Origin of the sequence: Micromonospora sp. CA-259024 (assembly GCF_050936255.1) — a bacterium.
In the GTDB taxonomy this organism is placed as follows: domain Bacteria; phylum Actinomycetota; class Actinomycetes; order Mycobacteriales; family Micromonosporaceae; genus Micromonospora.
In genome coordinates this window covers 2040521-2096736 of sequence record NZ_JBNJND010000002.1, presented here as the reverse complement: position 1 = coordinate 2096736, position 56216 = coordinate 2040521, and the positions used below count along the sequence as shown (strand labels likewise).

The 56216-nt window shown below is 72.0% G+C and carries 53 protein-coding genes and 1 riboswitch (1 of these 54 cut by a window edge); of the genes, 17 read left to right on the top strand and 36 right to left on the bottom strand.

Annotated features, from left to right (window positions below):
- Positions 1-81 precede the first annotated feature (81 nt).
- The 5 genes from ACQEUX_RS29315 to ACQEUX_RS29295 all read left to right on the top strand — a co-directional run bounded on the left by ACQEUX_RS29315 (position 82) and on the right by ACQEUX_RS29295 (position 3591).
- A complete protein-coding gene (locus ACQEUX_RS29315) occupies positions 82-720 on the top strand; it encodes a transporter (protein ID WP_433055174.1) in 639 nt (212 codons plus the stop codon).
- A complete protein-coding gene (locus tag ACQEUX_RS29310; protein WP_433055171.1) occupies positions 717-1028 on the top strand; it encodes a transcriptional regulator in 312 nt (103 codons plus the stop codon). The genes ACQEUX_RS29315 and ACQEUX_RS29310 overlap by 4 nt, the downstream gene beginning before the upstream one ends.
- Positions 1025-1984, top strand: a complete 960-nt coding sequence (locus ACQEUX_RS29305; RefSeq protein ID WP_433055168.1) for an ABC transporter ATP-binding protein — start codon at positions 1025-1027, stop codon at positions 1982-1984. The genes ACQEUX_RS29310 and ACQEUX_RS29305 overlap by 4 nt, the downstream gene beginning before the upstream one ends.
- A 10-nt stretch (positions 1985-1994) precedes the next feature.
- A complete protein-coding gene (locus tag ACQEUX_RS29300) occupies positions 1995-2732 on the top strand; it encodes an ABC transporter permease (RefSeq protein ID WP_433055165.1) in 738 nt (245 codons plus the stop codon).
- 94 nt (positions 2733-2826) lie between these two features.
- Positions 2827-3591: a VOC family protein gene (locus ACQEUX_RS29295; protein ID WP_393132466.1), complete on the top strand. Its 765-nt coding sequence runs from the start codon at positions 2827-2829 to the stop codon at positions 3589-3591.
- A gap of 20 nt (positions 3592-3611) precedes the next feature.
- Here the strand turns inward: ACQEUX_RS29295 and ACQEUX_RS29290 are convergent, their stop codons facing one another.
- The 4 genes from ACQEUX_RS29290 to ACQEUX_RS29275 all read right to left on the bottom strand — a co-directional run bounded on the left by ACQEUX_RS29290 (position 3612) and on the right by ACQEUX_RS29275 (position 8878).
- The gene (locus ACQEUX_RS29290; protein WP_433057219.1) at positions 3612-4388 is read right to left on the bottom strand and encodes an ABC transporter ATP-binding protein; all 777 of its coding nucleotides are present in this window, start codon (positions 4386-4388) and stop codon (positions 3612-3614) included.
- A gap of 44 nt (positions 4389-4432) precedes the next feature.
- Complete coding sequence (locus ACQEUX_RS29285; RefSeq protein WP_433057217.1) at positions 4433-5602, bottom strand: FecCD family ABC transporter permease; 1170 nt, start codon at positions 5600-5602, stop codon at positions 4433-4435.
- A 91-nt stretch (positions 5603-5693) separates the two neighbouring features.
- Positions 5694-6623, bottom strand: a complete 930-nt coding sequence (locus ACQEUX_RS29280; protein ID WP_433055161.1) for an ABC transporter substrate-binding protein — start codon at positions 6621-6623, stop codon at positions 5694-5696.
- 86 nt (positions 6624-6709) lie between these two features.
- A riboswitch (cobalamin riboswitch) is annotated at positions 6710-6832 on the bottom strand.
- 168 nt (positions 6833-7000) lie between these two features.
- The gene (locus ACQEUX_RS29275) at positions 7001-8878 is read right to left on the bottom strand and encodes a M14 family metallopeptidase (protein WP_433055158.1); all 1878 of its coding nucleotides are present in this window, start codon (positions 8876-8878) and stop codon (positions 7001-7003) included.
- 211 nt (positions 8879-9089) lie between these two features.
- Between ACQEUX_RS29275 and ACQEUX_RS29270 the strand changes: the two genes are divergently transcribed.
- Complete coding sequence (locus tag ACQEUX_RS29270) at positions 9090-10427, top strand: C39 family peptidase (RefSeq protein ID WP_433055155.1); 1338 nt, start codon at positions 9090-9092, stop codon at positions 10425-10427.
- A gap of 54 nt (positions 10428-10481) precedes the next feature.
- Here the strand turns inward: ACQEUX_RS29270 and ACQEUX_RS29265 are convergent, their stop codons facing one another.
- The 17 genes from ACQEUX_RS29265 to mqnE form a co-directional block, all read right to left on the bottom strand.
- Positions 10482-10964: a hypothetical protein gene (locus ACQEUX_RS29265; protein WP_433055152.1), complete on the bottom strand. Its 483-nt coding sequence runs from the start codon at positions 10962-10964 to the stop codon at positions 10482-10484.
- A 74-nt stretch (positions 10965-11038) separates the two neighbouring features.
- Positions 11039-11314, bottom strand: coding sequence for a DUF4229 domain-containing protein (locus ACQEUX_RS29260; RefSeq protein ID WP_433055149.1), 276 nt, complete (start codon positions 11312-11314; stop codon positions 11039-11041).
- A 73-nt stretch (positions 11315-11387) separates the two neighbouring features.
- Complete coding sequence (locus ACQEUX_RS29255; RefSeq protein WP_433055146.1) at positions 11388-11810, bottom strand: hypothetical protein; 423 nt, start codon at positions 11808-11810, stop codon at positions 11388-11390.
- Positions 11811-11871: 61 nt separating this feature from the next.
- Entirely contained in the window at positions 11872-12312 is a 441-nt protein-coding gene (locus tag ACQEUX_RS29250; protein WP_433055143.1) for a hypothetical protein, read from the bottom strand.
- On the bottom strand, positions 12309-13358 hold the full coding sequence (locus ACQEUX_RS29245) for a WxL protein peptidoglycan domain-containing protein (protein WP_433055140.1): 1050 nt from the start codon (positions 13356-13358) through the stop codon (positions 12309-12311). The genes ACQEUX_RS29250 and ACQEUX_RS29245 overlap by 4 nt, the downstream gene beginning before the upstream one ends.
- A gap of 115 nt (positions 13359-13473) precedes the next feature.
- Positions 13474-14664 (bottom strand): Ig-like domain repeat protein, encoded by a 1191-nt coding sequence (locus ACQEUX_RS29240; protein WP_433055137.1) that lies wholly within the window; start codon positions 14662-14664, stop codon positions 13474-13476.
- A 170-nt stretch (positions 14665-14834) separates the two neighbouring features.
- A complete protein-coding gene (pstB, locus tag ACQEUX_RS29235; RefSeq protein ID WP_433057215.1) occupies positions 14835-15620 on the bottom strand; it encodes a phosphate ABC transporter ATP-binding protein PstB in 786 nt (261 codons plus the stop codon).
- Between the two features lie 174 nt (positions 15621-15794).
- Positions 15795-16736: a sortase gene (locus tag ACQEUX_RS29230; RefSeq protein ID WP_433055134.1), complete on the bottom strand. Its 942-nt coding sequence runs from the start codon at positions 16734-16736 to the stop codon at positions 15795-15797.
- A 79-nt stretch (positions 16737-16815) separates the two neighbouring features.
- The gene (locus ACQEUX_RS29225) at positions 16816-18777 is read right to left on the bottom strand and encodes an Ig-like domain repeat protein (protein WP_433055131.1); all 1962 of its coding nucleotides are present in this window, start codon (positions 18775-18777) and stop codon (positions 16816-16818) included.
- 107 nt (positions 18778-18884) lie between these two features.
- Positions 18885-20054, bottom strand: a complete 1170-nt coding sequence (locus ACQEUX_RS29220) for a hypothetical protein (RefSeq protein ID WP_433055128.1) — start codon at positions 20052-20054, stop codon at positions 18885-18887.
- Positions 20055-20242: 188 nt separating this feature from the next.
- Positions 20243-22852: a hypothetical protein gene (locus ACQEUX_RS29215; RefSeq protein WP_433055125.1), complete on the bottom strand. Its 2610-nt coding sequence runs from the start codon at positions 22850-22852 to the stop codon at positions 20243-20245.
- Positions 22849-24570, bottom strand: a complete 1722-nt coding sequence (locus ACQEUX_RS29210) for a phosphate ABC transporter substrate-binding protein PstS (RefSeq protein WP_433055122.1) — start codon at positions 24568-24570, stop codon at positions 22849-22851. The genes ACQEUX_RS29215 and ACQEUX_RS29210 overlap by 4 nt, the downstream gene beginning before the upstream one ends.
- Positions 24571-24573: 3 nt before the next feature.
- Positions 24574-25860: a phosphate ABC transporter permease PstA gene (gene pstA, locus ACQEUX_RS29205; RefSeq protein ID WP_433055119.1), complete on the bottom strand. Its 1287-nt coding sequence runs from the start codon at positions 25858-25860 to the stop codon at positions 24574-24576.
- Positions 25861-25870: 10 nt separating this feature from the next.
- A complete protein-coding gene (gene pstC, locus ACQEUX_RS29200; protein ID WP_433055116.1) occupies positions 25871-26917 on the bottom strand; it encodes a phosphate ABC transporter permease subunit PstC in 1047 nt (348 codons plus the stop codon).
- Complete coding sequence (locus ACQEUX_RS29195; protein ID WP_433055113.1) at positions 26917-27441, bottom strand: hypothetical protein; 525 nt, start codon at positions 27439-27441, stop codon at positions 26917-26919. The genes pstC and ACQEUX_RS29195 overlap by 1 nt, the downstream gene beginning before the upstream one ends.
- A 283-nt stretch (positions 27442-27724) precedes the next feature.
- Positions 27725-28486 carry a hypothetical protein gene (locus ACQEUX_RS29190; RefSeq protein ID WP_433055110.1) on the bottom strand — a complete coding sequence of 254 codons (762 nt, stop codon included), beginning with the start codon at positions 28484-28486 and terminating at the stop codon, positions 27725-27727.
- A gap of 109 nt (positions 28487-28595) precedes the next feature.
- A complete protein-coding gene (mqnE, locus tag ACQEUX_RS29185) occupies positions 28596-29765 on the bottom strand; it encodes an aminofutalosine synthase MqnE (RefSeq protein ID WP_433055107.1) in 1170 nt (389 codons plus the stop codon).
- Positions 29766-30003: 238 nt separating this feature from the next.
- On the opposite strand from mqnE, the gene ACQEUX_RS29180 reads away from it, so the two are divergent.
- The 4 genes from ACQEUX_RS29180 to ACQEUX_RS29165 all read left to right on the top strand — a co-directional run bounded on the left by ACQEUX_RS29180 (position 30004) and on the right by ACQEUX_RS29165 (position 36195).
- On the top strand, positions 30004-31569 hold the full coding sequence (locus ACQEUX_RS29180) for an NlpC/P60 family protein (protein WP_433055104.1): 1566 nt from the start codon (positions 30004-30006) through the stop codon (positions 31567-31569).
- Between the two features lie 114 nt (positions 31570-31683).
- The gene (locus ACQEUX_RS29175) at positions 31684-33216 is read left to right on the top strand and encodes a hypothetical protein (RefSeq protein WP_433055101.1); all 1533 of its coding nucleotides are present in this window, start codon (positions 31684-31686) and stop codon (positions 33214-33216) included.
- Positions 33217-33413: 197 nt separating this feature from the next.
- Positions 33414-35477 (top strand): DEAD/DEAH box helicase, encoded by a 2064-nt coding sequence (locus tag ACQEUX_RS29170; RefSeq protein ID WP_433055098.1) that lies wholly within the window; start codon positions 33414-33416, stop codon positions 35475-35477.
- 97 nt (positions 35478-35574) lie between these two features.
- Complete coding sequence (locus ACQEUX_RS29165; RefSeq protein WP_433055095.1) at positions 35575-36195, top strand: putative glycolipid-binding domain-containing protein; 621 nt, start codon at positions 35575-35577, stop codon at positions 36193-36195.
- A 16-nt stretch (positions 36196-36211) separates the two neighbouring features.
- Here ACQEUX_RS29165 and ACQEUX_RS29160 read toward each other — a convergent pair whose 3' ends face one another.
- Genes ACQEUX_RS29160 through ACQEUX_RS29150 form a run of 3 tightly spaced genes read right to left on the bottom strand, consistent with a single transcriptional unit; the run spans position 36212 to position 38674 of the window.
- A complete protein-coding gene (locus tag ACQEUX_RS29160; protein ID WP_433055092.1) occupies positions 36212-37303 on the bottom strand; it encodes a PLP-dependent cysteine synthase family protein in 1092 nt (363 codons plus the stop codon).
- Positions 37304-37334: 31 nt separating this feature from the next.
- Positions 37335-38165: an SDR family oxidoreductase gene (locus ACQEUX_RS29155; protein WP_433055089.1), complete on the bottom strand. Its 831-nt coding sequence runs from the start codon at positions 38163-38165 to the stop codon at positions 37335-37337.
- Positions 38166-38215: 50 nt separating this feature from the next.
- On the bottom strand, positions 38216-38674 hold the full coding sequence (locus ACQEUX_RS29150) for an Lrp/AsnC family transcriptional regulator (RefSeq protein WP_433055086.1): 459 nt from the start codon (positions 38672-38674) through the stop codon (positions 38216-38218).
- 269 nt (positions 38675-38943) lie between these two features.
- Here ACQEUX_RS29150 and ACQEUX_RS29145 point away from each other — a divergent pair, with 269 nt between their 5' ends.
- Positions 38944-39210, top strand: coding sequence for a BldC family transcriptional regulator (locus tag ACQEUX_RS29145; protein WP_433055083.1), 267 nt, complete (start codon positions 38944-38946; stop codon positions 39208-39210).
- Between the two features lie 128 nt (positions 39211-39338).
- On the opposite strand, the gene ACQEUX_RS29140 is transcribed toward ACQEUX_RS29145, so the two are convergent.
- Positions 39339-39968, bottom strand: coding sequence for a UbiX family flavin prenyltransferase (locus ACQEUX_RS29140; protein ID WP_433055080.1), 630 nt, complete (start codon positions 39966-39968; stop codon positions 39339-39341).
- A gap of 150 nt (positions 39969-40118) precedes the next feature.
- On the opposite strand from ACQEUX_RS29140, the gene ACQEUX_RS29135 reads away from it, so the two are divergent.
- Positions 40119-41102 carry a terpene synthase family protein gene (locus ACQEUX_RS29135; protein WP_433055077.1) on the top strand — a complete coding sequence of 328 codons (984 nt, stop codon included), beginning with the start codon at positions 40119-40121 and terminating at the stop codon, positions 41100-41102.
- Here the strand turns inward: ACQEUX_RS29135 and mqnP are convergent.
- The gene (gene mqnP, locus ACQEUX_RS29130; protein ID WP_433055074.1) at positions 41091-42002 is read right to left on the bottom strand and encodes a menaquinone biosynthesis prenyltransferase MqnP; all 912 of its coding nucleotides are present in this window, start codon (positions 42000-42002) and stop codon (positions 41091-41093) included. The two genes, ACQEUX_RS29135 and mqnP, sit on opposite strands and share 12 nt — an antisense overlap.
- Positions 42002-43462: a menaquinone biosynthesis decarboxylase gene (locus tag ACQEUX_RS29125; RefSeq protein ID WP_433055071.1), complete on the bottom strand. Its 1461-nt coding sequence runs from the start codon at positions 43460-43462 to the stop codon at positions 42002-42004. The genes mqnP and ACQEUX_RS29125 overlap by 1 nt, the downstream gene beginning before the upstream one ends.
- A gap of 492 nt (positions 43463-43954) precedes the next feature.
- Between ACQEUX_RS29125 and ACQEUX_RS29120 the strand changes: the two genes are divergently transcribed.
- A complete protein-coding gene (locus ACQEUX_RS29120) occupies positions 43955-44914 on the top strand; it encodes an alpha/beta fold hydrolase (protein ID WP_433055068.1) in 960 nt (319 codons plus the stop codon).
- A gap of 33 nt (positions 44915-44947) precedes the next feature.
- Here the strand turns inward: ACQEUX_RS29120 and ACQEUX_RS29115 are convergent, their stop codons facing one another.
- Positions 44948-45502, bottom strand: a complete 555-nt coding sequence (locus tag ACQEUX_RS29115) for a carboxymuconolactone decarboxylase family protein (protein WP_433055065.1) — start codon at positions 45500-45502, stop codon at positions 44948-44950.
- 97 nt (positions 45503-45599) lie between these two features.
- On the opposite strand from ACQEUX_RS29115, the gene ACQEUX_RS29110 reads away from it, so the two are divergent.
- The 3 genes from ACQEUX_RS29110 to ACQEUX_RS29100 all read left to right on the top strand — a co-directional run bounded on the left by ACQEUX_RS29110 (position 45600) and on the right by ACQEUX_RS29100 (position 48039).
- Positions 45600-46076, top strand: a complete 477-nt coding sequence (locus ACQEUX_RS29110) for a MarR family winged helix-turn-helix transcriptional regulator (RefSeq protein ID WP_433055062.1) — start codon at positions 45600-45602, stop codon at positions 46074-46076.
- Positions 46077-46327: 251 nt separating this feature from the next.
- A complete protein-coding gene (locus ACQEUX_RS29105) occupies positions 46328-46573 on the top strand; it encodes a hypothetical protein (RefSeq protein ID WP_433055059.1) in 246 nt (81 codons plus the stop codon).
- A gap of 104 nt (positions 46574-46677) precedes the next feature.
- Complete coding sequence (locus ACQEUX_RS29100; protein ID WP_433055056.1) at positions 46678-48039, top strand: hypothetical protein; 1362 nt, start codon at positions 46678-46680, stop codon at positions 48037-48039.
- 70 nt (positions 48040-48109) lie between these two features.
- Here the strand turns inward: ACQEUX_RS29100 and ccsB are convergent, their stop codons facing one another.
- The 6 genes from ccsB to hemL form a co-directional block, all read right to left on the bottom strand.
- Positions 48110-49078, bottom strand: a complete 969-nt coding sequence (gene ccsB / locus ACQEUX_RS29095; RefSeq protein WP_433055054.1) for a c-type cytochrome biogenesis protein CcsB — start codon at positions 49076-49078, stop codon at positions 48110-48112.
- On the bottom strand, positions 49078-50703 hold the full coding sequence (gene resB, locus ACQEUX_RS29090) for a cytochrome c biogenesis protein ResB (protein ID WP_433055051.1): 1626 nt from the start codon (positions 50701-50703) through the stop codon (positions 49078-49080). Before resB ends, ccsB begins: the two co-directional genes overlap by 1 nt.
- Positions 50703-51524 (bottom strand): cytochrome c biogenesis CcdA family protein, encoded by an 822-nt coding sequence (locus tag ACQEUX_RS29085; protein ID WP_433055048.1) that lies wholly within the window; start codon positions 51522-51524, stop codon positions 50703-50705. The genes resB and ACQEUX_RS29085 overlap by 1 nt, the downstream gene beginning before the upstream one ends.
- A complete protein-coding gene (locus ACQEUX_RS29080) occupies positions 51524-52090 on the bottom strand; it encodes a TlpA family protein disulfide reductase (protein ID WP_433055045.1) in 567 nt (188 codons plus the stop codon). The genes ACQEUX_RS29085 and ACQEUX_RS29080 overlap by 1 nt, the downstream gene beginning before the upstream one ends.
- Positions 52090-52737 carry a histidine phosphatase family protein gene (locus ACQEUX_RS29075; RefSeq protein ID WP_433055042.1) on the bottom strand — a complete coding sequence of 216 codons (648 nt, stop codon included), beginning with the start codon at positions 52735-52737 and terminating at the stop codon, positions 52090-52092. The genes ACQEUX_RS29080 and ACQEUX_RS29075 overlap by 1 nt, the downstream gene beginning before the upstream one ends.
- A 64-nt stretch (positions 52738-52801) precedes the next feature.
- On the bottom strand, positions 52802-54139 hold the full coding sequence (gene hemL, locus ACQEUX_RS29070; protein WP_433055039.1) for a glutamate-1-semialdehyde 2,1-aminomutase: 1338 nt from the start codon (positions 54137-54139) through the stop codon (positions 52802-52804).
- Between the two features lie 166 nt (positions 54140-54305).
- Between hemL and ACQEUX_RS29065 the strand changes: the two genes are divergently transcribed.
- Complete coding sequence (locus ACQEUX_RS29065; protein ID WP_007454492.1) at positions 54306-54641, top strand: STAS domain-containing protein; 336 nt, start codon at positions 54306-54308, stop codon at positions 54639-54641.
- 14 nt (positions 54642-54655) lie between these two features.
- Here ACQEUX_RS29065 and ACQEUX_RS29060 read toward each other — a convergent pair whose 3' ends face one another.
- Entirely contained in the window at positions 54656-55210 is a 555-nt protein-coding gene (locus tag ACQEUX_RS29060; protein ID WP_406074230.1) for a response regulator, read from the bottom strand.
- Positions 55207-56216 carry the final stretch of a HAMP domain-containing protein gene (locus ACQEUX_RS29055; RefSeq protein WP_433055034.1) on the bottom strand. It continues 3358 nt past the right edge of the window, so the window shows 1010 of its 4368 coding nt (coding positions 3359-4368); its start codon lies beyond the right edge, outside the window; the stop codon is at positions 55207-55209. The genes ACQEUX_RS29060 and ACQEUX_RS29055 overlap by 4 nt, the downstream gene beginning before the upstream one ends.

The following is a 56216-nucleotide window of genomic DNA, read 5'->3' as shown; positions in this document are numbered from 1 at the left end:
GGCAACGCCCGCCGTGATCGGGGACCCGCCCGAGACGCCGAGGTCAACCTGGCCTTGACTTTGCGCCGTAAAGTAGTTTGTGTGAACCCCGACGACGACCTGCCACCCACCGACGCTGCGGCGGCGCTCCAGCTCATCCGGGAGCAACAGAGGACAGCCGCACGCCAGCTCCAACCGGACGCCCGACTCCTCTACTGGCCCTGGGGTGTCGCCTGGCTGGTCGGCTTCGGGCTGTTCTTCCTCCGGTTCTCCCCCGACGGTCGGGTGCTGCTCCGGCTGCCCGACTGGCTGCCACTGACGACACTCTTCGCCCTGCTCGTCGCCGCCGCGGCGATCCAGGCGGTGGCTGGCAAGCGGGCGTACGGCCAGGTCAGCGGTGACTCCGCCCAACGCGGGCTCTGGTACGGCTGCGCCTGGGCCCTGGGTTCGGTGAGCCTGTTCGCGGCGCTCGGCCGGGTCGTCGACCACCTACCGCACGACCAGGCGGCGCTGCTCTGGTCGGCGACCGCCGTCGGGCTCACCGGCGCGCTGCACATGGCCGGCGGTGCGATCTGGCTGGACCGGAACCTGTTCCGGCTGGGCGTCTGGATCAGCGTGATCAACGTGCTCGGCACGTTCGTCGGGCCGGGCTGGCACGCGTTGGTGATCGCGGTCGCCGGCGGTGGCGGGATCCTGGTCGCTGGCACGGTCGGTTGGCTGCGACAGAGGCACCGGCCATGACCGAGCTGGACCCGGTGATCCACGCGCAGGCCCGGCTGCGCGTGGTCGCCAGCCTCTCCGCGCTCGGCGACGGCGACAGGATCGCGTTCCCCCGGTTACAGGAGTTGCTCGCGATGACCGCCGGCAACCTCTCCGTGCACCTGCGCAAGCTCGAGGACGCCGGCTACGTGGAGATCAGCAAGACGCACCGTGGACGCACCCCGGCAACCCTGGTCCGGCTCAGCCGGCGGGGCCGGCTGGCGTTCGAGGAATACACCGAAGCGATCCGCACCCTGCTCGACCCCACCCCGTCGAAGGAGCAGCCATGACCCTCGCCCGCGCCGACCAGGCCAGTCGCCGGTACGGCGACGTCCTCGCCCTCGACCGCGTCGACCTGGAAGTCCGGGCCGGTGAGCTGGTCGGCCTGCTCGGGCCGAACGGCGCCGGCAAGAGCACCCTGATGAACCTGCTGGTAGGCCTGCGCCGCCCCAGCTCGGGTCGGGTCGAGCTGTTCGGCGGCGATCCCCGCGACCCGGCGACCCGGCGGCAGATCGGGGTCACCCCGCAGGAGACCGGCCTGCCGGGCACGCTGCGCGTCGGCGAGGTCGTCGACTTCGTCTCCGCGCACTACCCGGACCCGGTGCCCCGGCCGGAGCTGCTCGACCGCTTCGGTCTGGGCGACCTGGCCCGGCGGCAGACCGGTGGGCTCTCCGGCGGGCAACGCCGTCGGCTGGCGGTGGCGCTGGCGTTCGTCGGCCGGCCCCGGCTGGTGCTGCTCGACGAGCCGACCACCGGCCTGGACGTCGCCGCCCGGCACACCCTGTGGGAGGCGATCCGCGCGTTCCACGACGACGGCGGCACCGTGCTGTTGAGCAGCCACTACCTGGAGGAGGTGGAGGCGCTGGCCCGCCGGGTGGTGGTGATCGGGCAGGGCCGCGTGCTCGCCGACGACACGGTGGACGCGGTGCGCGGCATCGTCGGCGTACGCCGGGTCAGCCTCGTCGCCGACCAGCTTCCGGACCTTCCCGGGGTTGTTCGCAGCGAACGGATCGACGGTCGGCTGCACCTGCTCACCAGCGACGCCGACGAGCTGGTCCGGGCGCTGGTCACGGCCGGGACCCCCTTCAGCGACCTGGAGGTACGGCCAACCTCGCTGGAGGAGGCGTTCCTCGCCATCACCAGCGGCGACCAGCCCACCGAAGGCCGGCCCGCCGCTGGAGACCGACCCGCCACCGGAGGCCAGCCCGCCACCGCCGCTGCCGGCGGCCGACCCACCACCGTCTGAGGAGGCGACCGTGCAGCTCGCCCTGGTCCACGCCCGCTACCAGCTCCTGGAGATCATCCGAATCCCGGTGGCCGTCTTCGGCAGCGCCTTCTTCCCGGCCGCCGCCATGATCTTCTTTGTGGTCCCGTTCGCCGGGGACGACGCGACCGGCGCCACCTTCGCCACCGCGTCGATGGTCACCTTCTCGGTGATGAGCGCCAACATCTTCCAGTACGGCGTGGGCGTCGCCGAGGACCGCGACCAGCCCTGGAACCCGTACACCCGGACCCTGCCGGCCGGGCCGGCGCCCCGGTTCGCGGGCCGCGTGCTGGCCGGCCTGGCGCTGACGTACCTCTCGCTGATCCCGGTCGTGGTGATCGGCGCGACGCTGACCGCGGCGCGGATCACCCCGGTGGCCCTACTGCTGACCACCGCCACCGTGGCCGTCATCTCGGTGCCGTTCACGCTGATGGGGCTCGCCATCGGCTACTCGTTGCCGAGCAAGGCGGCCATCGTGGTCGCGCAGGTGGTCTTCCTGCCGCTCGCGTTCGGCGGCGGCCTGCTCTCCGCGCCGGGTGACGCACCCGGGTTCATCGAGACGATCGCGCCGTTCCTGCCCACCCGGGGCGCGGTGGAGCTGATGTGGGCGGCGGTCGGCGACTACCCCGTCCAGCCGCTGGCGCTGATCATGCTCGGCGTCTGGGTGGTGCTGCTCGCCACGCTCGCCGGGTGGGCGTACCGACGGGACGAGGGTCGCCGGTTCAGCTGACGATTCGTCCGTTTCCGCCCCGGTACGCGGCGGGACGGTGCCAGGATTCCGGCAGGGGGTCGTCGTGGCCGCCCGGGCCGAGAGGGGTCTTGACGTGAGCACCGTCCCGCCGGGTACGCCCTGCTGGGCCGACCTGGCCACCCCGGACCTGACCGACGCGCGGCGGTTCTACCCGGAGCTGTTCGGGTGGACCGGCCGGGTGACGCCGGAGCCCGAGGCGGGCGGCTACACGGTCTTCCTGCTCGATGGCAGGCCGGTGGCCGGGGCGGGGCCGCCAGCCATTCCCGACCAGGTGCCGATCTGGTCGACGTACCTCGCCACCGACGACGCGGAGCTGGTCGCCGGCCGGGTCGAACGCGCCGGCGGGCAGGTCGTCGTACCGCCGTTCGAGGTCTTCGACAGAGGCTGGATGGCGGTCTTCGCCGATCCGGCCGGCGCCACGTTCAGCGTCTGGCAGCCGCTCGCGATGGCCGGCGCCGAAGTCTTCAACGTGCCGGGCGCGATGAGCTGGAACGAGCTGGTCACCCCCGACCCCGAGGGCGCGAAGGTCTTCTACGAGCTGGTGTTCGGCTGGCAGCCGGACGACCAACCGGTGGGTGAGATGACGTACACCGGGTGGCGGCTCGGTACGCAGATCGTCGCCGGGATGATGCCGCCGCTGGCCGACGACTTCCCGGCCGACCTGCCCGCGTACTGGACGGTCTATTTCGCGGTGGCCGACGCGGACGCCGCCGCGGCCCGCGCGGCCGAGTTGGGCGGGACGATCCTGGTCCCGCCCCGGGACATCCCCGCGGGCCGGTTCGCCGCCCTACGGGACCCGCAGGGCGCCCTCTTCTCCGTCATCGACCTGGGCCCCTGACCCACCCGGCACGCCGGGCGTCAGCGGCGGGGGCGGACGGGGACCACCAGGGGGCCATGGTCACCGGTGACCACCCGGACGCTGGCCCGGTAGTGGGTCGCGAGCAGGTGCTCGGTCAGCACCTCGGGCGGCGTCCCGGTGGCGACCACCTGGCCGCCGGCCAGCATCACCATCCGGTCGGCGTACTCGCCGGCCAGGGAGAGGTCGTGCATCGTGGCGAGGACGGTCAGGCCGTGCTCGCGGCGCAACTGGTCGACGAGTTCCAGCACGTCCTGCTGGTGACCGATGTCGAGTGCGCTGGTCGGCTCGTCGAGCAGCAGCAGCGTCGCGCCCTGGGCGAGCGCTCGGGCGAGGAACACCCGCTGCCGTTCGCCCCCGGAGAGGGTGGCCAGTTCGCGGTGGTGGAAACCGGTGAGGTCCAACCGCCCGAGCACCTCGTGCACGGCGTCGACGTCGGCGGTCGACTCCCGGCCCAGCGTCGGGATGTACGGGGTGCGACCGAGCAGCACGTAGTCCAGCACCGACATGCCGGGCGGCACCACCGGGGACTGTGCCACCGTGGCCACCACCCGGGCGCGGTCCCGGCGGCGCAGTGCGGCGCTCGCCGTACCGAACAGGGTGATCGCCCCCGGCGCGGGCAGCAGGCCCCCGACGGCGCGCAACAGGGTCGACTTGCCGGCGCCGTTCGGGCCGATGACGGTGACCCACTCGCCGACGGCGACGGTGAGGTCGACATCGGTCAGGATCGGCGTGCCGCCGAACTCGACGTGCAGCCCGCGCACCTCGACGGCCGGCACGTCGGCGGACGCACCGCCAGCGGACGCACCGGCGGTCTCGGTGCTCACGTCAGCACCCGGCGGGCGGTCCGCAGCACGAGTACGAAGAACGGGCCGCCCAGGAGAGCGGTGACCACCCCGATCGGCACCTCGGCCGGGGCGACGGCGGTGCGGGCCACCACGTCGGTCAGCGCCAGGAACGCACCGCCGAACAGCAGTGACAACGGCAGGATCACCCGGTAGCTCGACCCGGCCAGCAGCCGGACGGTGTGCGGCACGATGATGCCGACGAAACCGATCAGGCCGGTCGCGGAGACCGCCGCCGCGGTCCCCAGGGAGGCGGCGGCGATCAGCAGGTACCGGGTGCGCTGCGGGTGCAGGCCCAGACTCCTCGCCTCGTCGTCGCCGACCGCGAGGACGTCCAGCTCGCGGCGGTGCAGCAGCACCACCACGGTGGTCAGCGCCGCGTACGGCAGCACCAGCAGCACGTCGTGCCAGCCGGCGGTGGCCAGCCGGCCGAGCAGCCAGGAGTAGACCGGCTGGATGCTGTCGGAGTGTCGTTGCAGCAGGTAGGTCTGCCCGGCGGAGAGGAAGGCGGAGACCGCCACCCCGGCCAGGATCAGCATCGCTGGTGAGCTGCTCCGCCCGCCGGCCGCACCGAGCAGGTAGGTCATCGTCACGGCGAGCAGCGAACCGGCGAACGCGGCCAGCGGGATGGTCATCGGCAGTCCGGAGATCGCGCCCTGCCGACCGGCGCCGCCGAGGGCGATCACCGCGGTGACCGCGAGGCCGGCGCCGGCGGCCACACCGAGCAGGTACGGATCGGCGAGCGGGTTGCGGAACACACCCTGGTAGCAGCCGCCGGCCAGGGCGAGCAGGCCGCCGACGAGCAGGCCCAGCACCACCCGGGGCAGCCGCAGCTCGGTGACGATAGCGATCTCCCGCTCGGACAGCCCGCTGTCCAGGTGCACCCCCGGGATCAGGTTGAGCAGCTCGGCGGCGACGCTGCCCGGGGGCAGGCTCACCGGGCCGAGCGACACCCCGGCGACGAGCGCGACGAGCACCGCGAACACCCCGGCGACCAGCCAGCGCGTGCGCAGCCCGGCGGGCCGCGCCGAGGACGGCGAAAGCCCCGGCCGCCGGGGCCCGAACCACGACCCTGGACGTCGCAGCCCGGGTCGCGGAGGCTCGGAGGGCGTCCCGGCCGGCGGGGTGGGCGGTGCCGGGGCGGGCATCTCTGGCGCCCCGGTCACCGAGCCCTCTGCCGTGAGCGACCGCGGGAGTCGCACACCCGGCTCATTCCGCGCGCTCACCGACGGACGACGGTCACGCCGGTACCTTGGCGACCGCGTCGATGATGACGCGGAGCAGGTCCACGACGCGCGGGCCCCAACGCGAGGCGATGTCGTCGTCCAGCGCGACCACCTGGTTGTTCTTCACCGCGGTGAGCCCGGCCCAGCCGCTGCGCGCCTTGACCGAGTCGGCGTTCTGCTGGCAGCACTTCGAGTCGGCCAGGAAGACGAAGTCCGGGTCGGCCTTGACGATGAACTCCTGGGACAGCTGCGGGTAGCCCCCGTTCTTGCCGTCCGCGTCGGCCGGGTCGGCGATGTTGGTCAGGCCGGCCTGGCTGTAGAGCGAGCCGATGAACGTCTTGCTGGTCGCGCTGTACAGCTCCGGGCCCAACTCGTGGTAGTAGGTGAGCTTCTCGGTACGTTGCGGCAGGTCCTTGACCAGCTTGGCGATGTCGTCCTTCATCCGGGTGGTGACGTCGGTGGCCTGGTCGGCGTGCCCGGTCAGGGTGCCCAACTCGGTGATCTGCCGGTACGAGTCGTCCAGCGTGGTCGCCGCCGGGGTCAGGTAGACCGCGATCTTCAACTTGCCGAGCTGGTCGACGATCTTGTTGGTGTCGTTGGAGAGCACCACCAGGTCGGGGTTCTTGCCAGCGATCGCCTCGGCGTTCGGCTGAAAACCGGACAGGTCGGTCTTGGGCGCGTCGGCCGGGTAGGTGGACTGGTCGTCGACGGCGGTCACCTGGGGGCCGGCACCGATCGCGAAGAGCATCTCGGTGGCGCTGGGCGACAGCGAGACGATCTTCTCGGGGCGCTTGTCGAGGGTGAGCGAACCGACCGTGACCGGGTAGGCGGCGGCTGCGGTGCCGGCGCTCGGCTGGTCGTCGGCCTTCTGGGCGCAGGCGCCGAGCGCGAGCGCGGCGACCGCGAGGGTCGCGGCGAAGAGCCGAGGGGTACGTCTGAACACGGGGTCCTCCTGTCGGTCGAGGAGTGTGGTGCTTCGCCGACAGGGACTTTCGTACGCCCGCCCACGAGGCGCCCTTCCTCGAGAGCGCGTATCGCGACCGATCCGCAGGCGACCTGGCTCGTCCCCACCGTCCGGCGGGGCATCACAGTTGCGGGACAGCGCCGGGTTTCGCACCGGCTTCGCTGCGGACTGGTCGCTAAGACGGTAGCGCACCGGCCCGGACGTGCCGGATCGATCAAGGGCAGATCGTGGCGAGTCGATCTCTTGGGCTGCCGCACGGCGGGGGCGGGGTGTCCGCCGTGGGCATATGTCCCGGATCCTGGGGTTCGGGAAGGGTGGTGGGGCCCCGCCGGGGGGCGGGACGGGGCCCCACCCGATCAGGAGGAGGTGATGGTGACGTTGTCCACAGCCGCCTCGACCAGACTGGCGCCGGAGGCGTCCGCCGCCTCGACGAGGATGCTGACCGACTGGCCGGCGTACGGGGTGAGGTTGAGGTTCGCCACCGCCCAGCTCCCGTTGCGGTTGGTCGCCGCGCCGGCCTGGGTGAGCAGCGCCGTGGTGCCGCCGTTGTGCACCACGCTCACCCGCAGGTAGTCCGCCGACGAGGCGTTCGAGCCGTGTGCCAGGTACCAGGCCAGTGAGAGGGTCAGCGTGCCGGACGACGGCAGGGTGACCGCCGGGGACCGGGCGCTGGTCGCACCGCCGTCGAGGTCGTGGTCACCGGCCGCCGTTCCGGCCAGCCGACCGGTGACCAGGTCGTTGGCACCGGCGTACGGGGTGAGCTGCTTGGCGCCGGAGGACGTGGTCGCCTGGGCGGCACCCCGTTCCCACGCCCCGATGGTGGCGGTGTCGGTGCCGCCCGGGTTGATGGTCCAGCCGGTGGCGGTCTCGAAGGTGTCCGACCAGACCGTGGTGCCCCCACCGCCGCCGCAGTACTGCGCCTGCTTGCCGATGGCCCGGTACGGGCAGTCGGCGTACTCGCTGAGCATCAGCACCGCCTCCCGGTTGCGCGACGTCTGCGCGGGGATCACCTCGTCGGGCGGGTAGAACCCGCCGCCGCTGGACGAGCCCGGGTACATCTCGAAGGTGTACGCCCAGATGCCGTGGGTGGCCCACATCCAGTCGATGCTGGTGCCGTCGGCGATGTAGAGGTCACTGGACTGTTCCGGCGTGTAGCTGTTGGTGGCCGCCATCTGCTGGCCGATGGTGGCGAAGGTGTTGTACTGGTCCGCGCTCATCCCGGACGGGTTGTTCGCGGTGGTGTAGCCGAAGGGCCAGAGCACGAGCTGCGAGTACGTGTGGAAGTCGATGTTCGCCTTGATCTGCTGGGCGCCGCCGACCACGCGACTGTTGACGAAGTTGCGCAGCGCCTGCGTCTCGGGTGCGGAGAACGCCGACGGGCCGCGGTAGGTCTCCGACGAGGTGGTTCCGGACGAGCCGCCGCAGCAGCCCCACTGGTAGGACCAGTTGCGGTTCAGGTCGGTGCCGACGTTCGACGAGCCGCTGTTGGGTTGCCGGTTCTTGCGCCAGGACCGGTACGACCCGGTGGCGATGTCGTACTCGCTGCCGTCCGGGTTGACCGACGGCACGATCCAGATCTCCCGGCTGTTGACGATGTTGGTGATCCGGGAGTCGCCGCCGTAGCTGTCGGTGAAGAGGTTGAGCAGGTAGATCGCCATCTCGACGGTCAGGTGCTCACGGGCGTGCTGCTGGGCGTTGAACAGGATCTCCGGTTCGCTCTCGTCGGTGCCGACGTTGTCGGAGATCTTCACCGCCATCAGATCGCGGCCCTCGTACGACGAACCGATGCTGATCTTGCGGGCGATCGCCGGATGGTCGGCGACGACCTGGTTCACGACGGCGGTCAGTTCCGCGTAGTCGTGGTAGTTGGAGTCGGCGGGCGGGAAAGCCAGCGTGCCCACCTCGCCGGCACCGCGCTCGGCGTTCGGCGGCGGGGCGAGCGGTTCCAGCCGGAAGCCCAGCTTGCCGATCGCGGCAGCCTCGCCCGCGGTGGCGGAGACGTGCAGCACGCCGTGTTCGGAGTAGTCGATGGCGGCTCCGGTGCGGGCCACCGCGGTGCGGTCGGCGGAGGTCCGGGGGCCGAGCACCCGGTAGCTGGCGGCGGCCGACTCGGCGGCCCGGTCCGGTGCCGGTCGGGCGGCGACCGGACCGACGGCGACGGCGACGATTCCCAGCCCGGTGACGACGGCGAGCACCAGGACGCGGCGGAGAGGGATGGCTGTGCGGAGGGCCATGGACTACCTCCTCGATGGGCGGGAGATCCCGCTCGGTGGAGGACACTTCACCATCTGTCACATGGTCATATCAATATCGATCGCTGCCTAATGCATCCCGAGCGGATCATCCCTGCGGCAATGATTTTCCATTCAGGAACATCTGGCGAAACTTCCCTCCAAGCGGAAAACTGACCAGCGACGATGCCCCTCTCGACCCCGCGGAGCACTCATGGCCAGATCCCGCCTGTGCGCGGCCGCCCTCGCCGGCGTCACCGCGCTCACCCTGCTCGCCACCACCGCGCCCGCGACGGCGGCAAGCCCTCCCACCGTCACTCACGACGAGCAGATCACCTTCCAGGACTGGTCCGGGCCCGCCGACTGGCACCGGGGCAGCCGGGCCGGCACCCGCGTGGTGCCCGGCGCCCGGGCCGGCCTCACCCTGGCCCGCCCGGCCGGCACCACCGAGTACGCCGACCCGCACACCGGCACCACCCGCACCTGGGAGTACGGCACCTGGACGTCGCCGGTGACCCGGATCGGGTTCGACGCCACCGAACTGATCGCCTCCTGGAACGCGGAGACCCCCGCCGGCACCTGGATCCAGGTGGAGATGCAGGGCAACTACACCAGCGGCGACCAGACCCCGTGGTACGTCCTGGGCCGCTGGGCGTCCGGGGACGCCGACATCAAGCGGACCAGCGTCAACCGGCAGGGCGACCCCTGGTCGACGATCTGGACCGACACCTTCAGCATCGACGACGCCGCCGTCGGGGTGCTGCTGCGGTCGTACCAGCTGCGGTTGACCCTCTACCGCGCACCCGGGCAGACCGCCGCGCCGGTGGTCCGGATGCTCGGCGCGATGAGCTCCACCGTGCCGGACCGGTTCAGCGTGACGCCCAGCGCCGGGCACATCGCCTGGGGCGTCGAGTTGCCGGTGCCGCGCTACTCGCAGAACGTGCACGCCGGGCACTACCCGGAATACGACGGCGGCGGCGAGGCGTGGTGCTCACCCACCTCCACCGAGATGGTGGTCGAGTACTGGGGTCGCAAGCCGTCCTCGGCCGAAACCTCCTGGGTGGACCCGACCTACCCCGACCCGACCGTCAACCACGCGGCCCGGATGACCTACGACTACGCGTACGACGGCGCCGGCAACTGGCCGTTCAACACCGCGTACGCGGCCAGCTTCCCCGGCCTGGAGGGTCGGGTGACCCGGCTGCACTCGCTGGACGAGCTGGAGCGTTTCATCGCCGCCGGCATCCCGGTGGTGACCAGCCAGTCCTTCCTCGCCAGTGAGCTGGACGGGGCGAACTACGGCACCTCCGGGCACCTGTTCGTGGTGGTCGGGTTCACCGCCGACGGCGACGTGATCGTCAACGACCCGGCCTCGTCGAGCAACGACGTGGTGCGCAACGTCTACAAGCGTGCGCAGTTCGAGCAGATCTGGCTGCGGACCAAGCGCACCAACGCCAGCGGTGGCGTCTCCGGCGGCTCCGGCGGCGTCGCGTACCTGATCAAGCCGACGTGGAAGGCCTGGCCCACGGTCCCCGGCTCCACCAACTGGTGACAGCGAACGGGCCCGGCGCGATCGCAGCCGACCGTGCCGGGCCCGTCGGTCACCTCAGTGCCTCTCGACCGACGCGAAGGACGCTCCGTCCGCTGCCCGCTGCTCACGGCGCCGACGAAGCGCCCCGAGGAGGAAGACCACCCAGGCGACACCGGCCACCACGCCGGCGAGGGTGAGCGCCGTGACGAGCAGCCAGGTGGAACCACCGGCGGTGGAGAAGACTCCCTTGCGAGCGCCGGTGTCTCGAGCCGGAGCCGTCGCGCCCGTCGTCAAGGTCTCCGGGGCGTCGTAGAGAATCACATCCGCCCGCCGCTCGCCGTCCTCGGCCACGAAGTTCCCGTGCCAGGTGCAGTCACGCCGGGAGCACTCCTCGGACACGGCCGTGAACGTGCCCTGCGCGCCGCCGCCGCCCTTGGCCTGCCAGGCCGGCACGAGATCGCCGACTCCCAGCATCAACCCGATGCCGGCGATGACGGGAAGGCCGATCCAGACGAACACCCTGGTCCGCCACCCGTTGATCTTGCTGAAGATTTCCACGGCGGCAGACGCTAACGGACCACCGCCGATCCCGCTGCCCTAATTCACGCCGTGCGGTGCAGCGACCCGCGACCCTAGTCCTCGCGCCGCTCGCCCTCAGTCGGCTGGTCGTCGCCGGCGAGGGCCGAGCGGAGACGCTCCTTCTCGCTGCGGCGACGCTCCGCCGCCCCGGCCATCTCCTCGGCCATCTCGTCCCGCCAGCCCCGCAGCAGAAAGAAGGAGAGCGCGGCGGAGAAGACCAGCGCCAACATCAGCTTCAGGAACACGTTCATGTCGACCAACCAGAGGCCCGCCAGCACGGCGACGAACAGCCCGATCCGGCCCAGCGTGTACTTGAGCGCGGCGCTCACCTGCACCACTCCGTTCTCTCCGTCACCCGCCGGTGCCGGCGGAAGGGTCGATCCGCCCGGCGGGCGGTCGCGGTCAGCCGGTCCGGCGGGCCAGCCACCGGACGCCCGGGAACCAGATCGTCGCGTACGCCACGGTGAACGCCCCCGCCGCCAACGCGCCGGAGAGCAGCGGCGGCAACCCGGCACCCAGACCCGCGATCAGCAGCCCGACGAACACCCCGACGGCGGCGGCGACCACCGCCGCCACCACCCGGGCCGCGCCGAACTCCCAGGCCCGGAAGTCGTCCCAGAACAGCCAGGCCGGCAGAATCACCGCGAGCCAGCCGTTGGTGTGCCCGAAATCGCCGGCACCGATCGAGGCGAACGCCCAGTCGAACAGCACCAGTGCCAGCACGCCGATGACCAGCCCGGCCAGGCAGACCCCGAGCAGGTCACCCAGGGTACGGATGCGCCCCTCGTCGTCCCGGCGGGGAAACCCGCTCCGCTGCTCACTCATGACGCTAGAAGGGTACGCGAGCTGTGGATCCGGCCCGGCCACGCCCGGCCTACCCGGCAGGTCAGCTGCCCATGCGGGTCAGCCAACGCTCGGCCGTGGCGCGCCGCCGTGCCGCCCAGCGCAGCATCGCGCCGCCGCCGACCAGCACGCCTCCGGCGAGGAGCAGCCCACCCAGGGCGATTCCGGTACGCGGCAGCGTGCCCCCGCCGCCCGGCGCCCCGGTGGTCGGCGCGGCCGGTCCAGGCGTGCCGGTGGGCGACGGCGATGTGGTGGGCGACGGCGAGCCGGTGGGGGACGGACTCCCACCCGGCTTCGGGCCGATGGACACGCCGACCCGCACCGACACCTGACCGCCGCCCGACGGGGTGGGTGTGGCAGCGGCAGCGGCCACGGTCGGGCTGGCCGAGCCGAACGCCAGGACGAGCCCAACGGCTGCCGCCGCCCCGACCGGCCGGAGGCGGACCGGCACAGAGGACGTCGCGGCGCCCCGGGATCCCGTCATCGGCCCGCCCGCTCGTGCTCCCGGGCCGGGGCGGCCGGCTCGTCCGGCAACGTGTCCAGCCGACGGGCCCGCCGTAGCCAGAGCCGGTACGCGACCACGACCAGGACCAGCACCAGCAGCATGAGGAGCGCCCACGGCACCGCGACGGTCGAGCCGGAGCCCTCCAGCGAGGGCAGCGACTCCTTCGGGGTGTCGGCGTTGAGCACCACCGTGGCGGTCAGTGGGCCGGCCGGCAGAACGTGTTCGAACTCCTCGGTCAGCCGGATCTCCGAGTCCGGCAGCACCTCGGGCATCTCGACCAGGTCGCCGGTCGCCAGCCGTACCCCGAACGGGCCGCTGACCTGGACCCGGGCCTTGCCGGAGATCCGGACGTTGCCGGTGTTGGTGATCCGGTAGGTGACCATCATCCGTCCGCCGGGCAGCGGCACCACCGGAGTGTCGTACTCGACCTGCACGGTGCTGACCCCGGCGGCGGGCCGGAGCGGGCCGGCGACCCGCAGGTAGACCCGCGCGCCGATCCGCCGCTCGACGTTCACCCGCTGGCCGTCCGTGCCGACCTGCTCCTCGGTCACCGCGGCGATGATGCCGCCGACGTGGTCACCGGGGGCGGTCCCGGCCGGCACGGCAAGCCGGAACGGCACGTCCGCGCGCTTGCCCGGGGGCAGCGTGGTGGACGCCTTCGGCAGCCGGATCCACGACCCGACCCCGCTGGGGGCCTGGCTGCGGGGCAGCAGGGCGAAGCCGCCGTCCAGCGCGGTGAAGGCGTCGGTCGGGTAGAGGTCCACCGTGATCGGCCTGTCGCCCAGGTTGCTCACCGAGAACCAGTCGGTGATCTGCTCCTTCGGCGACAGCTCGTAGTCGAACTGCTTGCGGCCCTTCGGCCCGCTGGGACTCGACGGCACCAGCGTCCAGGTCGGGTCCTCGGGTGCGGCGGCGGCCGTTGCCGGTGCCAGCACAAGCAGCGTGCCGAGCAGCACGAGCCCGGTGACGAGAAGTGCCCCGACGCGTCGCGCGGAGCCGGTCCAGGGTGCGGGGAGGTCGGTCATACGTCGGCTCCGGGGAAGGTCGGGCTGGCATTGGACACGGCGGAGACGACACGGGTGGGTACCCGCGACGCCTCCGCCGCTGCTCTGCCCGAGCGGGAATGCCCGGGCGGAACGGTCAGGCCAGGGTGAGGGTCAGCGTCGCCGAGTACTCGCCCGGCGGCACGTCGTCCGGGATGGACAGGTTGAGGTTGGCGCCGCAGGTGAAGATGCCAGCACTCGCGGCGGGCGCGGCCGTGCAGAGCGTGCGGGTGTCACCGAGGTCGGCGCCGGCACCGGCCGTCACCGCACCCGAACCGCTGGTCTTGGCGGCGGTGGGGGTCCAGCTGAGCTTGCTGCTGGCGATGGTGTTCGCCCCCAGCGTGAAGTCCTCCAACTGGCCGGTGAGGTTCCAGCCGACGTTGGTGCCCCGCAAGTCGGTCACCGTGGCGGCCGGCAAGGCGCCGGTGGCGGTGCCACCGACGGTGCCGCCGGTCAGCGACGCGGTCGGGTTCGCCACGGCGAGGCTGAACGCGCCGGGGGCGATGTCGGCGATGATCTCGACCGGCGCGGTGATGGCGCCCTGCGCGGCGGTGATCTGGAAGGAGGTCGCCGTCGAGGTGGACGGCTTGTAGGAGCTGGCGTCGGCCGGCGTGAACGCCGCCGACAGGGAGAAGGTGCCCACCGGCAGGGCGGTGGTGGAGAAGGTGGCCGCGCCGCCGGTGACCGGGGCGGTGCCGAGCACCGAGCTGCCCCGACGGAACTCGACCGTGCCCGCGGCGGTGGCCGGGGTGACGGTCGCGGTCAGGGTGACCTCGGTGCCCTGGGAGACAGGGCTGGCCGGGCTGACGGTGAGCGCAGTGGTGGTGTTCTCCGCCACCGGCACCCGCCAGGTGCTGCCGGTGACCTGGATGGAGGTACGGAACTCGTCGGCGTTGCGGCCCTCGGTGAGGCTGTAGCACTCAAGGACGACCCACCACTCGCCGGCGGCGGGAGCACCGCCGAGAGCGGTGGAGAACGAGCGGTTCGGGTTGATGGTGATCGGGGCCTCGTCGAATCCGCCGCCGCCGAGCGCCACGGCCAGGTTCGAGTACGGTCCACCCGGCCGGCCGATGCGCAGGTTGGCGTTCTCGCCGTACCCACTGGGGCACGCGGCGGTCGTCGCGCTGGCGAAGATCGGGGTGTCGGTCACGCTGCCGCTGGTCTGCGACAGGGTGACCTCACCCAGCGAAGCTGCCTGCGCCGGAGCGCTGACCACGACCAGGAGGCCGGCGGAAAGCACGGCGGCGCCGAGAAGGGCACCGGCGCGGGCGAGCACACGCTTGTTCATGAATCACTTCCTCTCGTGAGGGTGAAACCTGGCCCGGTCCACGTGGACCGGCCGGAATCAGGCTCCACAGAGGCCATGTCCCGGCATGTAGGCCAACGTCTCCGCCAAACGTGCGAAAGGCGAATTCTGGGTGCGTGGACGTCAGCCGAAAGGGCAACGGAACTACGCACTTATCCGAAGCGGCCGTTGACGTAGTCATGCGTCCGTTCGTCCTGCGGATTGTCGAACATCGCCTCGGTCGGACCGTGTTCGACGATGACGCCGGGGGTGCCGTGCGAGGCCAGAAAGAATGCGCACCGGTCGGACACCCGCGCGGCCTGCTGCATATTGTGCGTCACAATCACGATCGTCACTTCTGCCGCCAACTCCGCGATCGTCTCCTCGATCCGCCGGGTCGAGGTCGGGTCCAGCGCCGAGCACGGCTCATCCATGAGCAGCACGCGTGGGCGTACGGCGAGCGAGCGGGCGATACAGAGCCGCTGCTGCTGACCACCGGAGAGGGCACCGCCGGGCTGCCGCAGCCGGTCGCGCACCTCCTTCCACAGGCCCGCCTTGGTGAGCGTCTCCTCGACCAGGGCGTCCCTGGTGTTCCGGGAGGCCCGGGTGCCGGTCAGCTTGAGACCGGCGACCACGTTGTCGTAGATGGACATCGTCGGGAACGGATTCGGCTTCTGAAAGACCATGCCGACCTGCCGGCGGGCGTCGGTGATCCGCCGGTCCGGCGCGTACAGGTCATGGCCGTCGAGCAGTACCTCGCCGGCGAGCGACGCCGACTGGACCAGCTCGTGCATCCGGTTGAGGATCCGCAGGAACGTGGACTTCCCGCAGCCGGACGGTCCGATCAGGGCGGTCACCCGACCCGCCGGCATGGTCAACGAGACCCGGTCCAGCACCTTGTGGTCGCCGAACCAGGCGGAGATGGAGCGGGCGTCCAGGGCCGCCAGGTCGCCGGGCACCCCCTGCTGTGGCGGCGCCGGGGGCAGGTCAACCAGGGTGTGTCCGGCGTACGCCCGGTCGCCCACGGCGGCGGGGGCGTGAGCGGCCGGGGCGGGGCTCTCGATGTGCTGCGTCACGGTCCGTCCTTCCATCGTTTCGGGCGGGACCGCCGGCGCCTCGGCGATCCCGGTGGGTCACAGCAGGTTGGGCAGCAGCCGGACGGCCTGGTCGACGGTGGCCGCCCCGAGCGCGAGCAGCACCGGCACGCCGACGATCCAGCTCTGCCAGCGGCCCCAGCGGCTGCGCAGCCAGGTGAGGCCGAGCGCGGCCAGCAGGAGCGCCTGCCCCCAGAGCAGCACCGGCGTCCAGGCGTCCTGGTCGGTGGCCATCGCCTGCTCGGCGGCCGGTAGGGCGGACGCGCCGAACCTCCGGGCCGGAGTGGGCTGGACCGGGCTGGCCAGGGCGGCGTCCACCCGCAGCACGTCGGTCGGCATGAACTCGGTGCCGAGCGCGGTGATCAGGGTGAGTCGGCCCTGCCCGGGCGCTGCGGCAGGAGCCGGGTCACCGGCGCGGCGCAGCCCGGTCACCACGTAGTCGTGGGTGCCCTGCCCGGTGGTCGCGCTGATCGTGTCGCCGGGCACCAGCAGGTCCAGGTCGCGGAACGGGCCGCCGTAGGCGGCCCGCCGGCCCATGATCACGCTGTTGCCGACCTGTCCGGGCAGGACCGTGTCCCGGCGGTGCCCCGGGCCGGACCGCAGCACGCCACCGTCGGTGCCCTCGCGAACCACCGCGCGCAGGCCGACCCGCGGCACACTGAGCACGGCCACCGGCGAGCCGGGCTCGACCAGTCGCTCCGGACCCTCGACGCCGTCGACGAAGTCGGCGCGGAACTGACCCACCGGCGCGGTGCCCCGGGCCAGCTCCGCCCGGAAGTCGGCGAATGCGGTCTGCTGCTCCCGCTCGTAGGTCAGCTGGGAGACCAGGACCAGGTGACAGACCAGGCCGAAGGCGATCGCGGCGAGGATGCTCAGCGCGGTCCCCGGCACCTGGAAGGCCGGGGACGTCGTCCGGCTGGGCGGCCCGGCCGGGTCCGGCTCCGCGCGCGGATCGACCGGTTCGATGGTGACCGTCGACATGCTCTCTCTCCTCGTCCTGGAACCCGGGCCGGGCGGTCCGCCCGGTCGGCGTACCGCCCGCGGGGCGTGACGACGTGGCTCAGGGGGCCGGGGTCTCGTCGTCCGGCCAGACCACCGGCGCGGGCTCGGGGCGTCGTCGGCGGGTGAACAGCACCGTGCCGCTGCCGGCGCCGACCAGTGTCACGCCGGTCAGCCCGATACCGATCAGGGAGAGGCCGGTCGTCGGCAGCCGACCGCCACCGCTCCCGCCGCCACCGCCGGGCTCGTCGCCGTCGCCGTCCCCGTCGCCATCCCCGTCCCCGTCGCCATCCCCGTCGCCGTCGCCATCCCCGTCGCCGTCGCCCACCACCGTGAAGTCGAAGACGACCTGGTAGCCGGCGCCCGCGAGCGTCAGCCGCGCGGCGCCGTCGGCTGCGTCGGCCGGGACGGTCAGGTCGTACGTGACGGTCCCGTCGGCGGCGTTGACAGTCTTCGGATCGGCGCCGGTCAGCGTCAGCGTGACCGACTCGTTGCCGCTGAAGCCCCGGGCGGTGACGGTGACCTTCTGGCCCGGGCTGAGCGTCGGGTTGACGCCCAGCTCGTTGCCGTCGGCGTCGACCACGTCCAGCGCGTCGACCGGTCCCGGCGCGGTGACCTGGATCGTCACCGGAGGCGACGTCGAGGGCGAGAAATCCACCTCGTCCAGCGGGGTGAAGACCGCGGTCAGCGTGTGGCTGCCGGCCACCAGCTGGGTCGTCCTCAGGGTGGCCACCCCGCCGGTGGCCGGTTGAGCGCCGCCGAGGCCGGCCGTACCGTCGCGGAACTGCACGCTGCCCGCCGTGCCGGACGGGGTGACCGTGGCGGTCAGGGTCCGCTCGGTGCCCTGCGGCTTGGAGCCGTCCGGCGTGACCGCCAGGACGACGCTGGTCGGCTGCGGGCTGCCGCTCACGAAACGCTCGCGGGCCGACTCGGCGGGCTGCCAGGTGGTGCCGGCCGCCGGGGTGAAGATCGCCTTCAGGTCGTAAGCGCCCTCCGGCAGGCTGGCGACGGTGATCGTCGCCGCTCCTGCGGTCAGCTCGGCCGCACCGATCGACTCTTCACCGGTGATCTGCCCGGCCGGGTACCGGACGAATGCCACCGACCCGGTCGCGGGCTGCTGGCTGGCCGCCTGCGGCGTAACCGTCGCGGTCAACGCCACAGCGGTGCCGGGCGCCTGCGGACTCGGCTTGTCGGTGGTCAGCGCCACGGTGACCGAACCGGCCGGGACCACGACGAGATCGACCTGAGTCGACGTGGATGGCAGGAACGCGGCCGGGTCGGTCGGTTGGAACGTGGCGGTCAGCCTGTGCGCCCTCTCCGCCTCGGCGCCCGTCGGGCCGGGTAGCTCGGTCGTGGTCAGCACGGCCTTGCCGGCGACCACCGGGACGCTGCCGACGTCGGCCGTCTCCGTCCCGGTGGTCCGCCGGAAGAGCACTGTTCCGGCGACCTCGGGCGACACGGTGGCGGTCAACGCCACGGGCGCACCGGCGTACGCCGTCCCGGTCGGCGCCGTGGTCAGCGTGGTGGTGGTCACCGCGGCGGCGGGGCAGGTGGCCTCCACCGTCCAGATGCTGCCGCAGACCTGGATCGGGGTTTGGAACTCGTCGGCGTTACGACCCTCGGTGAGGCTGTAGCACTCGAGCACGACCCACCACTTGCTCTTGTCGTCGGGCACGCCCTTGATCGCGGTGCTGAAGGACCGGTTCGGGTTGACGGTGACCGGCGCCTCGTCGTACCCGCCGCCGCCGAGCGCGACCGCCAGGTTCGAGTACGGGCCACCCGGCCGGCCGATGCGCAGGTTGGCGTTCTCGCCGTATCCGTCGGGGCAGGCCGCGGTGGTCGCGCTGGTGAACATCGGGGTGTCGGTGACACTGCCGGTGGGCTGGGAGAGGGTGACCGTGCCCAGTGACGCGGCCCGGGCCGGTCCGCTGAAGGTCAGCACCACCCCGGCGACGATCGCGCTCACCGAGAACGCGAGCACCGCTGCCGCCGCCACCAGGCGGGCGAAGCCGGGCCTGCTCATTGCGCCGTCCTCTACTACTCGTCGGCGTCCCACGGACGCCGGTCGGATGGGTGCCTGGCCGGCGGCCCGGGTCCCCACAGGGCACCCGGGCCACCGGCACATGGGGCTCAGCTGCCGAAGCGGAGGTTCGTGTAACCGCAGTTGGCGTCGAGCGGGGAGGCGAGGGTGTTACGGACGCCGAAGCCGAAGAGCTCGACGACCTTGCGCTGGGTGCCACCGTCGTTGACGGTGGCAGTGCACACGGCCGAGCCGGCGCCGACGAACGTGGAGGCGATGGCCGGCACAGCCAGGTCGGCGGTCGGGACCACGTTGTACACGTCCCGGCGGAGCGGGAAATTGATGTTCAGCGTGCCGCTGATGATCGGCTGCTGGACCGCGCCGCCGGTCGGACGGACGCCGGAGAGGGCCGCCTCACCACGCCGGTCGGCCACCGTGACGCCGGTCAGGCTGGCGATCTTCGCCGCGTTGCCCTGGGCGATGAACTGCCCGGCGGAGAAGGGCACCACCCGGGTCGGGTGGCCGGCAAGCGGCGCCCCGTCGTGCTCCTGGGCCCGCTCGATGAGCGGCACGGCCGCGGTGGCCGGGTTGCTGTCGGTGTCGGCGGCGAGGCAGGGGTAGTCACCGAGGTTGATCTCCACCTCGGTGATGCCCACCTTCGAGGACCAGAAGTCCCAGGTACCCGAGCCGGACTGGATCATCACCGGGTTCACCGGGTTGCCCGCGATGGTGGTGTCGAAGCACCGGTAGACCCGCTGCACCTGGGCGAACGACACGTTGACCGGCAGGTCGCCGTTGACGTTGCGGGCCAGGGTCACCGCATCCACCCCGAACGGGATGTAGGTGTAGTTGCCGGTGCTGACCGGAACGCTGCCGCCGCCGTAGCTCGACGAGCGGGCGAAGTCGACGCAGCCCACCACATTGGTGGTGGACCAGAAGCCGGGGCCGCCCTGGCCGATGTCCTCACCCTCGGAGGCGCGCAGCGCCCGACGGCCGTTGCTGGAGCCGTTCGGCCGGGCGAAGTCGCAGTTCGCCGCCCGGGTCTTGACGTTGCCGGTGCCCCGGGCGTCCCAGGAGGCGATGACCTTGTTGCCACCGCTGGTGACCACATTGCCCAGACCGTTCATCACGTCCTGGGTGGTGTCCGAGCCGACGCCGGCCAGCGTCCGGTACTCGGTGACGGGTGAAGGGTCGGCCGCGGCGGGCGCGGCCACCAGGCCAACGGCGACCACGGCGGCGAAGCCGACCGCGACCACCTTGCTGATGGACTTGACCTTCATGCTGCTCCCTTTCTACGGGGCATGACATTTCCGCTCACCCGATCGGCGGGCGAGCCGCAGTCATCGTCTCGGCGTCGGACTGTCGGTCGAAACCGCGCGAAGAAAAACGTTTCGGGCGTCCATCTATCGCCAACACGTGGGCCGAATGAACACCATCCGACGATCGAATCCACCGCGATTTTCCGGCCTCATTCCGCGCCGCCCGTCGGCACATTCCGGCTGCCGATCCGGCGCAGCACCGGGCCAGCCACACCGCCGACCAGACCGATCACGAAAAGGACGACCAGCACGTACCGGAGTGCGCCGACCGGGCTGCCGGGGGTCGCGTTTCCGGCCTGATTCACCGAGGGCTGCGGCGACGGCGCACGACCACCGGGTGACGGCGGGGCACCGGCGCTGGGTACGACTCCAGGCAACGGCGCCGCCGGGGTCGGCGCCGGAGGGACTGCCGCCGGCGGCCCGCTGCCACCCGACGGGGCGGCGGACGACGCAGCGGGCGCGGGCAGGTCCACCTCCAGCAGGGCGGCGGCGGCCTCGGTGCGCTGCCGCAACTCCTGCGGTAGCGGTACGTAGCCGTCGGGGAGCATGCCCAAGGCCTGACCTGGGCGCTGCCCCTTGTCGGCCGCGTACCGCAACAACCCGGCATAGTCCCGCCGCACGGCAGCCGGCTCCGTCCGGTCGGCGACCGCGTACGTCAACAGCGACAACGGGTACGCACCCGCTGTCGACCAGGCCTTCGCCGGGTCGATCACGGACACCCCCGCCACCGGGCTCGGCTCGGCCGTGCGGGCTGCGGCGATGATCGTGTCGCTGCTCGCGCCTCGGCAGTCGGCGGACGTGTACTTCTCGTCCGCGCCCTGCACCGCCCGGCACAGCTGGGCGGTGAAAAGCCCGTAGCGGGCCGCCGAGGCGGAGTCGGTGACCGACATGGTGAACCGGAACCCCGGCTGTTCGCGGGGCAGCTTTTCGAATCGGGGCGGGGTGACGGTCTGGTTGAGCGCCTGCCCGTACGCGCCGGTGTCGCCGCGCAGAGTCTGCGCCGCGCCGCGCCCGAACCCGCCGGTGTATGGCCGCAGTTCCTGCGAGCACAACTGGTAGATCTCGCCCTGGACCGTCTCGGCGTAGCAGGAGCGGTCGGCCTTGGGGAAGTAGTCCGGGGCGTCACCGGTGAACAGATCCTTGTACGCCGGGTTGATCACCATCTGGCCGTCGGGCGTGCCGCTCAGCCACTCCTTCGCCGACTGGTCGGCGAGCACCCACTGCCAGAGCGCGCGGGCCGCCACCGAGCTGCCGTTGGGCGCCATCAGGCCGTTGAGGGTCACCGACGCCCGCCGGTCCCAGTCGGCGAAAAGCGGGTTGAGGCCGAGGAACTCCGGGTCCTGCTTGATGCTGTCGTAGTTCTTCGCCAACGCGGGGCCGCCGCCACCGGGCACGTCCCGCTGGTACGACTGGGTGAGCAGTTTCGCCACCAGGCGCGGGGTGAGCTTCAGGTCGGTCAGCGCGGTGCCGCGCAGCTCGGCCACCTCCGGCGGCAGTGGCTTGTCGTCCAGGTTGACGTCGATGTTCAAGGCGATGACAAGGCCACTCAACGTGACCGGGGCGTGCACCACCGGTGGGTCGCTGGCGGTGGTGAGCACCGGATCCGAGCTGTAGATCAAGCCTGGTGCGTTCGGCGAGGCGGAGAGGAGCTGACGGGCCGCCTCGTCGTCGCCGATCGGCGAGTAGCTGATCGACGACCCACCCGCCGCCGCGCAGATCGCCGGCCGCCAGGCGACGGCCGCCTCGGCGGCCAACTCGGTGCCGGCGGTGATCCGCTCCGCCCGGTCGCTCGGGCAGTAGCCGGCGACCGGCTCGAACTCGAGGGGTACCACCATCCGGTACTGCCAGTTCGGGACGATCAGTGGCGAGCCCTGTGGTGCATGGGTGGTCGACAGGTCCTCATGGGTGTACGGGTGGTGGTGGCCGCGCGGCACGATCACCAGCCAGCAGGGCCGGGAGGGCTGCACCACACCCTTCGCGTCGGCGTATGGGTCGCCACACCCCAGGTCGGGGGCGAGCGAGGAATTCTGCACCTCGAACGAGATTCGACCGCTGCCGTCCGCCGCGGTCAGCGCGTACGGGTACTCGTTCGTCACGGACTTGTTGAAGTAACCGGACAGCACCTCGTCGGCGTACGCCTCACGCTGGGCTCCCGTCTGCGGGTCGGTGATGACCGGGAACGGATTGGCGGCGCTACCGTCCGGGGTGCGGGGCCGCTCGCAGGAGGTTGCGCCGACCGGGCAGGAGACCGGCCGGAACGGCACCATCTGGGCGTCCTGCGGCAGCGTCTCCTTCGGGTCCTTCGCCGGATAGTCGGGCGCGTCGAAGCGCAGTTCCCGCGAGTTGGCGTTCGCCGCCGCCGCGGCGTTCACGTCGGCCGGCATCCCGGGGGTGTCCACTTTGGCGCCGTACTGGCAGGTCTCCCGGAAGGCCAGACCGTCCGGGTCGCTGACCGCGTGCGGGTCGCCGTAGCACTGCATGACCTGGAGGAAGTCCACCCCCAGCGGGCGATTGCGTGGGGTGGGCGTGCCGCCGGTCCACGTGACCACGACAGCTTGGTTGACCAGGGCCTTGGTCTGCGTGACGGTCACCTTGAGCCCGGTGAAGTCTTCCCCACCCTCGACCTTGCTGCCCGGTACGGTCACGGCGGAGCCGCCGGTGTCCTCGGCGCGAGCCGGGGTGGCGACCGGCGGCACCGGGGCGAGCACCCCGACGACCAGCAGCACGGCCCCGGCGGCCAGCCAACGACGGGGGTTCACCGGTCGGCCCGGTAGTCGTCGCGGCGGCGGCCGTGCAGTGCGTTCGACACCAGTGGCGGACCGACCACCAGGGCGATCAGCAGCAGCGCCGCAAGCAGCATGACGGTGTGCTGCAGGCGCCAGCCACCCTCGCCGTCCAGCGACACCGGCACCGCGGCGACCTGCTCGCCGCCGGCGGCGCCGGCCGCGCCGACGACCTCGCCGGTGTCCGGGTCGATCTGCGGGGCGACGCCCCCGGCGGGAACGCCCGGCCCCCCGGTCGCTTCGGGTCCGCCGGTCGCCGTGTCGCCGCCCGGGGCCGCGCCGCCGGGGGTGCCGGCGCCGGGGGTCCCGCCGCCTGCGCTGTTCCCGCCGCCACCGCACCGGGCGGCCGACAGGACCGGAGTCTCCTGGCGGGCACCGGCGGTGCCGGTGCCGGTCTGGGTGGTGCCCTTCCGGTCGCAGGGCGACGGCTGTGGAGCGCTCTTCGCCAGCGCGTTGCCGCCGTCCGCGGAGACGGTCGGGTTGTTACACCCGCGAAGCGTCTGCGGGATGTTGGTGAGTGGCTCGTGGCCGGGGATCTTCTGGACCTGCCTCAGGCCGGCCTCGACCAAATTGATGGGCAGGGGCGAGTAGCCCAGCACCTCAGCCTGCCGCTGGCCCTCACAGAGGAAGTAGTAGGCGAACTTGCTGAGCGTGAACCCGGCGTCGTTGGTCAGGTTGTACTCGATCTTCGTTGGAATGATCATGTACGAGTACGAGGAGAGCGGATAGGTGCGCGGATCGGTGGAGCGGTAGACGTTGTCCAGGATCTGCGTCAGATAATCCGGCGAGGAGGGGTTGTTGTTGATGTCGGCCCTGGTCAACGCCACCGCCACGTTGCTGGCTGTCGGCTCGACGTAGTAGCCGCCGGCGTTGAGCACCTTGACCACCGGAAACTTCGCGTTGATCGCGTACGAGTACTCGACGTACGTGATCGCGCCTTCGACGTTCTCCTGCCGGACGTAGCCGGACACCCCGTCGGAGCCGGTCGCGCCGACGAAGCCGAGGCCAGCCTGGCGCGGGTAGACCGAGGTGATGCCACACGGCGCCGGCTTGCTGAATTTCGCGCAGTACGCATTCCAGATGGCCGGGTGCTGTTTGCTCATCCAGAGGGTGAACTGGGCGGTGGTGCCGGAGCCGTCCTGTCGGACCACCGGGATGATCGAGCGCGCCGGCAGGCTCAGCCCCGGGTTGTCGGCCTTGATCGCGGGGTCGTTCCACTTCCGGATCACACCCGTGAAGATCTTGGAGATCACCTCACCCGAGAGCCGCAGGTTGGTGACCCGCCGGCCGCCGATCTTCAGGTTGTACATGAACGCCGTTCCGCCGGCGACGATCGGCATGTACGCCGACTGCCGGGAGCCCTTGCTGTCGGTGCCGCTGAAGATGTCCTTCAGCCCGTACGGGATCTCCGAGACACCGAAATGCGCCTTGCCCTCGCGGAACTGCACCCGACCCTGGGTGGACCCGGCGGCCTCGTACTCGACCTGGATGTTGCGAGCCTGGACGTTACGGGCCCAGGCGCTGATCGCGTTCGCACTCCACGTCGAGCCGATCCCGACGATCGGCACCAACCGCCCCGCCGCCGACGCGGGCGGCGCCAGGGTCAGCACCAACGCAACGGTGGCCACGGCGGCGGCGAGCCGCGCCAGGCGGGACGTCGTCGGGCGGCGACGGGGGATCCGCAGTCTGAACATGTCCTACCTCTGGATCGGATGGTCGGGAGAGGAGCCGGTCGCGGCGAGCCGGCTCCGCTCGCGGCGGGCGAAGCGCAGCGCGTCCCGGCGCGAGGCCAGTGCGCGGCGGCGGCGCTGGCCCCGGCTGAGGTGACCGGGAGCCCGGCCGCCGAGCAGCCGGGCCAGCACGAACAGGAGCAGTACCAGGGCCATCAGTACGGCTGCGGCACCGAAGCCGCGGGCGATCATCGTCGCGTCCGGCCGGCGGATCGCGTCGAACACGAACAGCGGCAGGGAAACCTGGTTGGCCTGGATCGGGTTGGCGTTGGTGAACTGGGTGAAGCCCGCGGTGAGCAGCACCGGAGAGGTCTCACCGATGCCCCGGGCGGTGCCCAGGATGATCGCGGTCATCGCCCCGGACCGGGCGGTCGGAAGCACGACGTGCCAGATGGTCCTCCACTGCGACGCGCCCAGCGCCAGGCTGGCCTCCCGCAGCGTGCCGGGCACCAGACGCAGCACCACGTCCGCCGCCCGGATGATGATCGGCAGCATCATCACGCTCAACGCCAGCGCTGCCGCGAAACCGGACTTCTGCCGACCCAGCGCCAGGATCACCGTGGCATAGATGAACAGACCGGCCACGATGGACGGCAAGGCCGTCATCGCCTCCACCACGATTCGAACAAAGCGGCTGAACGCGCCGGGCAGTTCGCTGAGGAACACCGCGCAGAGCAACCCGAGCGGAATGGTGATGGCCAGGGCGATGGCGATCTGCTCCAGTGTGCCGATGATGGCGTGCCGGATACCCCCGGCGCTCAGCGGGTCGAGTGGCCCGGCAGAGCGCATGTCATCGGTGTAGAAGTTCAGGTAGGCAAGCGGTTCACGGCCCCGGTAGAGGGTGAACGCGACCACCACCACGAGCGCCACCAGCATGGTGACAGCCAGGCTGTGCACCAGAACCCCGGCCAGCCGGTCCCGGACCACCGGGCCAGACTCGTCGAGCGAGACCAGGACCAGGTAGAAGGCCAGGAACAGCAGGTACGCCACGACCAGGAAGCCGAGCGTGCCGTCGAACGGGGCGAGCTGGGTGAAGAGCAGCGCCGTCAGGCCCACCGCGGCGACCGCCGCGCCGAGCACCGCGAAGACGTCGGTACGCCGGACCGTGTTGATCGTCCGTCGGCGCTCACCGGTCGCCGGGCTCTCGGGGCGTACCGGGACGGTGGTGACCGGACGGGTCGGCGCGGCGGGCTCCGGCGCGGCCTGCGGCGGCGCGGCCAGGTTCTCGGCGTAGGCGGCGGATCTCGGCGTCACCTGCGGCTCCTCACGCGTCGCTGGCCGCGCCGGAGCGGCTGCGGTTGATGATCAAGCCGGCGCCGAAGTTGACCAGCAGGGTCATCCCGAACAGCACCAGGCCGGCGGCCATCAGGCCGGCGATGCCGACCGGGTTGGATTCCGCGTACCGCAGTGCGATCAGCGACGAGATCGAGCCGCCGCCGATCTGCAGGATGTGCGGCTGGATGACGAAGACGAACGAGATGACCAGGTAGACGCCGATCGTCTCGCCGAGTGCGCGGCCGAGGCCGAGCATCGTGCCGCCGATCATCCCGCCCCGTCCGAACGGGAGCACCACCGAGCGGACCATGCCCCAGCGGGTCGCGCCCAGCGCGAACGCGCCCTCCCGCTCGCCGACCGGCGCCTGGGAGAAGACCTCCCGCATCACCGAGGAGGTGATCGGGGTGACCATCATCGCGACGATGATGCCGGCGATGAAAGTCGAGCTGGTGAGGGAGCTGTTGCTGCCCAGCGGGTCGCGCGGGTCGTAGCCGTCCACCTGGAACAGCGGGAGCCAGCTGAGGTAGGTGGCGAGCCAGCGGGGCAACCCCTCGCCGTGCTCCCCACTCACCAGCAGGTGCGGCTGGAGCAGGTACAAGCCCCAGATGCCGTAGACCACGCTCGGCACCGCCGCCATCAGGTCGACCAGGTTGACCAGCAGCGGGGCGATCCGCCGCGGTGCGTACTCGGAAATGTAGAGCGCGGTGCCGGTGGCCAGCGGCACCGCGAACACGATTGCCACCGCAGCGATCAGCACGGTGCCGACGAGCACGCCCGCGACACCAAAGTTGCCGCCCACCGGGTCCCACTCCTGCGCGGTGAGGAACCGCCAGCCCATGGTGCGCAGGGCGGGCAGGGCCCGCAGCGTGAGGAAGACGCCGACCAGCAGCATGACGGCGAGCACGATGCCGCCGCCCACCCGGATCACTCCCTGGAACAGCAGGTCGGATGGGGTCCGGCGCTGGCGTACCCGGCGCGGGGCGTCGGGCGGCACGGCACGCGGCGCTGCGTCGGACGGCGTTACGACGACGGTCATCAGCTCGCGTCCCGCTTCCACAGGTCGAGCCGGGAGGGCGGCCGGAAAGGCAGGCGCGCCGGCCGGACCAGGGGCGCACCCGCCGCCCCTCCGACGATCGGCGTGGTCGGTTCCGTTGAGCGCCGCCGGTCGCGCCGGACGGAACGGGTGCCGGCGACGACCTCCGCGTACGGGAGCGCCTCGAGGAACCGCCCGAGGTTGTAGTGACACTCCCGGGCCCGCAGGTACGACCGACTGGACAGGGCGACCAGGACGTCCGCCAACTGGATCCGCCAGGTCCACTGGCCGCTCGCCGGGACGGTGCCCTCGTGTGGCACGATCCGGTCCACACTGTCCTGCAGTTCGAGCACCGACTCCCGGCACCGGGCGTAGACCTCGTGGTAGACCGCGCCCCGGCCGAGCGGACGGTTGTTCGGTGACACGAGCATCCACAGGATGCCGTCGATCGTCTGCCCCTGTTGCGGCCCGGGCATAGGCGCGGCGAGGAACACGAACCGTGAACGCTGCACCCTGTTCCCTTTCATCTTCGGCACGCTCACGCGCGCAGGTTGCCGCTTCCCCAGGACTTCCCGCACTGACGTGGATCAGCGTCCGCAGCATCGGTGTCTCGGTACGCAGTCATCCGCTCACGCCAGACGTGCAACATGTGAACAGCGAGTACCGAGGCATCCACCGTTCGGATACGCCAGAGCGCCGACGGGTGGACATGAGATCGTTTCGCACCGATTCGTGGCGGGACCGGAGACGGCGATGGCCGGCCGCGTCCGTCGGGAACGCGGCCGGCCACCGAAGGGGCGAGCGGAACCCTCAGCGGCGGCTGCCAGTCCGGGACGCGCCCGTCCGGCGGGTGGTGAGCCAGGCGGTTCCGACCGCCCCCAGCCCGCCCAGCAGCGCGAGGATCCACCACACGTTGGCCAGGGATGCTCCGCCGATCCCGCTGTTGCCGGTCAGCCGGCGCGGCACATCCGTCTCGGACGTGGGAGCCGGCTCAGCGGCGGAGGCGGCCGGCGTGGACGGGGCGACCGCGGCCGGTGGCGCACCCACGGGAGGCGCCCCGGCCGCACCGGTCGAACCGGGAACCACCAGCGGGCCACCGGCCCGGGGCGTCGCCGGGGGCGCGCCCGCCGGCCGGCCGACCCGCCACTGGCGGCCGGAGACGGTGATCGGGGTGACGAAGCGGTCCGGGTGCACGCCCTGCGTCTCGCTGACGCACTCGACCACGACCCACCACTCGCCGTCGACCGGCGCGCCGCCCAGCGCCGTGGCGAAGGACCGGTTCGGCTGAGCCGCCGCGGCCTGCCGGTCGTACCCGCCAGCGGTCAGCGGCCGGGCCAGGTTGCTGTACGGCCCGCCCGGCGGGCCGACCCGCAGTTGGGCGTTACGGCCGAAGCCGGTCGGGCACGGCGCCGAGGCGGTGGCGCTGGCGAAGACGGGGGTGGCGTCGACGGTCCCACTGGTCACCGAGAGCTGCACCCCGCCGAGCGGGGCGGCCTGGGCCGGCATGGGAAGGGCGAGGCTGGCCGTCAGGGTGAACGCGGCCGCGGCGAGCGCAGATAGTTTTCGAGGCACACCGACGGTCTATGCGTACGGTGGAACCGGCCGGGCACGGCCAGCCGCGCGCCGGACGGCCAGCAGGTGAACACGGGCCGGTGCGACCCGTGCCCACCCAGCGATCAACTCAGGCCCAGACCTGCTGCGGCTCGGCGCGCCGCTCGGCCAGCGACGGGGCCTTGTCGTACTCCCGGACCACGTTGTAGCGGGTGTCCCGCTCGACCGGCTGGAAGCCGGCGTCCCAGATCAGGTGCAGCAGGTCCTCGCGGTGCATGGTGTTCGGGGTGCCGTACGAGTCGGCGTCGTGCGTGATCTTGTATTCGACGACCGAGCCGTCCAGGTCGTCCACACCGAAGTTCAGCGAGAGCTGGGCCACCGACAGCCCGTGCATCACCCAGAAGTTCTTCACGTGCGGCACGTTGTCGAAGAGCAGCCGGGAGACGGCGAACGTCTTCAGCGACTCGGCCGGCGAGGCCATCGTGGTGCGCGCCTGGATCCGGTTACGGATCTTGCCGTCCGCCGAGTCCACGAAGTCGTGCTGGTAGCGCAGCGGGATGAAGACCGCGAAGCCACCGGTCTCGTCCTGCAGCTCACGCAGCCGCAGCACGTGGTCGACCCGGTGCCGGGGCTCCTCGATGTGGCCGTACAGCATCGTCGCCGGGGTCTTCATGCCCTTGCTGTGCGCCAGGGCGTGGATGCGCGACCAGTCCTCCCAGTGGCAGGCGTGGTCGACGATGTGCTGCCGGACCTCCCAGTCGAAGATCTCCGCGCCACCGCCGGTCAGCGACTCCAGGCCGGCGTCCATCAGCTCGTCGAGGATCTCGTCGGCGCTCAGGCCGCTGATCTTCTCGAACCACTGCACCTCGGTCGCCGTGAAGCACTTGAGCTTGACGTTCGGCAGCGCCGCCTTCAGCTCGCGCAGCACCTTCGGGTAGTAACGCCAGGGCAGCGTGGGGTGCAGGCCGTTGACGATGTGCAGCTCGGTGAGCTGCTCACCCTCCATCTCCTTGGCCTTGCGGACCGCCTCGTCGATGCGCATCGTGTACGCGTCCTTCTCGCCCGGCTTGCGCTGGAACGAGCAGTACGCACAGGACGCCGAGCAGACGTTTGTCAGGTTGAGGTGCCGGTTGACGTTGAACATCACCCGGTCGCCGTTGAGCTCGGTGCGCTTGTGGTGGGCGAGCCGCCCCAGCCAGGCAAGGTCGTCGCTGTCGTAGAGGGCGACCCCGTCCTCCCGGGTCAGCCGCTCACCGGCGTACACCTTCGCTTCGAGCTCACGCTTGAGTCCGGCGTCCATGGCACGTCCCTTCCACCTGCGGTCCCGGTCGAGCGTACGTCGGCGGGCCGACGGCCCCGGCGGCACGGTCGGTGGCAGCGACCCACTTCACCAGACTCTCAGCCTCCCGTAACCCGGCAACGCATCGACATCGTTGGCGGGGTGCGGTAAGACAAGGTGGGGCGGAACACACACACTGGTACCGTCCCGACGGCCGCGCCCACCGAGCGCGGCGAGGAGCAGCGGGACGGGGAGCGGCATGGTCGACAGCGGGCGCGGGCGACGGCAGCGACGACGGAGCCCGGTGATCTCGCCGGTGCTGCGTCCGAAGCTCTGGGCCGCTCTGCTCGGCGCGATCGCCGCCGCCGTGCTGGCCACCCCCGCGTACGCCGAGCCGGGGTTGCCCACCACCGTTCCGGACACCGGCTCCCGCCCCGCGGTGACCGGCGCACTCCAACTGCCCGGTGGCGCTCCCGTCGCCGGCATCCCGGTCCCGCCGGTGCTGAACGTCGGCGCTGGTCCGCTGGCCGCCCAGATCGCCGCGGGCGAGACCCAGGTCGGCACGCTGGGCGAGGCGCTCCTGTTGAGCCGGCAGAAACGCGTCGACGCGCAGGCGCAGCTCGACGCTGCCGGCAAGACGCTGGCGGCCGCGCAGGACGCCCTGCTCCGGGCCCAGCAGGCGGCCGACGCGGCCGCGTCGGACGCGGTCAAGGCAGCCGCCGCGCTGCCGCCCGGCGAGTTCGCCGAGGACATCCGAGGGCTGAGCCGCCTCCAGCAGATCACCCGTGGCGAGAAGGTCGACGGCGGCACCACGGGAGTGGCCGGGGAGCTGTCCCGGGCCCGCAGCGGCGAGCAGATCGCCTACCAGGCACACACCGCGGCCAAGGATCGCCTCGCCGCCGCCGAGGCGGAGTTCACCGCCGGCGAGACGGCACTCCGCGCGGCCGAGGCGAGTCTGCTCAAGCTGCGCCGGGACAACGCCGCGCAGCTGATCGAGATCGAACGCCAGCAGGAAGCCGCCGAGCAGCAGCTCGGCGCCGGCTACGTCTCCAACCAGAGCATCAGCGGAATGGCCGCGCACCCCCGGGCACTGGCTGCGGTCCGGTACGCGCTCGCCCAGCTCGGCGACCCGTACAAGTGGTCCGAGGAGGGGCCGAACCAGTTCGACTGCTCCGGTCTGATGTGGGCGGCGTACCGGTCGCCGGGCGCCGACTACTTCGACCTGCCCCGGGTCTCCCGCGACCAGTACGCGGCCACCCGGGGCCGGACCGTGCCGCAGAGCGCGCTGCTCCCCGGCGACCTGCTCTTCTTCGCCTCCGGCAGCAGCTGGACGACGATCCACCACGTCGCCATGTACATCGGTAACGGCAAGATGGTGCAGGCGCCCACCACCGGCGACGTCGTCAAGATCTCGGTCGTCCGTTGGTCCCGGCTGTACGCGGCCACCCGGGTGATCGGCGCGGTGCCGGCCCCGATCGTGACCGTCCCGACCCCGCCGGCCCCGACGCCCAGCGCGACGCCCACCCCGAAGCCGACGCCCACGCCGACCACCAAGCCGACGCCCACCACGAAGCCCACGCCGACCCCGACCGGGTCAGCCACCCCGAAGCCCACCGGCAGCGCGACGCCGACGCCTACGCCGACCGGCAGCACCTCGCCGAGCCCGTCCAAGACCCCGAGCAACACCCCGAGCAACACGCCGACGACCCTGCCCTCGGCACCAACCAGTGCGCCGGGCAGCACATCCCCGACGACCACACCGACGGCCGGCACGAGCGCGACGGGCAGCAGCAGCTCGACGGGCAGCCCGAGCACCGGGGGCTGATCCGCCACAACCCGCTCTGGCTGTCCGCTCGGGGCGATCTGTGGCACCGTGACATCCAGGCACATCCGACCCGACGTCACGGGTCCGGGTGCGAGCGTGGCACGGAGGGCGGAGATGGCCGAGCAGAGAGATCCGGCGGAGACTGTCGATCCCGTGGTCGACCGAGCCGAGCCGTCAGGGCCGGGCACCGCCGACCCGGCGCCCGCCGCTGACGCCGGCCCGGCCGCCACTGACGCCGACCCGGATGCCGACGGCACAGCCCCGGCCGCCACCGGAGCCGCGCCCGCCCCCAGCGGCACCGCCGCGGGGACCGGTGACGACGACGCCACTCCCGCCGGCACCGACGCCGCCACGGACGCTCCGAAGACGGGTGCCGGGCGGCCGGCGCCCGCCGACGCTCGCCCGGACAAGGCCGCCGCGCCGGTACGCGCCAGCGCCAGCGTCGCGACCGCCGGGGCTCTGCGCGGTGACCTGCCGGCCAGCGCTCCGGTCACCACAACCACCTACCGGTCGGCCAGTCCGGGCGACGTTTCGGTGCCCGGGCAGCGGAACGACTCGACCGCGCCGGCCCGGGCCAGCGCCACGGTTCCCGGCAGCAGCCGGGTCACGGCCGACGCCATCGGCTCCCCGGAGTCCCGGCCGAGCACGCCCGCCGTCTACCGGTCCGGTCCGGTGAATCCAGAGCCGCCCGAGCCCGCGCAGCCGCCGGAGCCGGCCCAGCCACCGACGCCGCCGACACCGGAGCCGGCCCCCACGCCGCCCCGCCCGACGCCGCCCCGCCCCACGCCGCCTCAGCCGTCGCCACCCGAACCGGAGCCCGCGCCGAGTCCCGGGCCGCACCCACCCGGCCCGGTGCCGACGCCAGGGCCCCGGCCCACGCCGCCGCCCGGTCCGGTGCCACCCGGTCCGGTGCCACCCGTGCCGGGTCCACCCATACCGCCGCCCTCGCCGGTGCCGCCCATTCCGGGCCCGCCGACACCGCCTGTCCCGGACCCGCCGGTGCCACCGCCCGGTCCGCCGGTGCCCGCGCCGCCGGGCCCGCCCGGCCCGATGCCGGCACCGCCGTTCCCGCCGCCGCCGGCGACGGCCGACACGCCCGGCGTACGGGCCAGCGCATCGGTCTCCGCACCCTCGGCCGGGTGGCCGTCCACCCCGCTGACGGCTGGCCCGACGTCCGGCAGCGGGTGGATCGAGGCACCCGTCTCCGCACCACCGGTGGTGCCTGCGCCAGCGCTGCCGAGCTGGCCGCCGTCCACCCCCGGCGCTTCCCCCTCGACCGGGAACAGCGCCGGAAACTCCCGCACGATCGTGCCGTCTGGTGGGCCTGCCGGGCGGGCTGCGGCCGGTGCCCCTGCTGGGCGGGGCGACGGCCGCTCCGACCTGGCCGGCACCGTCTACGGCGGCGGCGAGGGGCCGGGTTTCACCACGATCGCGATGCCCGCCAACGCGGTGGAGAATTCCGGCTCGCTGACCGGGCACATCCTGGCCCAGGGCTGGGCGGACACGCCGGCCGAGCGGTCCAGTAACGCCCGGGTGATGATCGTGCTGGCCGCCGCTCTGGGGCTGCTGGTGGCGATCAGCGTCATGGTCGTTCTGCTGGCTGGTGACGCCCTGGACGGTCTGGTGGGCAGCGTGCTCAACGGGTGAGCCGCCGACCGGGAACGATGGTGAGTCCGCCCACTACCGTCGGGCAACCGGCTGGCGGCTTCGCCGGACCGCCGTACACTGGCTGAGATCACTGACCCGGCGCGTGTGGTGCGCGCCCATGGGCGATCTTGCGGGCGATCCGGCGGCACAGCCGCGGCAGGCCATCGCGAAGATGCGCCCCGCTCGAAAGGCATTTGTTGACCACCTCTGCTGACCCCAGCACCGTTACGTCCGTTTTCGACCCAGCCCCGGCGACCGACACCGCCCGGGAGCCGCTCGACAACTCTCCGAGCGACGCCGGCAGCGCGCCGGCAGCGACCGCCGTCCAGAAGGCCGAGCCCGTGCCGACGGAGACCGCCGATCCGATCAGCTTCGCCTCCCTCGGCCTGCCCGAGCCTCTGGTCCGCGCGCTGGCACAGCAGGGCATCACCAGCCCGTTCGAGATTCAGCGGGCCACCGTTCCGGACGCGCTCGCGGGCCGCGACGTGCTGGGCCGCGGGCAGACCGGGTCGGGCAAGACGCTTGCCTTCGGTCTGCCGATGATCGCCCGGCTGGCCAACCGCAACCGGGCCCGGCCGATGCGTCCGCGCGCCCTGGTCCTGGTCCCCACACGCGAGCTGGCCATGCAGGTCAACGACGCCCTCGTACCGCTGGGCAAGTCCGTCGGCATCTTCCTCAAGACCGCCGTCGGCGGTGTCCCGTACGACCGTCAGATCGACGCGCTGCGGCGCGGCGTGGAGATCATCGTGGCCACCCCGGGCCGACTCGGCGACCTGATCGAGCGGGGCATCTGCCAGCTCGACGACGTCGAGGTGACGGTGCTCGACGAGGCCGACCAGATGGCCGACATGGGCTTCCTGCCCGAGGTCACCGACCTGCTGGCGAAGACGCCCGCCAACGGCCAGCGGCTGCTCTTCTCGGCCACCCTGGACGGTGACGTCGACGCTCTGGTCAAGCGGTTCATGACCGACCCGGTGACCCACTCCACGGCGCCGTCGACCGCCTCGGTGTCCACCATGGACCACCACATGCTGTTGATCCCGCCGCACGAGAAGTTCCCGGTAGCCGCCTCGATCGCCGCCCGCGACGGCCGGACCATGGTCTTCGCCCGTACCCAGCTCGGGGTGGACCGGCTGGTCGAGCAGCTCGCGGCGGTCGGCGTACGCGCCGGTGGGCTGCACGGCGGCAAGACCCAGCGGATGCGCACCAAGACGCTGGCCGAGTTCCGTGAGGGCCGGATGAACGTGCTGGTCGCCACGGACGTGGCGGCTCGGGGCATCCACGTCGACGGGGTCACCCTGGTGCTGCACGTCGACCCGCCGAAGGACCCCAAGGACTACCTGCACCGCGCAGGGCGCACGGCCCGGGCGGGCGAGTCGGGTGCGGTCGCCACGCTGGTGCTGCCCAAGCAGCGCCGCACCACACTGGCGATGCTGGAGAAGGCCGGTGTCGCGCCGGCCGAGACCAGTGTCCGGGTCGGCGACCCGGCGTTGGCCGAACTGGTCGGCGCCCGCGAGCCCAGCGGCGTCCCGGTTCGCGTCGAGGCGGAGCCGAGGGGCTTCGGCGACCGCTCCGGCGGTCCGCGTCGATTCGACGACCGGGCCGGGGGCCCGCGTCGGTTCGGCGACCGCGACGACCGCCGCCACGGCGACCGCACGGGCGGGGAGCGCCGTTACGGCGACCGGCCGACCGGCGAGCGCCGCTTCGGCGACCGGCCGCAGGGTGACCGCCAGTACGGCGACCGCCCGCAGGGTGAGCGCCGTTACAGCGACCGACCGCAGGGTGACCGCCAGTACGGCGACCGCCCGCAGGGTGAGCGGCGTTACGGCGACCGGCCTACCGGCGACCGGGGCTACGGCGACCGGCCGGCCGGCGAGCGGCGTTACGCCGATCGGGACACCCGGGGTTACGGCGACCGCCCACAGGGCGAGCGGCGCTTCGGTGACCGGCCGCAGTTCGGTGACCGGGACGGCCGACCGACCGGCGAGCGGCGCTTCGGTGACCGGCCGCAGGGCGAGCGTCGGTTCGGTGACCGGGACGGCCGGAGTGACCGACCGACTGGCGAGCGGCACCAGGGCGACCGCCCGTCCGGCGAGCGGCGCTTCGGCGACCGGGACGCTCGGGGTGGCTTCCGCCCGGAGAGCCGTGGTCGGGACGACCGGCCGCGCGACGACCGACCGCGTGACGACCGGCCGCGCGACGATCGACCGCGTGACGACCGGCGCGGTTTCGGCGGGCGACCGCCGGCGCGTACCCACTGATCGACTGATTCACCGAACGCCGTCGCGGAGCACATGCTTCGCGGCGGCGTTCGCGCATGCCCTGCCGATGCCGGGCCGGTCGCGTAACGTCCGGCCCATGCCGAAATCGATCTTCTGGTCCCGGACGGACACCGCCGGCAGCGAGCAGGTCCTGCTCGACGACGGTCACGGATTGGCGGCCCGGGGCACCCTGCTCGCCGTGGACCCGATCCCCTGGACCGCCCGCTACCAGCTGACCACCACGCCGGACTGGACCACCGCCCGGGTCGAGGTCGAGGCCGAAGGGCTGGGCTGGCTGCGCAGAGTGACGCTGGAGCGGGCTGCGGACCGGTGGCGGGTCACCACCGCCGAGCAGGGCAACCTGGATGCGGCGCTGGTCGCGGCCGGTCATCCCCGGGCCGGGCTGCCGGGCACCGATGACCCGGACCGGTTGGCCAACGCGCTCGACGTCGACCTGAGCGGGTCGCCGCTGTTCAACGCCCTGCCGGTCCACCGGCTCGGGCTCGCGTCCGCGCCGGCCGACCTGGCGCACCGGATCACCGTCGCGTGGGTGCTGTTGCCCGGCCTGGAGGTGGTGCCGGCCGAGCAGATCTACACCGGGCTCGGGCCGGGTCGGGTGCGTTTCGCCAGCGGCACCTTCACCGCCGACATCGATCTGGACGACAGCGGCTACGTGGTGCGCTACCCCGGTCTGGCCGAACGGATCGACCCACGCTGAACAGCGCGGCAGGGGCTCAGGCGGGCCAGGCGCCGCTGGCCAGGAAACGTTCGACCGTGGCCAGGTGCGGCGTCAGGTCGAGGCCCTGGGCGGCCACCCAGTCGTCGGCGTAGTACGTGTCGGCGTACCGGTCGCCCGGGTCACAGATCAGGGTGACCACCGAGCCGGTCCGGCCCTCGGCGAGCATCCCGGCGATCAGGCCGAACGCACCCCACAGGTTGGTGCCGGTGGAGCCGCCCACCCGCCGGCCGAGCACCGCCGACCCGACGCGCATGGCGGCCAGTGACGCCGCGTCCGGCACCTGGACCATCCGGTCCACCACCGAGGGCAGGAACGAGGCTTCCACGCTGGGACGGCCGATCCCCTCGATCCGGGAGCCCTTCCCGGTGCGCACCGACCAGTCGGCGGCCAGCCAGGCCGGGTAGAACGCCGAGTTCTCCGGGTCCACCACGCAGAGCTTGGTGGCGAGTCGGCGGTACCGGGCGTACCGGCCGATGGTCGCGCTGGTGCCCCCGGTGCCGGCGCCCACCACGACCCAGGCGGGGATCGGGTGCCGCTCCAGTTCCAGCTGGGCGTAGATCGACTCGGCGATGTTGTTGTTGCCCCGCCAGTCGGTCGCCCGCTCGGCGTAGGTGAACTGGTCCATGAAGTGCCCGCCGGAGTCTTCCGCGAGCCAGCGCGCCTCGACCACCACGCTTGCGGGGTCGTCCACCAGGTGGCACCGGCCGCCCTGGAACTCGATCTGCGCGATCTTCTCCGGTGAGGTGGAGGCGGGCATCACCGCGATGAACGGCAGACCGAGCATCCGGGCGAAGTACGCCTCGGAGACCGCCGTGGAGCCCGACGACGCTTCGACGATCGTGGTGCGCGGCCCGATCCAGCCGTTGCAGAGCCCGTAGAGGAACAGCGAGCGGGCCAGCCGGTGCTTCAGCGAGCCGGTGGGGTGGGACGACTCGTCCTTGAGGTAGAGGTCGATGCCCCATGCCCTGGGTAGCGGGAACGGCAGCAGGTGGGTGTCGGCCGAGCGGTTCGCGTCCGCCTCGACGGCGGCGATCGCCTCCGTCACCCAGGTCCGGCTGGCCTCGTCGCACCGGTCGAGATGAGTCACGCCGGAAACGTAGCAAGCAGGCCAGGGGCGGTCAGCGCCGGTCCTGCGGCGCGGTTCGGCGGCGTTGGCGGCGTTGACCGGCCCGGCCGGCGGCCTGGACGAGCGGGGTCAACGCGACGGCCAGCCCGGGTAGGGCGTCCAGCAGGCGCACCTGCGCTCCCCGCCAGCGGGGCAGGCTGACCACCGGGCGGGGGCGGCGGGCCAGCCGGACCGCCCGGGCGGCCACCCGCTGTGGGGTCAGCATCGACCCGGTGAACGACGCCAGCGCCCCCGGGTCGTCGAGCCGGTCGTGCAGCATCGGGGTCCAGATGCCGTCCGGGCAGAGGCAGGAGACGTGCACCCGCCGATATCCGGCCGTCCGCAGGTCGGACAGGGTACCGAGGCTGAACGCCAGCAGTGCGTGCTTGCTGGCCGCGTACACCGTCTCGCCGGACGCGGCGACCAGCCCGGCCAGTGAGACGACGTTGAGCACGTGGCCGTGGCCCTGCCCCCGCATCACGGCCAGCGCCGCGAGGGTGCCGTTCATGGCGCCGAGGACGTTCACGTCGATCACCCGGCGGCGGGTCGCGGCGTCGTGCTCCCACGACGGCCCGGTGACCAGGATGCCGGCGTTGTTGACCCAGAGGGCGAGGTCGCCCCGGCTCGCCACGGTCGAGGCGATGTCGACGCAGGCTTCCTCGTCCCGGACGTCCAGGGCGGCCGACCAACCGCCGAGCGGTGCTGCGGCGATGGCCACCGCCGCCCGGTCGAGGTCGGTGAGCAGCACCGACCAGCCGTCGGCGTGCAGCGCGGTGGCGATGGCACGGCCCAGGCCCCCGGCGGCGCCGGTCACCACGGCCACTCGACGTCCCGGCGGGGTCATCGGCGCACGCTACCGCCGGCCGACCGGGCGACACCAGGGGTACGCGGCGGTCAGGCCGTGGGCGAGCCGACCGGCTGGGGGCGGTTCTCCCACTTGGTGGAGAGGGCGATGGCGGTACGGGTGGAGGCGACCCCGGGGGTCCGGTTCAGCCGCACGATCAGCTGCTCCAGCTCGGCGATCGTGCCGACCCGCGCCTTGAGCAGGAACGACTCCACGCCGGCCATGAAGTAGCAGGACTCGATCTCGGGCAGCACCCGCAGCGACTCGAGCATGTCGTCGGTGTCGGCGCCGGAGTCCTCGACGATGCCGATCAGCGCGGTGACTCCCAGCCCGATCGCCTCCGGGGCCACGTCCGCGCGGTAGCCGCGGACCACGCCGCTGCTCTCCAACTTCCCGACCCGCTCATGTACGGCCGGGGCCGAGAGGCCCACCTGTCGGGCCAACTCGGCGTACGAGAGGCGGGCGTTACCGCGCAGCAGGTCCACGAGGCTCAGGTCGATGGCGTCCACGGAGAGTGACCTTAACCGGTTAGGCGTAACGCGACGCCTTCGGCATCCGTTGGACTGAGCAGTGAGTAACTGTTCACAAACAGACGGTCAAGGCAGGGGTTGCACCAGTACCATTTACTAACTTCCCACTCAGTGCATTTTTCGCGTTTGGCGGACAGGCCAGGTCCCTGGTGCTGTAATTGCCATACGTCCCTCATGACGGCTCTGGGCTCGCACCAGCCGGGGGCAGTGTGTTCAGCCAGGGGCTTCGTCGACGCGAGGAGGGGGCTGTGGACACTGGAGATCGCCTGCTGACACCGGGTGAGGTTGCCGCGCTGTTTCGGGTGGACCCGAAGACTGTGACGAGATGGGCGGCGGCCGGCCGGATAGGAAGCATCCGGACTCCAGGCGGGCATCGCCGGTTTCGGGAATCCGAGGTGCGAGCCCTGCTTGAGGGGGAGGGCATGCTGGACGAGGTGGACGAGGTCGGAAAACCACGCAACGTGGGGCCGGCAGCGACCACCGGGCCGGGTCCGGCCAACGCCGGCATGTACTGAACTGGTGCGGACAACGCTACGCGGACCGGGCACCAAGTCCGGTCCGCGTCCCGCCTCGGCCAACCGCCGGAGGCAGCACGACAGGCACGCGCGCTGAGCGGAAGGCCGGTGCTCGCTGAGCGGACGGCTCAGCTCCGGGCGGCACCGAGCTGGCCGGACCACCGTCGGAACAGGGTGTGTGGGACGCCGAGCGCGTCCAGCACCTTGCCGGCCACGAAGTCGACCAACTGCTGGGCGCTTGCCGCCGCACCGGCCCCGTAGAAGCCGGGGCTGGCTGGCAGCACCACCGCGCCGGCGTCGTGCAGCGAGATCAGGTGCTCCAGGTGGCTGCGGGTCACCGGTGTCTCCCGGGGGACCACCACCACGGGCCGGCGTTCCTTGAGGTTGACCTCGGCGGCGCGCTGCAACAGGTCCTTGGAGAGCCCGATGGCGATGCCCGCGCAGGCTGCGGTGCTGGCCGGGACCACGGCCATTCCGCGTACCCGGTAGGAACCGCTGCTCGGCCCGGCGGCGAGGTCGCCAGCGGGCCAGTGCCGCACATCCGCTCCGGTCAGGTCCCGGTCGAGCCAGGCGGTGAGGTCCTCGGCCCAGTGCCCGTCGCGAAACGGTCGGCCGGTCTCGTCGAGCACGGTGAGCCGGGCCGCCCGGGACACGATCAGGTCCACCGGCTCGCCCGCGTCGAGCAGACCGCCGATGACGGCCGCCGCGTACGGCGTGCCGGACGCCCCGGAGACCCCGACCACCCATGGTTCCCGCATGCCTCCAGCCTGCCTGGTCCGGCTGGCCCGCTGGTGGGCACCCCCGGCGATGGTCCGTCCGACATATCCGGCGGGTACGTGCGTATCCCATCGACCTGACATGCTGCCGGTGGCGATTCGCACCGGAACCATCTCGCTCAGGAGGCATCGGTGACGACCGGCGAGGTCCTCTGGGCGCTGCGTGCCGAGTGTCCGATCCCGTCCCGGCTCTCACCACACGCCGACCGCGTGCAGGGGTGGCTGCTCGACCTGCTGCCCGGGCTTGGCCTCCCACTGGACGACGCCGCGCTGCACCGGCTGTCCCGGGGAGTTTTCGCCCGGTACGCCGGCAGGCTCTACCCGGACGCGACCGAAGCCGACCTGCGGGTGCTGACCGCACTGTTCACCTGGTTCTTCCTGGTCGACGACGCGTGCGACGGGCCAGCCCGGCTCACCCCGGAGCAGATCCGCGCGCTGCGCAACGGCGCCCTGGCGCTGCTGCACGACGGTCCCCGGCTGCGGCAGGCCGGGCTGACCGGTCCACTCCGGCGCCTGCTGGTGCTGGCCTGGCGGGAGCCGCGTCGCCGGATGCCCGCCCGGTGGCGGCTCCGCTTCGCCGACGCGGTGGCCCGGCACCTCGACGGCACCTGGCAGGAGGCGGTCAACAAGGAGGCCGGTCGCCGGCCCAGCGTCGACGAGTACGTCGAGCTGCGTCGGGCGACCTCGGCGGCGGAGGTGTCATACCCACTGGTGGAGTTCGCCGGTGGGCGGCAGCTGCCCGACCCGGTCTACCACCACCCGCTGCTGCGCGAGATCGCGCGGGTCGGCAACGACCTGCTCTCCTGGTACAACGACCTGGCCTCGCTGGAGCGGGACCGGGCCACGGCGGGCGGGCACAGCCTGGTCCTGGCCATACAGGCCGAGCTGGCCGTGCCGATGTCGGAGGCGGTCGAGCGGGCGGCCGAGCGCTGGCGGGAGTCGATGCGGCGCTTCGTCGCGCTGCGAGCCGCGGTGCCGTCGTTCGGTCCCGCGTTGGACGAGGCGGTCACCGACCATCTCGACGGGGTCGCGTACGCCGTCCGTGGCACCATCGACTGGACCTGGGAGAGCGCCCGCTACCCCGCCGCCACCGCGCGGCCAGCGTCAGGGCCGTAGGTCGAGCCGGATCACCAGGTCGAGCAGGGCGAAGACGAACAGCGCGATGCCGACGAACCCGTTGGCGGTGAAGAAAGCACGGTTGACCTTGCTCAGGTCGGTCGGGGTGACCACCAGGTGCTGGTAGCCGAACGCGACAGCGGTCAACGCCAGCCCGATCCACCAGAGCCAGCCGAAGCCGATCAGCGCACCGAACCAGATGAACAGTGCGAACGTCACCACGTGCGCGACCGTGGAGGCGTGCAGTGCGAAACGCCGACCGTACCGGGCGGGCACGCTGTGCACGCCGATCTCCCGGTCGATCTCGGAGTCCTGGCAGGCGTAGATCAGGTCGAAGCCGCCGATCCACAGCCCGACCGCCGCGCCGAGCAGCCAGGCCGGCCAGGAGCCGTCCAGGGTGCCGGTGACCGCCAGCCAGGCGCCGACCGGGCCGACCGCCTGGGCGACCCCGAGAATGGCGTGCGGCCAGTTGGTGAACCGCTTGGCGTACGGGTAGACGACCAGCGGCACCACGGCGAGCGGCGCGAGCACCAGGCAGAGCGGGTTGAGCAGCGCGGCGGCGACGAGGAAGACCACCAGGGCGACGCCCGCGCCGGTCCAGGCCGTCCGCACGCTCACCGCCCCGGTCACCAGCTCCCGCCCGGCGGTACGCGGATTCCGCGCGTCGATCCGCCGGTCGAGGATCCGGTTGGCGGCCATTGCGAACGTCCGCGCCCCGACCATCGCCACGGTGATCAGCAGCAGGTCCAGCCAGCGCACCCGGCCGCCGTTGACCTGCATCGCGGTCAGCGCCGACAGGTACGCGAACGGCAACGCGAACACCGAGTGCTCGATCGCCACCAGCTTCAGGAACGACTTGACCCGGCCCGGCTTCTCGGCCGGTGCGTCGAGGACCACCATCAGATCCCGTACTCCTTCCAGCGCTTGTCGACCAGAGCGGTGACCTCCGGGCTCATGCTCATCTCCTCCGGCCAACCACGGGTGTAGCCCTCGGTCGGCAGCTTGCGCGTCGCGTCGACGCCCACCTTGCCGCCCCAGAACTGCTGGTACGACGAGTGGTCGAGGTGGTCCACCGGGCCCTCGGTGAGCAGCAGGTCACGCGCGTAGTCGACGTTGCCGAACGCACGGAACGCGACCTCGTTGTAGTCGTGCACGTCGCAGTCCTCGTCGACGATCACGATCAGCTTGGTCAGCGACATCAGGTGCGCGCCCCAGATCGCGTTCATCACCTTCTGGGCGTGCTTCGGGTAGCGCTTGCGGATCGACACGATCGCACAGTTGTGGAACACACCGGCGGCCGGCAGATCGTAGTCGACGATGTCCGGGATCAGCAGCTTGAGCAGCGGCTGGAAGATCCGCTCGGTGGCCTTGCCGAGGCCGTGGTCCTCCTGTGGCGGCTTCGAGGTCACGATCGAGTGGTACACCGGTTTGCGCTGCATGGTCATCGCCTCGATGTGCAGCACGGGGAACGGCTCGACCGGGGTGTAGAAGCCGGTGTGGTCGCCGAACGGCCCCTCGGGCAGCCGCTCACCGGGTTCCAGGTAGCCCTCCAGCACGATCTGCGCGTGCGCCGGCACCTGCAACGGCACGGTGAGGCAGTCGACCATCTCCACCCGCTCGCCGCGCAGGAACCCGGCGAACAGGTACTCGTCGATGTCACTGGGCAGCGGTGCGCTGGCCGCGTACGAGACGACCGGGTCGCAGCCGATCGCGACCGCGACCGGCAGACGCTGCCCGAGCCGCTCGGCGACCGCGTGGTGCGCGGTGGAGTCCTTGTGGATCTGCCAGTGCATGCCCAGGGTGTTGCGGCCGTGCTGCTGGAGTCGGTACAGGCCCAGGTTGCGCTTGCCGGTCTCCGGGTGCTTGGTGTGGGTCAGCCCGTAGTTGTGGAAGATCCCACCGTCGCCGGGCCAGACCTGCAGCCCCGGCAGCCGGTTGAGGTCGACGTCCTCACCCCGGTAGACCACCTCCTGGCAGGGCGCGGTCTTCACCTTGCGCGGCGGCACCGACTTGAGCTGCATGACCTTGCCGAGGCCCTCCCGGATGCCCGACCAGCCGACCGGCAGCTCCGGCTTGATCAACGCGCCGATCCGAGCACCGATCTCGTCCAGCGAGTCGACGCCGAGCGCCATCGCCATCCGCTTCTCGGTGCCGAACAGGTTGATCGCCACCGGCATCTCGCCCCGTGTCGGGCGCTCGAAGAGCAGCGCCGGCCCGCCCGCCCGCACCGTGCGGGTGACCACCTCGCTGATCTCCAGGGTGGGGTCGACCGGGACGTCGACCCGGCGCAGCTCCCCCGCGCGCTCCAGCGCCGCGAGGAAGTCCTTGAGATCGGTGTACGGGAAGCCACGAGCCGCCATGCCGCCCAGTCTCCCGCACCGGCTCCCGCGCGACCCAAGCCGGGTGCTGTGACGCTCGCGATTGCCCGACGCCAGCGGCGGGACCGCGGGACCGCGGACGGCGGACGGCGGACGGCGGGCAGCGGGCGGCGGGCAGCGGGCGGCGGGCGGCGGGCAGCGGGCGGCGGGCAGCGGGCAGCGGGCAGCGGGCGGCGGGCGGCGGGCGGCGGGTCCAGATCAACTCGGCTTCCAGGAAGTCGGGGTGTCTTGCGCCCGGGGATAGGCCGACTTCCTGAAAACCGAGTGGATCAGGGACCGCCTGGCCGGCGGAGAGTCCGGCGGCGGGCACCCCAGCAAGACCCACTCGGGTTTCATGAAATCGGGGCGTCCCGGGCCGCAGGACACCCCGATTTCATGGAAGCCGAGTAGATCAACGCTCGCGGCCGGCACCCTGGGGCATGACGGGCGGTTGAGCGGGTAGCCGGGTAGCCGGCCGCAGGTAGGCAGACGGAGATGGGCGGACGGCAACGGGCGGACGGCACGCGGGCGGACGGCAACGGCAGACGGCACGCGGGCGGCCGGCGGACGGAGGCGGCGATGGGCGGGGAGCGGGTCCCGGCGGGGTTCACCGAGCAACGGGCTCGGGTCGGCCAGATCACCATGAACTACGTCCGTGGCGGCGCCGGCCCGCCACTGGTGCTGTTGCACGGGTATCCGCAGTGCTGGTACATGTGGCGGCACCTGCTGCCCGAGTTGGGGCGCTCCTTCGACGTGGTCGCGCCCGACCTGCGCGGTTTCGGGGGCAGCGACGCCCCAGACGGCGGGTACGACAAGAAGACGGTCGCCGCCGACCTGCACGGACTACTCGACCAGCTCGGCCTGGTCAGTGACCTCCGGCTGGTCGGGCACGACCTGGGGACCATGGTCGCGTACGCGTACGCCGCCGCCCATCCGCAGCGGGTGAGTCGGCTGGTGCTCACCGAAGCGCCGATCCCCGACGAGAGCATCTACACGTTCCCCGCACTGACCTCGGCCGGGCCCGGGGTGTGGAACTTCGGCTACTTTTCGATCGGCAACGGGCTTCCGGAGGAGTTGGTCAGCGGGCGGGAGTCGCTCTGGGTGGACCGGTTCACCGACGCCCTGATGGTGCGCAAGGGCAGCATCGCCGCGCCCGATATCGAGGAGTTCGCCAGCCACCTGGGCGACCCGGCCCATCTGCGGGCCAGCTTCGCCTACTTCCGGGCGTTCGATCAGGACATCGCCGACAACGCGGCGTACCGGGCTACGAAGCTGGCGATGCCGGTGCTGGCCGTCGGCGCAGCGGCCAGCCTCGGTGGGCAGGTCGCCGAGCAGGTCCGCCGGTACGCCGACACGGTCCGCGGCGAGGTGATCGAGGACTGCGGGCACTGGCTGTACGAGGAGCGCCCGGACGAGATGCTCGCCCTGCTGCGCGACTTCCTCGGGGCGGCCTGAACAGCGGCTCACCGCCGCCCGCACGCGTCCCGGTCATGCTGCGGGCGTCCACGCGTGGGCGGCCAGTGGCGGGTCGAGCGGCGCGCGGGTGAGCCGGTTGGCCAGAGTGGACATGGTGTACGCGCCGATCCCGAGCACCACGTCCAGCGCGTGGCGGGGTTGGTAGCCGGCGGACAGGAAGTCGTCCAGCTCGTCGTCGGGCACCGCGCCCCGCTGGTCGAGCACGGCCAGAGTGAACCGGCGCAGCGCCTCCAGTCGCGGCTCGGGCAGGGCCGTGCCGGCACGCAGTGCGGTGATCAGCTCGGCGCTCGCACCGAGTCGGGCAAGCGTGCCGGTGTGCAGGGCGACGCAGACGTGGCACTCGTTGGTGGTGGCGACGGCGAGGACGACCACCTCCCGCTCCAGCGGTGTGAGATCGGTCTGCTCGAAGCCCGCGTTGGCGGCGAGGAAGCCGGTGAGCAGTTGCGGTGACTCGGCCAGCAGCGCCACCGGGGTCGGCAGCCAGCCGAAGCGGCCGCGCACTCCCTCGATGGCCCGACGGGCGGCGGCAGGCGCGGTGTCGGCGGTGTGGGCGGTGAAGACGGGCATGGTTACCTGCTTTCCGGGGCGGCGGCCGGGAGGAGCGGCGCCGCATCTCGTACGATAGTCAACGTGGTTGACGGAATAGTAAACGTGGTTGACGAACATGGCAACCGCTGAGCCCGCCCGGCCCGGCTTCCAGCTGCCGCTGCTGCTGCTGGCCGGCTTCCGGACGCTGATCGACGACCTACACACCGAACTCGCTCGGGAGGGGCATCCGGAGCTGCGACCGCTGCACGGGTTCGTGCTCCAGGCCGTCGGAGCGGACGGCACCACCGCCACCGAACTGGGCCAGCGGCTGGGCATCTCCAAACAGGCCGCCGGCAAGACGATCGACCGGCTGGTCGCCGTCGGCTACCTGGAGCGGGTCGACGATCCCTCCGACGCCCGACGCCGGCTGGTCCGGGTGACCCCGCGCGGCGCCGACGGGCTGCGTCGCTCGGCGGAGATCTTCGATCGCCTGCGTGGAGAGTGGGCTCAGACCCTCGGCCCGGAGCGGGTCACGGCACTGGAGGACGACCTGCGCACGATGGCCTCGGCCAACTGGTTCCGGCTCGACATGCCGGGCTGGTTCGGCGGCTGACCGCGCCAGGTGACGTACACCTGGCGCCGATCGGTCAGCCCAGGTCGAGCCGGAACACCGCGCGGGCGTAGTCGGCGGTCTGACCCGATGCGCATACCGGGTAACGCCAGCACCGGTAACGCGTGGTGCGCGGTCTAGATCCACTCGACATCCATAAGTCGGGGTTTCCTGCGGCATGGGATAGACCGATTTCACAGAAACCGAGTGGACCAACGTGGCGAAACGGCGGGACGCGGGGGCAGGGTGGATCCATGTCGGACGCCTATGTCGTCGGCGACCCGGACGGGTTGTCTCCTCTGCTGGTCGCGCTTCGTGACGCCATCGCCCGGGAGCTGCACGCCCAACTGGCGCTGCGTGGCGAACGGATCGAGCTGGCCGATCTTCCGGAGGTGTCCTACCAGGTCACGATCCAGGTCGAGCGAACGCTGCGCGCCCGGGGACCCGCGCGGGAGCCGCGTGCCGAAGCCCGTTTCGACGGGGTCGGGCCGGTCGGCTGATCGATGGCTGTCACAGGCGATCTCTAGGATCAGGGGTGCCGGTCGGGCCGGGGATGCTGTGGCCCGGCTTCTTCCGATCGGCTCATCCCCCACCAAGGAGATCGATGAGATCTGTGCACGTTTCGCGTGGCAGGCTCCTGCGCGGCCTGACCGCGCTTGTCGTGGGCACCGCAGGGGTCGGTGTGGCGGCTGGCCCGGCTGCGGCGGAGGGCGACCCGGGTTGGGTCAACGGTTGGCTGGGTGACGTCACGGTCGGTGGCCCCGTCGCTCCCGGCCGGACGATGCCGCTGACCCTGACCAGCACCGGGGCCACCCAGCCCCGGGTGACCGTCGACCTGACCGGTCTGGCCGGCGTCGCCACCGCCACCTTCCCCGACTTCTGTGTCACCGAGGGCACCTCGGTGACCTGCCCGATGCCACCGTCGGCCGTCGACGAGTTCGGCACCCTCACCGGCACCGTACCGGTGGTGTTCCGGGCCGCACCCGGCGCCACCGACGGCGCGACCGGCACCCTCGACTACACGGCGTTCGGCGAGCAGACGGAGGCGTACTCCCAGCAGGCCGCCGTGACCGTGCGGTCCGGGCCCGACCTGCTCGACCTGGTCGACGAGTACGTCTCCGGCGTCGAGGTCGGTGACAGCCGTGCCGTGCCGGTGGTCGTGGTCAACGCCGGTGACCAGCCGACCGTGGACCTCCGGCTCACCCTCCGCTTCCCGGTCGGCCTGGCGCCGGCGAGCTACCGCAACTGCCGGTACGGCACCGACCAGGTGCTCGCCACGGTGGTGGTCTGCACCGTGCGGGGCACCTTCGCGCCCGGCCAGCGGCACGAGTTGCGGCATGGCTTCGCCACCACGGTCGGCCCGGCCACCCTCGGCAGCAAGCGGATCACCCAGCTCGTGGAGCCGCTGGCCACCGCCGGGCCACTCCCGAGCGGTGTGCAACTCAAGCGCCGCGAGGCCGACCAGGCACTTCGGCTGCGTCCGGTGGGCGAGCCCCTCGACGTGGTCCCGGTCGAGGTGACCGGCGCCGGGGGTCAGACCTACCTGCGCGAGGTGCGGGGGGCATTCGACATCGTCGCTCAGGGCGTGGCCGTCACCGGAGCCGTCGGCGACACCGTGCGGATCACGGTGGGGTTGCGCAACGAGGGCCCCGGCGTGCCGGACGGCACCAACTCCGGTGACAGCGTTGGCGCCTTCCTCTTCGTGCCGCCGGCCGGGGCCACGGTGCTCGGCACCCCGTCGGGCTGCTCGCCGAGAGGGGACGAGCAGGCTGTCGGAGAGACCCCGACAACCTGGTACTGCGACGGACCGGGGTCCGTGTTCCCCGCCGGCACGACCCATACCGTCGCGTTCGACCTGCGGATCGACAGCCTGCCGGGAACGCCCGGTGAGGTCCGGCCGTTCCAGCGCTACCCGCGGGTGGATGACAACCCGGGCAACGACGTCGCCCCGGTGACCGTGGGCTGAGCGAGCCCGCCAGAACGCTGCGGGCCGGTCACGGAGGAATCCGTGGCCGGCCCGCAGTCCGTTGTCCAGGTCAGTCCAGCCCGCCGTACGAGTGCAGGCCGGTGAAGAAGATGTTCACGCCGAACAGGTTCATCAGCATGGTGAGGAAGCCGAGCACCGCGAGCCAGGTGGCCACGTTGCGCTTCACGCTGGGCGTGGCGCGGGCGTGCAGGTAACCGGCGTACACCACCCAGGAGATGAACGCCCAGGTCTCCTTCGGGTCCCAGCCCCACGGCCGACCCCACGCCGCCTCGGCCCAGATGGCACCGGCAATCACCGCGAACGTGAAGATCGGGAACGCGAAGGCGTGCAGCGCGAAGGTCAGCCGCTCCAGGCCGACCGCGCCGGGCAGCCGCTTGGCCAGGGTGTACGGGAAACTCCGCTTGCCCTGCTCGTACCCGTTGCGCATCAGGAAGCCGACCGCCGGCACCACGCCGAGCAGGAAGATGCCGGACGCGAAGACGATGGTCGAGACGTGGATGACGAACCAGTACGAGTTCAGAGCCGGCACCAGCGGCACGATCGGCACGTACAGCACCAACTCGGCGGTGGCGACCAGCAGCACCATCACCAGGGTGAGGAACAGCCCGAGCTTGCGCAGCGACGGTCGCTTCCAGAGCACCACCAGCCAGGCGGCGACCCCGATGAACGTCACCGTGAGCACGAACTCGTACATGTTGCCCCAGGGCATCCGGTCGGCGGCGAGGCCGCGAGTGACCAGTGCCGCCAGGTGCAGCACGGCGGCGGCCGCGGTGGCACCCACCGCGATCAGGCCCGCGAGGCGCGCCCGCCCCGCCGACCGGTCCGCAGTGGTGGACGACAGGACCGGTGCGGGCGGCGGAAGGGCGCCACCGCCGACGCCCACCAGCTCACGAACGGGAGCCGCCGCGGCGACGCGGGTACGCGTGTTGCCCAGCGCGTACTCCACGGCGTGGCCGATCATCGCGACCAGGTACGCCAGGATCGCGAAGGTCACCAGATTGTCGGAGAGTACGGACATCACTCGGTCCCTTCTCGCGGGCCGGCCCGCTCAGCCGCCCGTTCGTCACCGTTGACCGCGGCGATGAGCTGGGCGAACTCGTCGGCGAACCCTGGATAGTCGGTGCGCGGTAGCCCACCGACCTCCATCAAACTACTACCGACCGTCGGAGATCCCTCCGTGGGGTCGGACGGCATCACCCGGAAGAACACCCGACGACGCCGCCCAAACAGCGAGCCCATCAGTCCGACCAGCAGGGCACCACAGCTCACCAGCAGCATCGTCGAGCCGGGGTCGTGTCGGACGGAGAGCGTGACGTACCGCTCGGTGCCCAGGAACTCGACGGTCGTGCCGTCGTCCAGCGTCCAGGTCTCACCCTTGCGGAGCAGCTTGGTGCCGACCTCCTTGACCTTGCCGGTCCGCACCTGCCGCTGGTCGAGCTGGTAGACCGAGCCGGGGATACCGGCGTCCAGGCCGAGGTTGCCCCGGTACGCGACCAGGTTCAGCGCCGGGTTCCGCTCGGTCGGGTACTCCGAGCGGACGAACGGGGCCTGCTGCGGCGCGCTCGGCAGGTAGATGCCGGTGAACGCCATCTGCTCGTCCGGTGCACGCTTGCCGGTTTTCGGGTCGACGTTCGCGTCCGGGAAGGCGGCCAGCCCCTCGCTGGTCAGGCCCATGTCGCCGGTGGTCAGGAACGGCTCGTCGCTGATCTGACTGCGGCCGAACCGGTCGGTGTAGCGGATCACCGGGGCATACCCGTGGCCGAGCAGGTAGACGCTCGCCCCGTTCAGCCGCAGCGGCGAGTTCACCGAGAAGTTCGCGCTGCGGGTCGGCTCGTCCGGGCCGTCGACGGTCACCGTGGCGTTGAAGAACTCCGGCTGGCCGGTGTCGAGGAACCGGGCCTGGAAGTCGTCCAGCCGCAGGCAGAAGCCGGGCAGGTCCGCGCTGTCCACCTGGGGGCCGAGCTTCGCCTCGGCATACTGCTGGCGGGTGTTGCAGAAGGCGTTGTCCGCGCCGGCCACGAGCAGCCGGTTGCCGCTCCAGCCGTACCACGAGCCGAGCGCGACACCGATCAGCACCGCGATCAGCGACGTGTGGAACAGCAGGTTGCCGGTCTCCTTGAGGTAGCCCTTCTCGGCGGAGACCTCGTCGCCGCGCACCTCCACCCGCCAGCGACGCTTGCGCAGCACCTCGGCGACCGCCGCCGCCCCACCGGGCGGGGCGGGCAGCACGGTGTGCTGCGGCAACCGGGCCATCCGCTTCGGCGCTGCCGGCGGCCGGGAGCGCAACGCCCGGACGTGGTCCCGCAGCCGGGGGGTGATGCAACCGATCAGGGAGGTGAACAGCAGCAGGTAGATCGCGGAGAACCAGACCGAGCCGAAGACCTCGAACGCGCCGATCCGGTCCAGCCGAGGGGCCAGGTCCGGATGGTCGATGAAGTACTCGTTGACCTTCTCCGGGCTGATCCCGCGCTGCGGCAGCACCGAACCGGGGATGGCGGCGACCGCGAGTAGGAAGAGCAGGATCAGCGCCGTACGCATACTGGTCAGCTGCCGCCACGAGTTGCGCAGCAGCGCCAGCAGCCGGTTGGGCCGGCGCCGGGGCGCCGGGGCCACGGTCTCCGGCCGGTCGTCGACGACCGTCATCAGATGCTCACCTCGCCCACCCCGACGGTGGTCTGCAGCCAGATCACGAAGCTCTGCCATCCGCCGGTGACCAGCGCCAGGCCGATCAGGATGAGCAGGGCACCGCCGACCCGGGTGACCCAGCGGCTGTTGCGCCGGACGGCGCGGAAGACCCCGAGCAGGCGTTGGAAGCCCAGCCCGAATACGACGAACGGTATCCCCAGCCCGAGGCAGTACGCCACGGCGAGCACCACGGCGCGGTCACTCTGGCCGGACGTGGCCGCCATCCCCATCACCGCGCCGAGCGTGGGGCCGGTGCAGGGCACCCAGCTGAGTGCGAAGACCGCGCCGAAGACCGGTGCGCCGAGCAGGCCGGCCGACGGCAACCGGGAGATCCGGAACTCGCGTTGCAGCGCGGGGATCATCCCGAGGTAGCTCAACCCAGCCACGATGATCAGCACGCCGACGCCGATCTGCAGCTCTCGCTTGTAGTCGAAGAAAACCCGGCCGATGCTGGCGAACAGGATCGCGCTGGCGACGAAGACGACGGTGAAGCCGGCGATGAAGAGCAGCGTCCCGGCGAGCACCCGGCCCTTGACGGCCACCGTCGCGGCTCGCTCCCGGACGGCGACACCCCCGGCGCCCTCGACGGGCGCGGGGTCGGCCGGCGGTCGGCGGCCGTCCAGGTCGGCGCCGGCGAGACCGGTGACGTACGAGAGGTAGCCGGGGACGAGTGGGAGCACGCACGGGGAGAGGAAGCTGACCAGGCCGGCGAGCACCGCCGCGCCGATGGCGAGCAGCAGCGGCCCGCTCAGAGCCAGTTGCCTGAAGGTCTCGCCCATCAGTTCGACGCCGGTTTCTCGGCCGCGATCCGTTCGACGATCGGTTGCAGGCCCTCCTGCTTGACGGCGGCCCGGATCACCGCCGCGATCCGGCCCTCCCGGTCGAGCACCACCGTCGCCGGGACGGTGTTCGGCGGGATGTCCAGGTCGAGCGCCAGTCGGCTGGACGGGTCGAAGAGGCTCGGATAGGTGACCCGGCCCTCCTCGAACGCCTTCGCCTTGTCCCGCTGGTCCTGGACGTTGATGCCGAGGAAGCTCACCCCGGTGCCCTTGGTGGCCTGGTAGGTGGCTTCCAGGTCGTCGGCCTCCGCTCGGCACGGCGCGCACCAGGAGCCCCAGAAGTTGACCACCACGACCTGGCCACGGGCCTGACTGACGTCATAGTCACCGCCGGTGAGCAGCTCACCGGCGAGCTTCGGGGGTGCGGAGCGCTGATCCGGCGCGCACTCGAAGATCCCGTCGGTGGTGGTCGTGCAGGTCTTCTCCTGCCCCTTCGACGTGCAGGCGACCAGCGCCACCGCGGCGACGGTGGCGAGCAGACCGGCGGTCCACCTCCGGGCTTTCATCAGGCCCCCTTGGCCGTCCGGGCTGTCGCGGAGAGAGCGATCAGGTGCGCGGCCGGCTCGCTGTAGCCGATGCCCACCACCTTCGCGCCGTCGAAGTGGAACGAGGTGAGGCTCGCCAGCCCGCACTGACGCTTGCGCGGGTCGTGCCAGAGCCGCTTGCGCTCGACGTACCGGCGCAGCGTCCAGATCGGGAGCTGGTGCGACACCAGCACCGCCTCGCGCCCCTCGGCGGCGACCCGGGCGGCGTGCACGGCAGCGAACATCCGCTCGGCGATGGCCCGGTACGCCTCGCCCCAGGACGGCGTCACCGGGTCGCGCAGCACCCACCAGTTGCGCGGGTCGCGGAACGAACCGTCGCCCGGGGACACCTTCTTGCCCTCGAACCAGTTGGCGCTCTCGATCAGCCGCTCGTCCACCCCGACCGACAGCCCGAACTGGGCGGCGATCGGCTCGGCGGTCTGCTGGGCGCGCTCCAGCGGGCTTGCCACCACGTGCACGATCTCCCGCTCGGCCAGGCCCTGTGCGGCGGCCTTGGCCATCTGCACGCCCAGCTCGGAGAGGCGGAAACCGGGCAGCCGGCCGTAGAGGATCTGGTCGGGGTTGTACACCTCGCCGTGCCGGAGCACGTGGACCACCGTCTTGCTCATGACTGCGCCCCCTTCGTTCGCGACTGCGGGGCTCGCAAAACCGGCTCACTCCTCGCACTCACCGCTACCCCCCGAGACCAGCCGCTGCCGCCGCGTTCGCCGCCGTGGGCAGCGCGGCGGCGATGTGCTCCAGAGCGGCGTCGTCGATCGCCGCCGACACGAACCAGGACTCGAACGCGCTCGGCGGCAGGTAGACGCCGGCGGCGAGCATCGCGTGGAAGAACGCCTTGAACGCCGGCACCTGCTGGGTGCGGGCGCTGTCGTAGTCGACCACGTCGGCGTCGGTGAAGAAGATGGAGAACATGCTGCCCGCGTACGACAGTCGGTGCGGGACCCCGGCGGCGGCCAGCGCGTCGGAGGCCAGCTTGCCCACGACGGCGGCCGTCTCGTCGAGGCGGCGGTACAGCGCGTCGTCGGCGAGTCGCAGCGTGGTGAGACCGGCGGCGCAGGCGAGCGGGTTACCGGAGAGCGTGCCGGCCTGGTAGACCGGGCCGGCCGGGGCCAGCCGCGCCATGATCTCGGCGCGCCCGCCGAAAGCGGCGGCGGGCAGCCCACCACCCATGACCTTGCCGTACGTCCACAGGTCGGCGTCGGAGGCGTCGAGGCCGTGCCACCCGGCGCGGGAGACCCGGAACCCGGTCATCACCTCGTCCACCACGAACAGCGCTCCGTGCGCGTGCGCGATCCGGGCGAGCTGCTGGTTGAAGCCGTCGCGGGGTGCGACCACGCCCATGTTGCCGGCCGCGGCCTCAGTGATCACCGCGGCGATGTGCGGGCCCTCGGCGGCGAAGGCCTCCTCGACGGCCCGGATGTCGTTGTACGGAAGCACGATCGTCTCGCTGGCCGCCGCGCCGGTCACGCCGGGCGAGTCGGGCAGGCCCAGGGTGGCCACGCCGGACCCGGCGGAGGCGAGCAGCGCGTCCACGTGCCCGTGGTAGCAACCCGCGAACTTGACGATCTTGGAACGGCCGGTGAAGCCCCGGGCCAACCGGATCGCCGACATGGTCGCCTCGGTGCCCGAGTTGACCAGGCGGACCTGCTCCACCGGGGTCCGCGCGACGATCTCGGCGGCCAACTCCACCTCACCCGGGGTGGGTGTGCCGAAGCTGGTGCCCCGGGCCGCGGCGGCCTGCACGGCGTCCACCACCTCCGGGTGGGCGTGCCCGAGGATCAGCGGACCCCAGGAGCAGACCAGGTCGACGTAGCGACGGCCGTCGGCGTCGTACAGCCACGGGCCCTCACCACGGACCATGAAACGCGGGGTGCCGCCGACCGCCTGGAAGGCACGCACAGGGGAGTTGACCCCGCCCGGCACGATGGCCCGGGCGCGGTCGAACAGGGCCTCGGAGGCCGGCGCGTCGGCCGGGTAGCGGCCAGGTCCGGCAGAAAAAATGTCGGTCACAATGCCGCCATTGTGTCAGCGCCGAACGGCCAACCAGCAGCCACCCCGAACCGGGGTTACCGGGCTCACCCATGGCCGGTGCCCGCCAGCAGCGGCGACGCGGGGCCGGGGCGACGGCTCACGGCCTCGACAGGCCGGGGTGCTCGGATCGCGCTAGGCTGACCGGGTGGATCGTGCCGAACTGTCCATCACGCTACACCGGACGGGCGACGAAGCAGTGCTGCGCCTAGCCGGCGAGATCGACATGCTCACGGCGGCGCAGCTCTCCACCGTCGTCAACGAGGTGCTGGCCGATCCGCCCCCGCGGATCGTGCTCGACCTGGGCGGCGTCACCTTCTGCGACTCGCAGGGCCTGGGCACCCTCGTCGTGCTCAGCCGCAAGGCCAGCCACGCCCAGAGCCTGCTGATGCTGACCCACGTGGGCGACTTCCTGATTCGCGTGCTGGACATCACCGGCCTCCGCAGCGCGCTGATGATCCGCAACGACCAACCCACCGGCTGACCCGCCCCGCCCGGTCAGGCGGTGTTGCCCCAGCGGGCCTGTTCGAGCATGCGTACGGCCCGGTCGCGGGCCTCCGGGTCGTCCGAGCGGAGCAGGGTGGTCGCCTCGTCGACCGCGTCGGTGAGCCTCCGCCACTGCGTGTCGCGCTCCCGGACCAGGTCCGACTGGGCGGCCAACTGCCGGGTCTTCACCCACAGCTCGACGAAGACCGACACCTTGGCCCGGAGCACCCACGGGTCGAACGGCTTGGTGAGGTAATCCACCGCACCCACCTGGTATCCCCGAAGGGCGAGTTGGGCGTCCCGGTCGGCGGCGGTGAGGAAGATGATCGGCACATGCCGGGTCCGCTCGCGGCGCTTGATGTGGCTCGCCGTCTCGAAGCCGTCCATGTCCGGCATCTGCGCGTCCAGCAGGATCACCGCGAAGTCGTCCACCAGTAGTTGCTTGAGCGCCGCTTCGCCGCTCTCCACCGCCACGGACTGGACCGGCAGGCCCTGGAGGATCGCCTCCAGGGCCGTCAGATTCTGCCGCCGGTCGTCCACGAGCAGCGCCTTGGCCATCTGGGTCACGAAGTCTCCTCGCTCCGACTGCCGTTGATCCAGGACGACATCAACTCGATCAGGTCGTCCAGGTCGACCGGCTTGGTGATGTAGTCGCTGCCTCCGGCAGCGAGAGCCGACTCGCGGTCGCCCGGCATCGCCTTCGCGGTCAGGAAAACCACCGGCAGGTCGGCGAACCGGTGGTTGCGGCGGATCTGACGGGTCGTCTCGTAACCGTCCTGGTCGGGCATCATGGCGTCCATCAGCACGATGTCCACCTCCGGATGCTCGGCCAGCAGGCGGACACCGTCCGCTCCGTTGTCCGAGTACAACACGGTCATGCCGTGCAGCTCCAATGCGCTGGTCAGGGCGAAGACGTTGCGGACGTCGTCATCCACGATCAGCACGGTGGCGCCGTCCAGCTGGCGGGTTGCCGGCGCCTCCGGCCGCTCCGGCAGCAGCTCCAGCGGCGGCATCAGCAGCGACGACGGCAGGCCGGCGCGCTGCGGGGACGGGGCCTGGGGCGCGACCACCGCGTCCGGGGCCAACACCTGCGGTACGAACAGGGTGAAGGTCGAACCCTGACCGGGCGCGGACGACACGGTGATGGTGCCACCGATCAGCCGGGCCAGGTCGCGACTGATCGACAGGCCCAGGCCGGTGCCGCCGTAGCGGCGACTGGTCGTGCCGTCCGCCTGCTGGAACGCCTCGAAGATGATCGACAACTTGTCGTCCGAGATGCCGATCCCGGTGTCGATCACGGTGAACGCGATCACCTGCTGGGCGTTGGTCAACGCCGGCACGTCGAAGACCGCGTTCTCCGCCGCCGGGGCGATCCGCAGCGTCACCGCGCCGTTGTCGGTGAACTTCACCGCGTTGGAGAGCAGGTTGCGCAGGATCTGCTGCAACCGCTGCGCGTCGGTCACCAGGGCCGGCGGCAGATCCTTGCTCACCCGTACCTGGAAGTCCAGGTTCTTCTCCTCGGCCTGCGGCGCGAACGCCTGCTCGACGTAGCCGCGCAGCTCGGCGAAGCGGA

Coding starts and splice junctions, on each gene's coding strand:
- ACQEUX_RS29310 (WP_433055171.1), top strand. CDS start 717: ATGACCGAGCTGGACCCGGTGATCCACGCGCAGGCCCGGCTGCGCGTG.
- ACQEUX_RS29305 (WP_433055168.1), top strand. CDS start 1,025: ATGACCCTCGCCCGCGCCGACCAGGCCAGTCGCCGGTACGGCGACGTC.
- ACQEUX_RS29285 (WP_433057217.1), bottom strand. CDS start 5,602: ATGCCCGCCCCGGCACCGCCCACCCCGCCGGCCGGGACGCCCTCCGAG.
- ACQEUX_RS29275 (WP_433055158.1), bottom strand. CDS start 8,878: ATGGCCCTCCGCACAGCCATCCCTCTCCGCCGCGTCCTGGTGCTCGCC.
- ACQEUX_RS29270 (WP_433055155.1), top strand. CDS start 9,090: ATGGCCAGATCCCGCCTGTGCGCGGCCGCCCTCGCCGGCGTCACCGCG.
- ACQEUX_RS29255 (WP_433055146.1), bottom strand. CDS start 11,810: ATGAGTGAGCAGCGGAGCGGGTTTCCCCGCCGGGACGACGAGGGGCGC.
- ACQEUX_RS29250 (WP_433055143.1), bottom strand. CDS start 12,312: ATGACGGGATCCCGGGGCGCCGCGACGTCCTCTGTGCCGGTCCGCCTC.
- ACQEUX_RS29245 (WP_433055140.1), bottom strand. CDS start 13,358: ATGACCGACCTCCCCGCACCCTGGACCGGCTCCGCGCGACGCGTCGGG.
- ACQEUX_RS29240 (WP_433055137.1), bottom strand. CDS start 14,664: ATGAACAAGCGTGTGCTCGCCCGCGCCGGTGCCCTTCTCGGCGCCGCC.
- ACQEUX_RS29230 (WP_433055134.1), bottom strand. CDS start 16,736: ATGTCGACGGTCACCATCGAACCGGTCGATCCGCGCGCGGAGCCGGAC.
- ACQEUX_RS29225 (WP_433055131.1), bottom strand. CDS start 18,777: ATGAGCAGGCCCGGCTTCGCCCGCCTGGTGGCGGCGGCAGCGGTGCTC.
- ACQEUX_RS29220 (WP_433055128.1), bottom strand. CDS start 20,054: ATGAAGGTCAAGTCCATCAGCAAGGTGGTCGCGGTCGGCTTCGCCGCC.
- ACQEUX_RS29210 (WP_433055122.1), bottom strand. CDS start 24,570: ATGTTCAGACTGCGGATCCCCCGTCGCCGCCCGACGACGTCCCGCCTG.
- pstC (WP_433055116.1), bottom strand. CDS start 26,917: ATGACCGTCGTCGTAACGCCGTCCGACGCAGCGCCGCGTGCCGTGCCG.
- ACQEUX_RS29195 (WP_433055113.1), bottom strand. CDS start 27,441: ATGAAAGGGAACAGGGTGCAGCGTTCACGGTTCGTGTTCCTCGCCGCG.
- mqnE (WP_433055107.1), bottom strand. CDS start 29,765: ATGGACGCCGGACTCAAGCGTGAGCTCGAAGCGAAGGTGTACGCCGGT.
- ACQEUX_RS29180 (WP_433055104.1), top strand. CDS start 30,004: ATGGTCGACAGCGGGCGCGGGCGACGGCAGCGACGACGGAGCCCGGTG.
- ACQEUX_RS29175 (WP_433055101.1), top strand. CDS start 31,684: ATGGCCGAGCAGAGAGATCCGGCGGAGACTGTCGATCCCGTGGTCGAC.
- ACQEUX_RS29165 (WP_433055095.1), top strand. CDS start 35,575: ATGCCGAAATCGATCTTCTGGTCCCGGACGGACACCGCCGGCAGCGAG.
- ACQEUX_RS29155 (WP_433055089.1), bottom strand. CDS start 38,165: ATGACCCCGCCGGGACGTCGAGTGGCCGTGGTGACCGGCGCCGCCGGG.
- ACQEUX_RS29140 (WP_433055080.1), bottom strand. CDS start 39,968: ATGCGGGAACCATGGGTGGTCGGGGTCTCCGGGGCGTCCGGCACGCCG.
- mqnP (WP_433055074.1), bottom strand. CDS start 42,002: ATGGTGGTCCTCGACGCACCGGCCGAGAAGCCGGGCCGGGTCAAGTCG.
- ACQEUX_RS29125 (WP_433055071.1), bottom strand. CDS start 43,462: ATGGCGGCTCGTGGCTTCCCGTACACCGATCTCAAGGACTTCCTCGCG.
- ACQEUX_RS29120 (WP_433055068.1), top strand. CDS start 43,955: ATGGGCGGACGGCAACGGGCGGACGGCACGCGGGCGGACGGCAACGGC.
- ACQEUX_RS29115 (WP_433055065.1), bottom strand. CDS start 45,502: ATGCCCGTCTTCACCGCCCACACCGCCGACACCGCGCCTGCCGCCGCC.
- ACQEUX_RS29110 (WP_433055062.1), top strand. CDS start 45,600: ATGGCAACCGCTGAGCCCGCCCGGCCCGGCTTCCAGCTGCCGCTGCTG.
- ACQEUX_RS29105 (WP_433055059.1), top strand. CDS start 46,328: ATGTCGGACGCCTATGTCGTCGGCGACCCGGACGGGTTGTCTCCTCTG.
- ACQEUX_RS29100 (WP_433055056.1), top strand. CDS start 46,678: ATGAGATCTGTGCACGTTTCGCGTGGCAGGCTCCTGCGCGGCCTGACC.
- ccsB (WP_433055054.1), bottom strand. CDS start 49,078: ATGTCCGTACTCTCCGACAATCTGGTGACCTTCGCGATCCTGGCGTAC.
- resB (WP_433055051.1), bottom strand. CDS start 50,703: ATGACGGTCGTCGACGACCGGCCGGAGACCGTGGCCCCGGCGCCCCGG.
- ACQEUX_RS29085 (WP_433055048.1), bottom strand. CDS start 51,524: ATGGGCGAGACCTTCAGGCAACTGGCTCTGAGCGGGCCGCTGCTGCTC.
- ACQEUX_RS29080 (WP_433055045.1), bottom strand. CDS start 52,090: ATGAAAGCCCGGAGGTGGACCGCCGGTCTGCTCGCCACCGTCGCCGCG.
- ACQEUX_RS29075 (WP_433055042.1), bottom strand. CDS start 52,737: ATGAGCAAGACGGTGGTCCACGTGCTCCGGCACGGCGAGGTGTACAAC.